General features: G+C 62.6%; 49 protein-coding genes and 4 pseudogenes. 20 read left to right on the forward strand and 33 right to left on the reverse strand.

Translation table 11 applies throughout. The annotated features are described in order from the left end of the window. Positions 1–128 precede the first annotated feature (128 nt). The 5 genes and pseudogenes from NE850_RS36695 to NE850_RS36715 form a co-directional block, all read right to left on the reverse strand. Positions 129–395, reverse strand: a pseudogene (locus NE850_RS36695) (DDE-type integrase/transposase/recombinase); the annotation flags it as partial. Positions 396–474: 79 nt separating this feature from the next. Then, positions 475–1,716 carry a group II intron reverse transcriptase/maturase gene (gene ltrA, locus NE850_RS36700; protein ID WP_310700218.1) on the reverse strand — a complete coding sequence of 414 codons (1,242 nt, stop codon included), beginning with the start codon at positions 1,714–1,716 and terminating at the stop codon, positions 475–477. 513 nt (positions 1,717–2,229) lie between these two features. Beyond that, positions 2,230–2,939, reverse strand: a pseudogene (locus NE850_RS36705) (IS3 family transposase); the annotation flags it as partial. 259 nt (positions 2,940–3,198) lie between these two features. After that, positions 3,199–4,077, reverse strand: coding sequence for a lipid A biosynthesis lauroyl acyltransferase (locus NE850_RS36710; RefSeq protein WP_007181697.1), 879 nt, complete (start codon positions 4,075–4,077; stop codon positions 3,199–3,201). Between the two features lie 426 nt (positions 4,078–4,503). Continuing rightward, complete coding sequence (locus NE850_RS36715) at positions 4,504–7,005, reverse strand: penicillin-binding protein 1A (RefSeq protein ID WP_310700219.1); 2,502 nt, start codon at positions 7,003–7,005, stop codon at positions 4,504–4,506. Between the two features lie 492 nt (positions 7,006–7,497). Between NE850_RS36715 and NE850_RS36720 the strand changes: the two genes are divergently transcribed. The 3 genes from NE850_RS36720 (at position 7,498) to NE850_RS36730 (ending at position 10,490) form a co-directional block, all read left to right on the forward strand. Next, the gene (locus tag NE850_RS36720; RefSeq protein WP_310700220.1) at positions 7,498–8,124 is read left to right on the forward strand and encodes a hypothetical protein; all 627 of its coding nucleotides are present in this window, start codon (positions 7,498–7,500) and stop codon (positions 8,122–8,124) included. A gap of 404 nt (positions 8,125–8,528) precedes the next feature. Continuing rightward, a complete protein-coding gene (locus tag NE850_RS36725) occupies positions 8,529–9,209 on the forward strand; it encodes a PspA/IM30 family protein (protein ID WP_007181618.1) in 681 nt (226 codons plus the stop codon). An 87-nt stretch (positions 9,210–9,296) separates the two neighbouring features. Beyond that, positions 9,297–10,490: a tetratricopeptide repeat protein gene (locus tag NE850_RS36730; protein ID WP_310700221.1), complete on the forward strand. Its 1,194-nt coding sequence runs from the start codon at positions 9,297–9,299 to the stop codon at positions 10,488–10,490. A 107-nt stretch (positions 10,491–10,597) separates the two neighbouring features. Here NE850_RS36730 and NE850_RS36735 read toward each other — a convergent pair whose 3' ends face one another. Further along, complete coding sequence (locus tag NE850_RS36735; protein ID WP_197740226.1) at positions 10,598–11,290, reverse strand: TetR family transcriptional regulator; 693 nt, start codon at positions 11,288–11,290, stop codon at positions 10,598–10,600. Positions 11,291–11,433: 143 nt separating this feature from the next. On the opposite strand from NE850_RS36735, the gene NE850_RS36740 reads away from it, so the two are divergent. The 3 genes from NE850_RS36740 to NE850_RS36750 all read left to right on the forward strand — a co-directional run bounded on the left by NE850_RS36740 (position 11,434) and on the right by NE850_RS36750 (position 15,827). Further along, a complete protein-coding gene (locus NE850_RS36740) occupies positions 11,434–12,924 on the forward strand; it encodes an NAD(P)/FAD-dependent oxidoreductase (protein WP_165186138.1) in 1,491 nt (496 codons plus the stop codon). Between the two features lie 90 nt (positions 12,925–13,014). Then, positions 13,015–14,004: an alpha/beta fold hydrolase gene (locus NE850_RS36745; RefSeq protein ID WP_310700222.1), complete on the forward strand. Its 990-nt coding sequence runs from the start codon at positions 13,015–13,017 to the stop codon at positions 14,002–14,004. A gap of 419 nt (positions 14,005–14,423) precedes the next feature. Beyond that, entirely contained in the window at positions 14,424–15,827 is a 1,404-nt protein-coding gene (locus NE850_RS36750) for a methyl-accepting chemotaxis protein (RefSeq protein WP_007181612.1), read from the forward strand. Positions 15,828–15,885: 58 nt separating this feature from the next. Here the strand turns inward: NE850_RS36750 and NE850_RS36755 are convergent, their stop codons facing one another. From NE850_RS36755 to NE850_RS36770, 4 genes are all read right to left on the reverse strand, one after another. Beyond that, entirely contained in the window at positions 15,886–16,704 is an 819-nt protein-coding gene (locus NE850_RS36755; protein ID WP_007181611.1) for an ABC transporter permease subunit, read from the reverse strand. Beyond that, positions 16,704–17,633, reverse strand: coding sequence for an ABC transporter permease subunit (locus NE850_RS36760; protein WP_007181610.1), 930 nt, complete (start codon positions 17,631–17,633; stop codon positions 16,704–16,706). Before NE850_RS36760 ends, NE850_RS36755 begins: the two co-directional genes overlap by 1 nt. Then, a complete protein-coding gene (locus tag NE850_RS36765) occupies positions 17,630–18,796 on the reverse strand; it encodes an ABC transporter ATP-binding protein (RefSeq protein ID WP_007181609.1) in 1,167 nt (388 codons plus the stop codon). Before NE850_RS36765 ends, NE850_RS36760 begins: the two co-directional genes overlap by 4 nt. Before the next feature lie 92 nt (positions 18,797–18,888). After that, a complete protein-coding gene (locus NE850_RS36770; RefSeq protein ID WP_007181608.1) occupies positions 18,889–19,989 on the reverse strand; it encodes a polyamine ABC transporter substrate-binding protein in 1,101 nt (366 codons plus the stop codon). Positions 19,990–20,483: 494 nt separating this feature from the next. Here NE850_RS36770 and NE850_RS36775 point away from each other — a divergent pair, with 494 nt between their 5' ends. The 3 genes from NE850_RS36775 to NE850_RS36785 all read left to right on the forward strand — a co-directional run bounded on the left by NE850_RS36775 (position 20,484) and on the right by NE850_RS36785 (position 23,758). After that, positions 20,484–21,788 carry an Nramp family divalent metal transporter gene (locus NE850_RS36775; protein ID WP_007181607.1) on the forward strand — a complete coding sequence of 435 codons (1,305 nt, stop codon included), beginning with the start codon at positions 20,484–20,486 and terminating at the stop codon, positions 21,786–21,788. Between the two features lie 272 nt (positions 21,789–22,060). After that, positions 22,061–23,410 (forward strand): phospholipase A, encoded by a 1,350-nt coding sequence (locus tag NE850_RS36780; RefSeq protein ID WP_007181606.1) that lies wholly within the window; start codon positions 22,061–22,063, stop codon positions 23,408–23,410. Between the two features lie 144 nt (positions 23,411–23,554). Next, positions 23,555–23,758: a DUF1289 domain-containing protein gene (locus tag NE850_RS36785; protein WP_007181605.1), complete on the forward strand. Its 204-nt coding sequence runs from the start codon at positions 23,555–23,557 to the stop codon at positions 23,756–23,758. A gap of 154 nt (positions 23,759–23,912) precedes the next feature. Here NE850_RS36785 and NE850_RS36790 read toward each other — a convergent pair whose 3' ends face one another. From NE850_RS36790 to NE850_RS36805, 4 genes are all read right to left on the reverse strand, one after another. Further along, on the reverse strand, positions 23,913–24,569 hold the full coding sequence (locus tag NE850_RS36790; protein WP_007181604.1) for an OmpW family protein: 657 nt from the start codon (positions 24,567–24,569) through the stop codon (positions 23,913–23,915). Between the two features lie 70 nt (positions 24,570–24,639). Then, positions 24,640–25,830, reverse strand: a complete 1,191-nt coding sequence (locus NE850_RS36795) for a nitronate monooxygenase family protein (RefSeq protein ID WP_007181603.1) — start codon at positions 25,828–25,830, stop codon at positions 24,640–24,642. A gap of 133 nt (positions 25,831–25,963) precedes the next feature. Then, the gene (locus NE850_RS36800; protein ID WP_165186148.1) at positions 25,964–27,388 is read right to left on the reverse strand and encodes an aldehyde dehydrogenase family protein; all 1,425 of its coding nucleotides are present in this window, start codon (positions 27,386–27,388) and stop codon (positions 25,964–25,966) included. 158 nt (positions 27,389–27,546) lie between these two features. Then, a complete protein-coding gene (locus NE850_RS36805; protein WP_165186150.1) occupies positions 27,547–29,139 on the reverse strand; it encodes an ABC-F family ATPase in 1,593 nt (530 codons plus the stop codon). A 264-nt stretch (positions 29,140–29,403) separates the two neighbouring features. On the opposite strand from NE850_RS36805, the gene NE850_RS36810 reads away from it, so the two are divergent. Further along, positions 29,404–29,610: a dodecin gene (locus NE850_RS36810; protein ID WP_007181599.1), complete on the forward strand. Its 207-nt coding sequence runs from the start codon at positions 29,404–29,406 to the stop codon at positions 29,608–29,610. A 126-nt stretch (positions 29,611–29,736) separates the two neighbouring features. On the opposite strand, the gene NE850_RS36815 is transcribed toward NE850_RS36810, so the two are convergent. From NE850_RS36815 to NE850_RS36830, 4 genes are all read right to left on the reverse strand, one after another. Next, the gene (locus NE850_RS36815) at positions 29,737–30,831 is read right to left on the reverse strand and encodes a BMP family ABC transporter substrate-binding protein (protein WP_007181598.1); all 1,095 of its coding nucleotides are present in this window, start codon (positions 30,829–30,831) and stop codon (positions 29,737–29,739) included. 57 nt (positions 30,832–30,888) lie between these two features. Beyond that, positions 30,889–31,818 (reverse strand): ABC transporter permease, encoded by a 930-nt coding sequence (locus NE850_RS36820; RefSeq protein WP_007181597.1) that lies wholly within the window; start codon positions 31,816–31,818, stop codon positions 30,889–30,891. A 45-nt stretch (positions 31,819–31,863) separates the two neighbouring features. Next, the gene (locus NE850_RS36825) at positions 31,864–32,970 is read right to left on the reverse strand and encodes an ABC transporter permease (RefSeq protein ID WP_007181596.1); all 1,107 of its coding nucleotides are present in this window, start codon (positions 32,968–32,970) and stop codon (positions 31,864–31,866) included. A 75-nt stretch (positions 32,971–33,045) separates the two neighbouring features. Further along, a complete protein-coding gene (locus tag NE850_RS36830; protein WP_165186153.1) occupies positions 33,046–34,647 on the reverse strand; it encodes an ABC transporter ATP-binding protein in 1,602 nt (533 codons plus the stop codon). 251 nt (positions 34,648–34,898) lie between these two features. Between NE850_RS36830 and NE850_RS36835 the strand changes: the two genes are divergently transcribed. After that, positions 34,899–35,831 (forward strand): LysR substrate-binding domain-containing protein, encoded by a 933-nt coding sequence (locus NE850_RS36835; protein ID WP_007181594.1) that lies wholly within the window; start codon positions 34,899–34,901, stop codon positions 35,829–35,831. 67 nt (positions 35,832–35,898) lie between these two features. Here the strand turns inward: NE850_RS36835 and NE850_RS36840 are convergent, their stop codons facing one another. Then, positions 35,899–37,296: an 8-oxoguanine deaminase gene (locus tag NE850_RS36840; RefSeq protein ID WP_310700223.1), complete on the reverse strand. Its 1,398-nt coding sequence runs from the start codon at positions 37,294–37,296 to the stop codon at positions 35,899–35,901. A 537-nt stretch (positions 37,297–37,833) separates the two neighbouring features. On the opposite strand from NE850_RS36840, the gene uraH reads away from it, so the two are divergent. The 4 genes and pseudogenes from uraH to NE850_RS36860 form a co-directional block, all read left to right on the forward strand. Continuing rightward, a complete protein-coding gene (gene uraH / locus NE850_RS36845; protein ID WP_007181592.1) occupies positions 37,834–38,187 on the forward strand; it encodes a hydroxyisourate hydrolase in 354 nt (117 codons plus the stop codon). A gap of 317 nt (positions 38,188–38,504) precedes the next feature. Then, on the forward strand, positions 38,505–39,698 hold the full coding sequence (locus tag NE850_RS36850; protein WP_007181591.1) for a urate hydroxylase PuuD: 1,194 nt from the start codon (positions 38,505–38,507) through the stop codon (positions 39,696–39,698). 138 nt (positions 39,699–39,836) lie between these two features. Beyond that, positions 39,837–39,968 (forward strand): annotated as a pseudogene (locus NE850_RS36855) (transcriptional regulator); the annotation flags it as partial. Next, positions 39,965–40,222, forward strand: a pseudogene (locus NE850_RS36860) (HipA N-terminal domain-containing protein); the annotation flags it as partial. The pseudogenes NE850_RS36855 and NE850_RS36860, both read left to right, overlap by 4 nt. Positions 40,223–40,272: 50 nt before the next feature. On the opposite strand, the gene NE850_RS36865 reads toward NE850_RS36860, so the two are convergent. The 14 genes from NE850_RS36865 to NE850_RS36930 all read right to left on the reverse strand — a co-directional run bounded on the left by NE850_RS36865 (position 40,273) and on the right by NE850_RS36930 (position 51,839). Next, positions 40,273–40,785 (reverse strand): ureidoglycolate lyase, encoded by a 513-nt coding sequence (locus tag NE850_RS36865; protein WP_007181590.1) that lies wholly within the window; start codon positions 40,783–40,785, stop codon positions 40,273–40,275. Further along, positions 40,782–41,795 carry an allantoicase gene (gene alc, locus NE850_RS36870; protein ID WP_007181589.1) on the reverse strand — a complete coding sequence of 338 codons (1,014 nt, stop codon included), beginning with the start codon at positions 41,793–41,795 and terminating at the stop codon, positions 40,782–40,784. The genes NE850_RS36865 and alc overlap by 4 nt, the downstream gene beginning before the upstream one ends. Positions 41,796–41,867: 72 nt before the next feature. Then, complete coding sequence (uraD, locus tag NE850_RS36875; protein WP_310700224.1) at positions 41,868–42,389, reverse strand: 2-oxo-4-hydroxy-4-carboxy-5-ureidoimidazoline decarboxylase; 522 nt, start codon at positions 42,387–42,389, stop codon at positions 41,868–41,870. After that, positions 42,386–43,336, reverse strand: coding sequence for an allantoinase PuuE (puuE, locus tag NE850_RS36880; protein ID WP_007181587.1), 951 nt, complete (start codon positions 43,334–43,336; stop codon positions 42,386–42,388). The genes uraD and puuE overlap by 4 nt, the downstream gene beginning before the upstream one ends. 233 nt (positions 43,337–43,569) lie before the next feature. After that, positions 43,570–44,436, reverse strand: a complete 867-nt coding sequence (locus tag NE850_RS36885; RefSeq protein WP_007181586.1) for an aspartate/glutamate racemase family protein — start codon at positions 44,434–44,436, stop codon at positions 43,570–43,572. A gap of 38 nt (positions 44,437–44,474) precedes the next feature. Beyond that, positions 44,475–45,956 (reverse strand): NCS1 family nucleobase:cation symporter-1, encoded by a 1,482-nt coding sequence (locus NE850_RS36890; protein WP_165186159.1) that lies wholly within the window; start codon positions 45,954–45,956, stop codon positions 44,475–44,477. 335 nt (positions 45,957–46,291) lie between these two features. Beyond that, the gene (locus NE850_RS36895; RefSeq protein ID WP_007181585.1) at positions 46,292–47,032 is read right to left on the reverse strand and encodes a GntR family transcriptional regulator; all 741 of its coding nucleotides are present in this window, start codon (positions 47,030–47,032) and stop codon (positions 46,292–46,294) included. A 311-nt stretch (positions 47,033–47,343) separates the two neighbouring features. After that, positions 47,344–48,270 (reverse strand): muramoyltetrapeptide carboxypeptidase, encoded by a 927-nt coding sequence (gene ldcA / locus NE850_RS36900; protein ID WP_007181584.1) that lies wholly within the window; start codon positions 48,268–48,270, stop codon positions 47,344–47,346. A 28-nt stretch (positions 48,271–48,298) separates the two neighbouring features. After that, positions 48,299–48,874 carry a tRNA adenosine(34) deaminase TadA gene (tadA, locus tag NE850_RS36905; protein ID WP_405044923.1) on the reverse strand — a complete coding sequence of 192 codons (576 nt, stop codon included), beginning with the start codon at positions 48,872–48,874 and terminating at the stop codon, positions 48,299–48,301. Between the two features lie 137 nt (positions 48,875–49,011). Next, positions 49,012–49,413, reverse strand: coding sequence for a DnaJ family domain-containing protein (locus tag NE850_RS36910; protein ID WP_310700225.1), 402 nt, complete (start codon positions 49,411–49,413; stop codon positions 49,012–49,014). 155 nt (positions 49,414–49,568) lie between these two features. Then, positions 49,569–50,174, reverse strand: coding sequence for a 2'-5' RNA ligase family protein (locus tag NE850_RS36915; RefSeq protein ID WP_007181581.1), 606 nt, complete (start codon positions 50,172–50,174; stop codon positions 49,569–49,571). Positions 50,175–50,535: 361 nt separating this feature from the next. Further along, positions 50,536–51,132 carry an NAD(P)H-dependent oxidoreductase gene (locus NE850_RS36920; RefSeq protein ID WP_007181580.1) on the reverse strand — a complete coding sequence of 199 codons (597 nt, stop codon included), beginning with the start codon at positions 51,130–51,132 and terminating at the stop codon, positions 50,536–50,538. Between the two features lie 48 nt (positions 51,133–51,180). Further along, entirely contained in the window at positions 51,181–51,714 is a 534-nt protein-coding gene (locus NE850_RS36925) for a flavin reductase family protein (protein WP_007181579.1), read from the reverse strand. Beyond that, complete coding sequence (locus tag NE850_RS36930) at positions 51,711–51,839, reverse strand: hypothetical protein (protein ID WP_007181578.1); 129 nt, start codon at positions 51,837–51,839, stop codon at positions 51,711–51,713. The genes NE850_RS36925 and NE850_RS36930 overlap by 4 nt, the downstream gene beginning before the upstream one ends. A 465-nt stretch (positions 51,840–52,304) precedes the next feature. On the opposite strand from NE850_RS36930, the gene NE850_RS36935 reads away from it, so the two are divergent. Genes NE850_RS36935 through NE850_RS36955 form a run of 5 tightly spaced genes read left to right on the forward strand, consistent with a single transcriptional unit; the run spans position 52,305 to position 57,452 of the window. Continuing rightward, positions 52,305–53,294, forward strand: a complete 990-nt coding sequence (locus NE850_RS36935) for an HlyD family secretion protein (protein ID WP_007181577.1) — start codon at positions 52,305–52,307, stop codon at positions 53,292–53,294. Continuing rightward, positions 53,291–54,235, forward strand: coding sequence for an ABC transporter ATP-binding protein (locus tag NE850_RS36940; RefSeq protein WP_007181576.1), 945 nt, complete (start codon positions 53,291–53,293; stop codon positions 54,233–54,235). Before NE850_RS36935 ends, NE850_RS36940 begins: the two co-directional genes overlap by 4 nt. Further along, positions 54,232–55,182 (forward strand): ABC transporter ATP-binding protein, encoded by a 951-nt coding sequence (locus NE850_RS36945; protein WP_007181575.1) that lies wholly within the window; start codon positions 54,232–54,234, stop codon positions 55,180–55,182. The genes NE850_RS36940 and NE850_RS36945 overlap by 4 nt, the downstream gene beginning before the upstream one ends. Continuing rightward, entirely contained in the window at positions 55,179–56,315 is a 1,137-nt protein-coding gene (locus NE850_RS36950) for an ABC transporter permease (RefSeq protein WP_007181574.1), read from the forward strand. The genes NE850_RS36945 and NE850_RS36950 overlap by 4 nt, the downstream gene beginning before the upstream one ends. Before the next feature lie 6 nt (positions 56,316–56,321). Then, positions 56,322–57,452 (forward strand): ABC transporter permease, encoded by a 1,131-nt coding sequence (locus tag NE850_RS36955; RefSeq protein ID WP_007181573.1) that lies wholly within the window; start codon positions 56,322–56,324, stop codon positions 57,450–57,452. Positions 57,453–57,671: the final 219 nt, after the last annotated feature.

Raw genomic sequence — 57,671 nt, forward strand, 5'->3', positions numbered from 1 at the left:
TTTGACCACTACAACGAGTCGCATCCGCACAGCGCCCTGAAATACTGCTCACCACGCGAGTTTCGCCAGCGAGCAGATTCACCAACCTAAGCGTGACCGCATGTCCGGTCATGCAGGGGCAAGTCCATGTCCCAACAATCGCCACGTCGGCTCATCGATGAACGCATGCCGTAGGCCTTCAGCGTGTCCTGAAACAGGCCGCTGCAATACTGGCTGCCCCTGTCGCTATGCACGATTACGCCGGCTTGTGGACGGCGTCGGAACCATGCCATGCGCAGCGCGTCCGTGACCAGTTCCGCTTTCATGTGCGGCTGCATCGACCAGCCCACCACCTGCCGGCTGAACAGGTCGATGATGACCGCGAGGTAGACCCAGCCTTCGGCTGTCGCCAAATAAGGGTGAGTAGACCGCGGGAATTGCACCCGCGGCCCCTCGCAGAACCGGACGTGAACCTCTCGATTCATCCGGCTCCCATCATCCAGCCTTTGGCAAACATCCCAGCTTCCAATGCACGAAGGCATTTTGAAACTTCCGCGCAAGCCGCCCCAAGGCGTGACCTGCCCGGGTTTTATGCCGGGCAAGGTGTTTGTACTTGCGCATCATCCAGCGTGTCAGGTAGGCGTTCAAATGATTCCACACGGCGGACATCGTCGATTTATAAAACCGGCCGTAGTACTGATGCCAACCAAGGAGTATCGGATTGAACATGGCCGATAGATCGGCCACGCTCTTGTCACATTTCAGCTGAAGGTGCCACCCCCGTATAGTCTGCCGCATCGCCTTGAGAGCGTCGCGACTGACCGCAGGGGCGAAGTTCACGTACACACGGCCATACTTGTCGACCGCTTTTCTCGGCCGGAAGGTATAGCCAAGAAACGTGAATTGCACACACGGGAAGTCTCCCTGCCGATTGATGTCTTTACAGTACACAATCCGCGTTTTCCCCGGATGCAGTTCAAGTCCACACTGTTTGAAACGCTCACCAATCTTTGCCAGAGCGAACTGGGCTTGTGCCAGACTTCGGCAGTGAATAACACCGTCGTCCGCATAGCGACAGAAGCGCACGCTACGAAGATGACGGCCCACCCAGTGATCAAAGGCGTAGTGCAGAAACAGATTGGCCAGCAAGGGACTCACAACCCCGCCTTGCGGCGTGCCGCGCGTCCGCGCCATGAGCGAGCCGTCCGGCATTTGCATTGGCGCTTTCAGCCAACGCTCGACGTACAGTAGCACCCATGGCGTCTGACAGTGCTTCCTGAGCGCCCGCATAAGCAACTCGTGATCGATGTTATCAAAGAGTCCCTTGATATCAAATTCGATCACCCAGTCATATTCCCAACTTCGCCGCCGCACCATGGCAATCGCATCGTGCGCCGAGCGCCCCGGACGATAACCATAGGAATTGACATGAAACACCGGGTCAATGACTGGCTCAAGCAGACGCTTAACCACCGTTTGCGCCACCCTGTCCGCAACCGTTGGTATTCCTAGCATACGCACCCCACCAGACTTTTTCGGGATGGGCACACCTTTGACCGGCGGCGGGAAGTAACTGCCAGAACACAACCGGTTCCAGAGCCTGTACAGGTTGTTGCTCAGGCGACTCTCGAAATGCTCCAAGGTCTCGCGATCTATGCCTGCCGATCCTCCGTTTGCTTTAACACTTTGATAGGCTTCCCAGACAAGCGCTTTCGGAATGTCGTACGACTTGGTCATCGGGCTGTGCTCCTCCCGCCTTCGCGGTTGGCACAACTCAATGCCTGGATGACGCAGCCCCTTCGCTCCACCACCATTACAGTGGCTTCATCACTACTACGAGCTGCTCCGCCCCTTGGTGGCGCATCGCTACTGTCGGCCTTGCCTTTCGAGCTTGTGCCTTTCGCTTCACATCGCCACCGAAGGTTCCCGCAGTTCAACGTAAGAGCCCGGATCAGGCTGACGCTGCCTCTATGCCGGACACCGCCTGGCCCGTAAGCAGGTAACGGCCAGACTAATCGCAGGGCAACATCACTCCCCGGTTTTGATGTCATCTGAACAGTTTCGACACTTGAACGGCAGTTCACGGTTGTTCGCCTTCCTTGATCCACACCTGATGCCTCCTGGCACCTTTTCCATAACGCTCACGACCCTGGCTTTTGACCAGCGCCGCTTATGGTGGTTTGCAACCCGCTCCTGCAAGCCGATTGCGAGGGGCCATACCCTCATCTCCTACGCCGCTTGCTGCGGCACACTAATATCACTCGTCCAGACCTGGTTCGGTGCGGTGGCGGTGAAATTGCGCTCCAGCAGATTCGGCGCAACCGGCAAATCGTGGTTCGAGTTCGTTGTCGCGATGTACTTGCGCTTGTGGCGAGCCCGAATGCCATGCTGAGCCATCAGCTTGCGAACCCGCTCCTTGCCCACGCGCACGCCAAGTGCGAGCAGTTCCTTCCACATGCGCGGCCAGCCGTATTCGCCTTTGACCTGCGCGTGAATCGCCTTGATGTTTGCCAGCAGTGCGTCGTCACTCACGCGGGTTCTGTGCGGCTTGTCCTGCGCAGTACGTTGCCGGTGCTGATGATATCCGCTCGGGCTGACATCCAGCACTTCGCATAGCAGTGAGACCGGCCAGTAGCGTCGATTACGCTCGATGAACGCGTACTTCACATCGATTCCTTCGCGAAGTACGCCGCGCACTTTTTTAGAATATCTCGCTCCATCTTCAGGCGAGCCACTTCTGCACGCAGCCGTGCCAGCTCCATCTGTTCCGGACTCACCGGCTTTGCGCCAGCTCCTGCCAGCTTGCCTTCCCGGTCGGCCTTTACCCAGTTGTACAGCGTCTGATCAACCACACCCAGTGTCGCCGCCACCGCCGCCATGCTTTGCCCGGCTTTGACCAGCCGCACAGCTTCCAGCTTGAACTTGAGCGTGTACTGCGCTCGCTTTGCCTTGCTTGTCATCAATGTTTTCTCCTTGCGTGAGTTTACCGCTCAGCAAGGGATTCGTTTTTCGGGGGCAAGCTCAATCGGAGACCTTGTGCATCGCAGGACACTTTATCCACAGTTTGTGTTGACAGACCTGTTGATAACATCCGGAGATACTCGCTAAGTCCTTGGCCGCGCACCAGATTCTTCCACCGACGCGTTTAACGACGCCCTCTGCTCAAACCAGGACCGGCGCAGCGCCCCACTCATTGCCGCAGGCCGACACCGGCTCGCATCAATAAACACTCGCCTCGCCCGCCGGCCGATTCTTGAAGCGCTTGTGCACCCAATAATATTGATCAGGAATCCGACTAACCTGCGTCTCGAGAAACGCGGTGAGGCGCCGCGCGTCGACCGCGACGTCGTCGGACGGAAAATCGCTCAGCGCTTCGAAGATATTCAGCTTGTAGCCGCGATAGTTCGGCAGCACTTCCGTCACGAACGGCACCACCCGCGCATTCGCCGCACGCGCCATCCGCGAGACGGAGGTCAGCGTGCAGGCCGGCACGCCGAAGAACGGCACAAACACCGAATCGCGCAAGCCGAAATCCATATCGGCCGCCAGCATCACGGGCTTGCCTTCGCGCAGCGTGCGCAACGCCCGCCGCACGCTGTCGCTGCGCGGAATCATCTCCGTGCCGAAGCGGCCGCGCTGGCGCTTCGCCATCGCGTCGAACAGGAGGTTCGACATCGGCGTATAGAGCGAGGCGACCGGATGCCGCGTCGAATACATCATGCAGCCCGCCTCGATGCCGACGAAATGGAAGCCGACGAAAATCGTCGGCTTCCCCGTCATATCTGAGAGATCGATCGCGCTCTCCACCTCGACCAGGCGCGCGAGCGCGCGCGCATTGCCGAACCACTGCGGCCCGCGCTCGACATAACTGCGGATGACGTGACAAAAGTGCGCCCGCGCCAGACGCTCGCGCGCCTCGTCGCTCATTTCCGGGAAGCACAGCTTCAGATTGGTATGCACGACACGTCGGCGCGTGCTCGGAATGCGGTACAGCAAGGCGCCGATGCCCGTCCCGATTCGTGCGACCACGCTGTACGGCAAAAAGGCAAACGCGCGCAGCAGACCTGTCGTCAGACAGATCAGGATTCGATTTTTCAAAGGCGGAGCCCGGTGGATGCTGGATGGCAAACACGCCGGCCGCTGCAATCTCAGCCTTGCCAGCGGACGAAGTGACAGGCGCGCGCGTCATACCGGGTCTCGCGCGGCGCGGAATTCGAGAATGGACGTCCCGCTTGCGGCGAAACGCAGTGGTGCCGGAGGCCGAACCCGTTCAGGGATCAGGCGTCCATCAGGCGTCCTTTAGGACCCTTGATAAATGCACCGCCGACGTGATTAAAACACACCGCGCATGCCGCGCACACAATCCGCCGGGTGGGCCACCCGACAAGCGCCGTGAAAGCCGCGCCAGGCGGCGATTCCTGCTGTTTCAGAAATTGTTTCAGAAACTGGCATGCGCGGCGCCCGCCAGTTTCATGCGGCCCGCACACGCCTGCTGCACCCTGAAGCACGTCCCCTTGCGGGACGTCAGGGCTTGTTCGACTCGAACAGATCCATGATCTGCTTCTTCTCGTTCGACGAGACGCTCGGCGGCGGCACCGCCGGCGGCGTCATGCCAGCGGGTCCTACGCCGCCGACCGCATCGCTCGCGCCCGCGGTGGGATTCGCCGAATCCAGACCGATGCTGGCCACGAAGCCGTTGCCCGGCGTCATGTCCGTATAGAACAGCTCACCGTCGACGGCTGTCACGCCGTCCGGCTGCGCCGGTTCGCTTTGCGGCACCCCGCGCAACGCACGCTGCATGTATTCCACCCAGATCGGCAATGCCAGCTGCGCGCCGAATTCGCGGCTGCCGAGGCTCTTCGGCTGGTCATAACCCATCCACGCCACCGCCACGAGCGACTGCTGATAACCGGCAAACCAGCCGTCCTTCGCGTCGTTGGTGGTACCCGTCTTGCCCTGCAGGTCCGAACGATGCAGCGCATTGGTGCCCGCGCCCGTGCCGGCGGTCGCCACCGAATGCAGCAGGCTGTTCATGATGTACGCGTTGCGCGGTTCGAGCGTGCGCGGTGCATCGCGTCCGGCCGTGAGCGGCTGCGCTTTGGAGAGCGGCTCGCCGCGCGCGTCCGTCACCTCGTTGATCAGATACGGATTGATCCGGAAGCCGCCGTTCGCGAACACCGAATACGCGCCCGCCGACTGCAGCGGCGTGACGAGGCCCGCGCCCAGTGCCATCGGCAGATAGGGCGGAGTCTTGTCGGCATCGAAGCCGAAACGCTGCGTGACGAAGTCCTGCGCGTATTTGGTGCCGATGAACGACAGAATACGGATCGACACCAGGTTCTTCGACTTCTGCAACGCGAGACGCATCGGCATCGGACCGTCCGGCTGGTCGTCGTCCTTCGGCTCCCACGCGTCGCCACCCGGCGTGCTCGACGGGAAATACAGCGGCGCGTCGTTGATGATCGTGGCCGGTCCGAGACCCTTGTCGAGCGCTGCCGAGTAGATAAACGGTTTGAAGCTCGAACCCGGCTGGCGCCACGCCTGCGTGACGTGGTTGAACTTGTTCTTGTTGAAGTCGAAACCGCCCACCAGTGCGCGAATCGCGCCGTCCTGCGGCGTGAGCGATACCAGCGCGCCTTCCACCTGCGGCAGTTGCGTGATCTGCCAGTTGCCCTTGTCGTCGGCAACCAGACGCACGATCGAGCCTGGCCTGATCTTCGTGGCCGTCGCTGCGCGCGCGCTCAGCGCTCCCGCCACGAAGCGCAGACCGTCGCCGCTGATCGCCACCTGCGTGCCGTCCACCAGTTGCGCCTTGACCTGCTTCGGACTTGCGTCCGTCACCACGGCGGCGATGATCTCGCCGTTGTCGGGGTGATCGGTGAGCGCGTCGTCGATCGTCTGATCGCGGTCGTCGCCCGGCGCGGGCAGTTGCACGAAACCCTCCGGCCCGCGATACCCATGCCGCCGCTCGTAGTCCATCACGCCCTTGCGCACGGCGCGATAGGCGGCGTCCTGGTCGGCGGAGTCGATCGTGGTGGTGACGTTCAGGCCGCGCGTATAGGTTTCGTCCTTGTACTGCGCATACATCATCTGCCGGACCATTTCGGCAATGTACTCGGCATGCACGCTGTATTCGTTGCCCGGATTCTTGGTGTGGATCTCTTCCTTCACCGCCTGGTCGTATTGCTCCTGGCTGATGTATCTGAGTTCGAGCATGCGCCGCAGAATGTACTCCTGACGGATCTTCGCTCGCTTCGGATTGACCACCGGGTTATACGCGGAGGGCGCCTTCGGCAAGCCCGCCAGCATCGCCGATTCCGCCAGCGTGATGTCCTTCAGATCCTTGCCGAAGTACACGCGCGCGGCCGCGGCGAAACCGTAGGCGCGCTCACCCAGATAAATCTGGTTCATGTACAGCTCAAGAATCTGATCCTTGGTGAGCGCGCGCTCGATCTTGTACGCGAGCAGCATTTCGTAGATCTTGCGCGTGTAGGTCTTCTCACTCGACAGGAAGAAGTTGCGCGCCACCTGCATGGTGATCGTGCTCGCGCCCTGCGAGGCGCCGCCGTGCGAGAGGTCGGAAACACCCGCCCGCAGAATACCGATGAAGTCGACGCCGCCGTGCTCGTAGAAGCGATAGTCTTCGATCGCGAGCACCGCTTTCTTCATCTGATCGGGAATGTCCTGGAAGCGCACGAGACTGCGCCGCTCTTCGCCGAATTCGCCGATCAGCACATGGTCCGCGGTATAGACACGCAGCGGCACCTTCGGGCGATAGTCGGTCAGCGCGTCAAGCGACGGCAGTTGCGGCCCCATCACCACCAGCGCATAGCCGATGATCAGCGCGCCCACCACCGCGACGGTCGCGATCAGGCCGGCGAACCAGATGGCAATGGTCGCGCCGATGGAACGGCGGCCGGCCCCGGCGTCGCGCGAAGCTGCATTGCGTCCTGGCGTGCGTTGGTAGGAATCCCGGTCTTCACCAGACGGAGAATTGGATGAATGCGGTCGTTTGATGATTGGCATGACTGGAATAGTGGGCGCATAACCGAACGCCTTTCTGCACGCGCTCCTGGCGCGCACATGGATCGTGATCGAGCATCGTAGCCTGAGGCGCGAACCACCGCACGGCCCTCTGCCCCCGGCCGGCCGCACGGCACGCCCGGGACCATGTCCGGCGCAACGTAACAGCGCATTTTAAAAGAAATCGAGCGCGGTCCAAGTCAGTTTTTTTGTAAGAATTCCCTTCGCGCGAAAGGAGTCTGTAGTTCCGGGCGGCCAAATGAGCGCTTTCGCGCCCGACGGGAGTTATTCACAGAAAATGTTGAAAGGCCTGTGGACAAGCCACCGGCAACCGCTACAAGCCGTTGATGTCACGGGATTTTCATGTCGCGCCCGTTCCGCATCGGCGCAACTCGTCTTATGATGGACTCGGCGCGCGCCAACACCTGCGCGCGCCGCGGCGTCCGCCAAATGCCCGCTTTGAACCGCCCATGCCAACAAGTATGCGAGCCGACCATGAATAAGCCCAGCGAACGCATCGTTGTATTCGTCACGACCGCGCAGAAACGCGCGATCACCGCCACCGCCGAGAATCTGGGCATTAGCGTCAGCGAACTGATGCGGCGCGCGGTGCTGAGCTTCGGCGCGACCAGCGAACAGGTGAAAGCGGCGAGCATCGTCGACCGCTTGCGCGCGCCGCGCGCGCCGGACGCGCTCGACGCCGCGCTGCAACGGGTCGCACGCGGCACACGGCACGCGCGCGCCGCGCTGCCGCCGGCGTCGCAAACGCACGGCGACGGCGCAACGGGCGGGGTCATGGATAGCGCTGCGGATGCGGCTGCGTCCACGCCGGCTGCGGCCGGGTTGCCGCGCGCGCCCGCGAAAGGCCAGCCCGCGCCGTTGCTGCCGGCGGGTGTCGCTGCCGCCCTCGCAGCCGAAATCGACGAGGAAGCCGCGGCAACAGCGGAAGCGGTCGCGCGCGTGGCGGCGGCCAAAGCGGCTTCCGCGGAAGGATCCACGCCTCAGCAGAGCGATACGGAAGCGCAATTGCGCAGCGTGCTCAAACGCCCACGCCTCGACAGCGCGAGCGAGGACGACGATCCACTCGGCGACCCGAGCACGAAGGGCGGCCGCTTCGCTTGACGAACAGCTGCGCGGCCTGTCGCGCGGCGTGAATCGGCACGTTACCGTTGCATATCGTTACACGAGCGCTCACGCAAACCTCACGCAAACGTGCGAGCTTTCGGCATTGCACGCGCGCAAAGTCGGCGAATCTGTCATCGCTCCCTTTAAGGCGGTTTTAAGAGAGCACGTGGTGTAATATCCGCGAGCGTCAGAATGACGCGCCGCGCGATTTAACCTTTGAGCTGCCTGCCGCTCGATATCCGAATCGAACAATTTACGCCGCCGCTATTGCAATCAGTGCGTGCGCCCCGACCTCCGGTCCGAACGTTGCGCAGCTTCGCGCGCAGCGGCGTAAAGTAGCAGTTGAATGCAGTTAGGCGCGCGGGATCATTCAGCGCCGTTTACATTCTTTGGAGGTTTTCATGTCGCTTTTTGACAGCATTTCGCGCACGCTCAAAGGTCTCCTGAACGACGCAGCCGATTCCGTGCAGGATCCGTCGCGCGACTCGCGCCAGATCGTGCGCGAACTCGACGAGAGCATCGCCAAAGCCGAGAACTCGCTGATCGAGATTCAGGCACAAGTGGCCACGCAGCAAAGCAAGCGCGATGTTGCCGCGGACAAGGCGAAGAAGTACGAAGACGGCGCCAAACGCGCGCTGCAATCCGGCGACGAAGCGCTCGCGCGCGAAGCCCTCGGCGCTCAAGCCACGGCCGAAGCCGAACGCGACGCGCTGGCGAAGGAACTGACCACGCTGGAGCCGTCGGTGGCGCAGTTGAAGAGCCAGATCGAAGACATGCGCACGCGCCGCAACGACCTGAACGCACGCTCGAACATTCTGCAGGCCAAGCAGCAGATCGCGCAGGCGAAAGATGTGGCGGCCACCGCGTTGGGCGGCATCGGCGGCAAGAACCTGTCCGAAGATTTCCAGAAGCTGGAAGACAAGGTTGCGCTCTCGAATGCCCGTTCGGACGCCCGCCTGAATTCGGCCGACGTGAAGAGCGGCAAGGCGCTCGACGACAAGCTCGCGGATCTGAACCGCGGCCCCTCGGTCGAAGATCGTCTCGAAGCGTTGAAGAAGCAGATCAACACGCCGACCCAGTAATTGCGTCAGCAGCAGTACATACCGGCGCCTTCGTGTGAGTCGCCGGAATCGACTGAAGGAGACGGGCGCATCGCGCCCGGTCCGTAAATGAAAAAATTTCTTGCAATCGCGTTTGCCTCACTGCTGTTCGTGTCGGCTGCGGCGTTCGCCGTGCCTACCGTGCAGCAGATCGAATCGGCCATGTCGCAGGGCAACTGGCAACAGGCCGACGCCGGCCTGAGCGAAGTGCTGCAGGCGCATCCGAACAATGCGCACGCGCATTATCTGTACGCCCAGGTGCTCGACCGCGAAGGCCGTTCTGCCGACGCGCTCGCCCAGGTGCAGCAGGCCAAGACACTCGACCCGCAAATCCGGTTCACCGACCCGACCCGTTTCGCGCAGACTGAAGCGCGCATCCGTAAGGACGCGGAACGTGCCGGCGCAGCGGGTGGCAACACCACCAGCCACGCGGCCAACCCGTTCGTGCAGCAAACCTCGCCGGCAGTGCAGCAGCAGTCGGCCATGATGTCGCAAGCGCCGCAACGGCATGGTCCGGGCATGGGCATGTGGATCGGCATCCTTGTCCTGATCGGGGTGATCGCGCTCGTGCTGCGCTGGACCTTGCGCCGCGCCCGCACGCAAGGCGATACGCGCGCCGACGACGATCGTCGCGTGCAGCTCAAGCGCGCCACCGACATGCTCAACACCGTGCGTTCGCTCAAGCTCGACGTGAAGCTCTCCACCGTGCCAGGCCATGAGGCGCTGGAGAAGGAAGTCGAAGCGACCGAAGACCAGTTGCGCGGCCTCGTCGAAAGCCTGTCGAACAGCAAGAGCCCGGTGCCGCCCTATCAGCTCGACGAACTCGAGCAGCGGCTCGGCAGCCTGCGCGCGCGGGTGGACGGCAAGCCCGATCCGTATGCCGCACCGGCCGCCGGCACGCAACAATCGCCGTATGCACAGGAAGCCGAACGTTTCGGCAATCCGCCGCAAGCGCCCTATCCGCAGCAAGGACCGTATCAGCAACAGCCGCAGGTTATCGTGCAGCAAGGCGGCGGTGGCTTCGGCGGCGGCATGGGGGGTCTGCTGACCGGCGTGCTGCTCGGCGAAGCGCTGAATTCCGGGCGTGAACGTGTGGTGGAACGCGACGTGGTCGTCGACGACGAAGCGCGCCGCCGCGGCAACGACGGCAGCAATGGCGGCGGCCTCGATTTCGGCCAGGGGTCGAACGACTGGAGCGACAACAGCGGCGGCGGCGTCGATATGGGCAGCAACGACGACTCCGGCGGCTGGAACGATACCTGATCTTGATCAGCGGCTGAAATCCGTCCCATTCAGCCAAGCATCTGCAAGCGAAAGAAACAGGCTCCGTCACACGGAGCCTGTTTCTTTATGGCGCTTCGTTTCAGGCTTCAGGCACGCATCGATAGAAGCACCCTGCCCGTCTCATGCTGCACCTGCAACACCGCACCCGCGAACAGCCTGACAATGAAACGCTCCGCATACGCGATCAGCGCATCGCGACGCACTTCGTCTGCATCGATATATTCAGCCGATAGATGGAACAGTTGCAGCACGATCTGCGTGCAGACTTCGTCGACGGTTTCGCGCGAGAGCGCCGGCATCAATTCCAGTTCAACCACGTCGTCGGCCATTTCCGCCGACACCTCGTGCAGGTTGGCGCGCACGGCTCCCCGCAACGCCCGCGATGTGCCGTGATATTCGGCCAGCGCGCTCAGAAACGCCTCGCGGTTCTCCAGCGTGAATGCAAAGAACGCGACACAGGCACGACGCGGCACGCTATGCGGCCCGTCGTCGTGCGCGGCGAGCCAGCGCTCCCGCCGCAGCATCGGCCGCAAACGGCGGCTCACCGACTCGACGGCTTCGCACGCCAGATCGTCGAGCGTGTCGAAGTGGCGATAGAAGGTATTGGGATTGAGCCCGGCCTCGCGAGCCAGTTCGCGCAAACCCAGGCTCGTAAAACTGCGGCCGCCCGCGGTCAGGCGCAACGCGGCCTCGATCAGCTTACGCTTGCCGGCCGGCAATTCCTGGTCGCCGGCAATGCCATGCTCGGCGGCGGTTGCCGCTTCGGGGACGGGTGTCATGTGGTTTCAATCGATGTGCGCCACGCGCGTTTAATAGCAGTACTCTAAACGATCTTGACGTCAGGTGCACAGTTGTCTACCCTGCGCGTTATGCTGCAGTAGACACATGTAGACACCTGAATTCGCCTATGCCGGAGACCGCCGTGACGCCTGCCTCATCTGCTCCACCTGCTGCGCCACGCATCGCGATTGTCGGAAGCGGCTTTGCCGGCATCGGCATGGCGATCCGTTTGCAGCGAATGGGCATCACGTCGTTCACGATCTACGAGGCGGCCGGCGATATCGGCGGCACGTGGCGCGACAACACCTATCCCGGTGCGGCCTGCGACGTGCCCTCGCATCTCTATTCGTTTTCGTTCGAGCCGAATCCGGCCTGGTCGCGCGCGTTCGGCGGCCAGGCGGAGATCTTCGCGTATCTGAAGCATTGCGCCCGCAAATATGGCGTGGAGCGCTACGTGCGTTGCAACGCGCGTGTGGCCGCGGCGCGTTTCGACGAAGCGCGCCAGCTCTGGCGCGTCGAGCTCGATGTGAACGGTGTGCGCGAAAGCATCGAGGCCGACGTGGTGATTGCCGCGAGCGGTCCCCTGTCGCGCCCGGCCATGCCGCGGATCGCGGGGCTCGACCGCTTCGAAGGCAGGCTGTTTCATTCGGCGCGCTGGGATCACGCGTATCCACTCGACGGCAAACGCGTCGCGGTGATCGGCACCGGCGCGAGCGCGATCCAGTTCGTGCCGCAAATCCAGCCGCGCGTCGCGCAACTCGATCTGTTCCAGCGCACCGCGCCGTGGGTAATGCCCAAGCCCGACAAGCCTGTCGGTGCGCGCGCCCAGTGGCTGTTCCGGCATCTGCCGTTCACGCAGCGCTTTGTGCGCAGCGCGATCTACTGGCAACTCGAATCGCGCGCCATCGCCTTCGTGGTCAATCCGAAACTGATGAAGATGCCGATGAAGTTCGGCCTGAGCTACCTCGAACGGCGCGTCAAGGATCCTGCACTGCGCGCCAAGCTCACGCCGACCTACCGGCTCGGCTGCAAACGCGTACTGCTTTCGAGCGACTACTATCCCGCGCTCAGCCAGCCGAACGTAGACGTGGTGACGAGCGGCATTCGCGAGATCGTTGCCGACGGCATCGTGACTGAAGATGGCGCGCATCATCGCGCCGACGCGATCATTTGCGGCACAGGCTTTCAGGTCAACGACGTCGGCGCGCCGTTCGACGTGACCGGCCTCGACGGCGCGGATCTCGGCACCATGTGGCTGCGCGACGGGCCGGAAGCCTACCTCGGTGTCAGCATTGCGAACTTCCCGAACTTCTTCATGATCGTCGGCCCGAATACCGGGCTCGGCCACAACTCGATGATCTACATGATCGAGTCGCAGGTGCAGTACATCGCCGATTGCCTGCGGGTACTGCGCCGCCGCAAAGCACGCACCATGAATTTGCGAGCCGACGTGCAGCGTGATTTCAATGCGCGTTTGCAGAAGGAAATGCAGCGCTCCGTGTGGGTAAGCGGATGTCATAGCTGGTACCAGACCCGTAGCGGCAAGGTCACTGCGCTGTGGCCCGGGTTCACCTTCAGCTTTCGCAAACGCACACGGCGTGTGCGTCCGCACGACTATCGCTTCGCGCCCTGACGACATGAGCGGCGGCGAATGAACTGGGAGAAAGACGCCGCCGATGCAATCCGATTCGAAGCCAATCGAACTAAAAGGGAGACAACACTCATGGCAAGCATCGACTCCACCAAGCCCGCCTCGACCATCCCGCTGCCGCCGCGTTCGCTCGCCGCGCGCCTCGGCATCACCAGCGTGCCGCGCGACGAATTGCGGCAGCGTTATACGCAAAGCGGCTCCAGGTTCGTGAAGATCATGGGCGCCGACGTGCACTATGTCGACGAAGGCAGCGGCGACATCATCGTGATGATCCACGGCTTCGCCTCTTCGCTGCATACGTGGAATCGTGTCGCCGATGAACTCAAGCGCGAGCACCGCGTGATCCGCCTCGATCTGCCGCCGTTCGGCGTGACAGGACCGCTACGCTCCAGCAGCGGCGCAATCGAAACAATGGATCTGCCGACCTATCGGCGTTTCATCGACACGTTCATGCAGGCGCTCGGCATCTCGCGCGCAACCTTGATCGGCAACTCGCTCGGCGGGCTGATTTCGTGGGACTACGCGGCGCGCCATCGCGACGCCGTTGAGCGGCTCGTGCTAATCGACTCGGCCGGCTTTCCGATAAAGCTGCCGATTTACATCGGTCTGTTCAATAGTGCGCTGGTGCGGGTGAGTTCGCCCTGGTGGCTGCCTGAGGCCATCATCAAAAGCGCGGTGCGCAACGTCTATGGCGATCCGCGCAAGATCGACCCGGTGACGCTGCGTCGCTACGTCGAGTTCTTTCACGGCGAAGGCACACGCGCCGCGATCGGCAAGATGGTGCCCACGCTCGATTTCAGGCAAGTCGAGACGAGCGTGCTGAAAACACTCGATGTGCCGGCGCTGGTGCTATGGGGTGCGAAGGATCGTTGGATTCCGACGGCGCACGCCGCCGAATTCGCCAGCCGCATTCCGGGCGCGAAATCGGTCATGTATGCCGGGCTAGGCCACATTCCAATGGAAGAAGCGCCCGAGCGCGTAATGACGGATCTGCGCGCGTTTCTCGGTACGCATGGCGCGCATATTGCGGCTGGCGAAGACGCGTCGCGCGCGCCGGCCTGAGCTGACCGTTTTTTCCTGCTGTTTTTCCCGCTGTTCCATTCAATCGATGATTTGCGCGCGAATCTCGCGCGCAAATCTCCACGCGTTTCCCTTTCGTCGCACGACGCTGCTCAGCCGCCGCCGAGCAGGCGCAACAGCCCCCAGAGAAATTTGCAGAGTATGACGATCAGCTCCCACAGGTGGTAGAGCTGTTGCCAGCCCGCAACGCGCGCGAAGGAGTCGATCATGTTTTCCGGCAAGAGAAGGTAAGGTCCGCGGTCAGGCTACGCATAAAGGTTTAACCGCACATAATAACCACTGCGGGATACCCCGTATCAAGTCATTTGAAAGTCTGCCGTAAATGCATTGAGGAGACGCTGCATCCGCGCTGGATGACTGTGTCAATTGACTGCGCCAGGCGCGCCATTCAGGAGACGACCATGACGCGTTTCAGCTTTCGCCGGACGACCCATTCACAAACGGTAGTCGGCGATATTGCCGCGCAAGCCGGCAAACTGGGTATCGAGATCTGCGACGTATCGGGCCACGTCGAGGAAGTGGCTGCGCGCGTGCAGCGCCAGGCGCACGTATGCCGGGCGCTGCGCGAATCGGCGGCGCAGACGCTCGCGGGCAATCATCGCATTGCCGCTGCCGCTCGCGAAATGAGCCACGTATCTGCCGAAGCCGCAACCGGCGTGCAGCAATCGCAGCAGACGCTCGAAGCGTCGCTGACCGATATCCACGGACTCGTGGAAGGCGTGACCGTTATCGAAAGCCAGATCGGCGCGCTGCGCAGCGCGCTCGCGCATGTGAGCCGCGTCTCCGAGGAGATCTCGCTGATCGCCCGGCAGACGCATCTGCTCGCGCTGAACGCCGCGATCGAAGCCGCGCGCGCCGGCGACTCCGGCAAGAGCTTCGCGGTAGTCGCGGCCGAGGTGAAGAATCTCTCGGCGAAGACCGCGCAGGCCACCGGACAGATCGAGACAACGCTCTCGCAACTCACTCAGCAAACCGAACAGTTGATCAGCGAGGGTTCCGCCAACACCGCGCGAGCACACCGGGTGCGGGAAGGCACGCGCAAAATCGGCGACGTCGTACAGGCAACCGGCGACGCGATCGCGCATCTGAACAATGAAGCGGGACAGATCGCCATGTTGACCGGCGAGATCGAAATACAGTGTGACGGACTCGAGGCACAGGTGCTGGAAATGGCGAGCGGTGTCGAGAATTCGAGCGAAAACTTCGCGCACGCGAAGGACCGTCTGGGGAATCTGCTCGGTGTATCGGAAACGTTGATCGAACTGACCGCCGCGACGGGTGTGGAAACGGCGGATACGCGTTTCATCGAGGCTGTGCAGAAGGCCGCGGCCGCGGTGAGCAAGGCATTCGAAACGGCCGTGGCGCGCGGTGAGGTGTCGATCGAGGATCTGTTCGATCAGCATTACGTGCCGGTGACCGGGAGCAATCCGCCGCAGTTCCTGACGCGGTTTACCGCGTTGACCGACCGGGTATTGCCGGCTATTCAGGAGCCTTTGCTCGATCTCGATCCACGTGTGGCGTTTTGCGCGGCGGTCGATTTGCGGGGCTATCTGCCGACGCACAATCGCAAGTTTTCTTTGCCGCAACGTGATGACGTGGTCTGGAATATGGCGAATAGCCGTAACCGCCGGATGTTCGATGATCGGACCGGGATTGCGGCCGCCTCACATACGAAACCGTTCCTGTTGCAGACGTACCGGCGCGATATGGGGGGCGGGGAATTTGTGCTGATGAAAGATGCGTCCGCACCCATTTTTGTCGGCGGCCGGCATTGGGGCGGCGTTCGGATTGGGTATAAGGTTTGAGGTTTTTTGGGAGGCCGGTTGGGTACGTGGAACGCGCCCAACCGCTTCCACCCGTCCCCTAAACCGCCATCACAGCCCGCTTTCTCTCCGCCCGCTGCATGAAGTAGTTGGCGACCACGACCCCAACCGTCACCACGGCAATAAACAGCGTGGCCAAAGCGTTCATCTCCGGATTCAGCCCCAAACGAACGCGCGAGAAAACGACCAGAGGCAGCGTCGTCGAACCGGGCCCGGACAAAAACGCCGACAGCACCAGATCGTCGATCGACAAGGTAAACGACAACAACCAGCCCGAAACAAGCGCCTGCGAAATCAGCGGCAACGTGATGAAGAAAAACACCCGCAACGGCGTAGCCCCAAGATCCAGCGCGGCCTCTTCGAGCGAAGGATGCAGTTCCTTCACCCTCGACTGCACAATGATCGCCACATAAGAGATGCACAGCATCACATGCCCGATCCAGATCGTGAAAATGCCACGTCCGGCCGGCCATCCCAACCACTTGGCCATTTCGATGAATAGAAGCAGCAGCGAAATACCCTGAATCACCTCGGGAATCACCAACGGTGCGTTGATCATCCCCGTATACAGCGTGAAGCCGCGAAACCGTCCCATGCGCGCGAGCACGAACCCGGCCCACGTACCGATGATCACCGACGCAAACGCCGTCAACAACGCCACCCGCAACGACAACCACGCCGCCGCGATCAACTCGTCATCCTGCAACAGAGCCGCATACCAACGTGTCGAAAAACGCGTCCACACCGTGACCAGTTGCGATTCGTTGAACGAATACACAATCAGACTCACGATCGGCACGTACAGAAACACAAACCCGATTCCCAGGGCAATGAACTGCAAAATCCGGTTCGGCTTCATCAGCGCTTTTCCTCCATCGCCTTTGCCTGCGAGTACTGGAAAAGCGCCATCGGCACCAATAACAACAACACCATCGCGCACGTCACGGCGGACGCCATCGGCCAATCGGCATTGTCGAAAAACTCATTCCACATCACCCGGCCGATCATCAGCGTGTTCGCTCCGCCCAGCAATTCGGGAATCACGTACTCGCCCACCGCCGGAATGAACACCAGCAAACACCCGGCGATGATGCCGTTCTTCGAGAGCGGCAACGTGATCTGCCAGAACGCTTTCCAGGGTCGCGCACCGAGGTCGTAGGCAGCCTCCAGCAGCGTCATGTCCATTTTCACCAGATGCGCGTACAGCGGCATGACGAGAAACGGCAGATATGAATAGACCATGCCGATGTAAACGGCGGTATTCGTGTGATACAGCTCGATCGGTGTGTGAATCAGCCCGATCGACATCAGGAAATTGTTCAGCAAGCCGTTGTTCTTCAGGATTCCGATCCACGCGTACACGCGAATCAGAAACGACGTCCAGAACGGCAGCATCACGGCCATCATCAGCAGGTTGCGGCTGGCCGGATTCGAACGCGCAATGTAATACGCCATCGGGTAGCCGATCAGCAGGCACAACAGCGTCGAGATCGCGGCCACCACCACGGAATTCACGTAGGTCGCGAAATAGAGGCTGTCGGTCAGCAGAAACGCGTAATGCGACAGGTCGAGCGTGATGTGAATCGCGCCGTCCGCGAAGTTGGTCAACTCGGTGTACGGCGGAATGCCGAGCTGCAAATCGGCGAAGCTGATCTTGACGACCAGCAGGAACGGCACGAGGAAAAACAGCAGCAGCCAGATGAACGGGCCGGCCACCACCGCGGTGCGGCCGGTCAGGTTGAAGCGCCGCACCGGCCAGGTGGCGAAAGAATTGAGCGAGCGCTTCATGACGTCAGTACCACGCCGGCCGACGCGCTCCAGCGCACATACACCTCGTCGCCCCACGTGGGCGGATCGATCTCCGTCAACGCGAGGCTCGTCACATTCGCAATCACCGTTTTGCCCGCGTCGAGCTTCACGTGATACAGCGAATAGCCGCCCATGTAGGCAATATTCGTGACGACGCCCTTGCCCCAGTTGTACGCGCCCTCAGGCGGTTTGCGCGTAAGCGCGATGCGCTCGGGGCGCACCGAAATCGTCACCGGCATGCCGAGCGGACCGGTGATACCGTGGCTGACGTACAGGCGGCACGGCAGATCGGGCGTTTCGATGAATACGTGATCGGGTTCGTCTTCGACCGTATGGCCGTCGAACAGATTCGTCGAGCCGATAAACTCGGCCGAGAAGCGGCTGTTCGGATACTCGTAGACTTCGTGCGGCGTGCCGAGCTGAATGATCTCGCCTTCGCTCATTACGGCAAGACGGCTCGCCATGGTCATCGCCTCTTCCTGATCGTGCGTCACCATCACGCAGGTCACGCCGACCTTGTCGAGAATGTTGACCAGTTCGATCTGGGTGCGTTGACGGATCTGCTTGTCGAGCGCTGACATCGGCTCGTCGAGCAGCAGCAGCTTGGGCCGCTTGACCAGTGATCGCGCCAGCGCCACGCGCTGCTGCTGACCGCCCGAGAGCTGGTTCGGCTTGCGCTTCGCGAAGCGGCCCATCTGCACGAGGTCGAGCGCGGTCTGCACGCGGTCCTTCAGCTCGGCCTTCGGCACGCCTTCCTGCTTCAGACCGAAGGCGACGTTCCCCTCCACCGTCATGTGCGGAAACAGCGCGTACGACTGAAACATCATGTTGACCGGCCGGCGGTACGGCGGCAATTGCGCGAGGTCTTCACCGTCGATCAGGATCTTGCCCGAAGTCACGCTCTCGAGCCCGGCCATCATGCGCAACAAGGTGGACTTGCCGCAGCCGGAACTGCCGAGCAGCGCGAACAGCTCGCCCTTTTTCACCGACAGGTTGACCCCTTTGACCGCCACGGTCTCACCGAATTTCTTGACGACGTCGACGATCTGGACGAAGTTGTCCGCTGCGTCGCCCGCAACGGCGTTCAGGCTCGGGGACGACGCGGCGGCCCCCGCCAGCGCGCCCGACTGGTCACTACTCATCACAATGCTTTACTCCGGCGTTTGACGAACAAAGCCCCCGGTGAACACCGAGGGCTTCATGACGATGCTTACCCGTTCACACTGGCCGCGAGTCAGCGGCCGGACTTGAACTCGGTCCACAGCCGCGTTTGCAGCCGCTGGATTTCCGGCGGCAGCGGCTTGAGCAGAAACAGGGTCTTGATGACTTCAGGCGACGGATAAACCGCCGGGTCGTCCGCCACGTCCTTGTCCACGTATTTGCGCGCTTCGAGGTTGGCGCTCGGATAGTACACGGCGTTGGTGATCGCCGCGTGAACCTGCGGCGTCTCGATGTAGTTGATCCACTCGAGCGCGGCGTCCTTGTTCTTCGCGTCCTTTGGAATCGCCATCACGTCGAACCATACCGGTGCGCCGCCCTTCGGAATGTAATACTCGATCTTGTAGGCCTTCTTCGCCTCGACCGCGCGATGCTTGGCGATCACCACGTCGCCCGACCAGCCGTACGCAAAGCACACGTCGCCGCCCACCAGGTCGTTGATGTAGCCCGACGAGTTGAACTGCGTGATATACGGGCGGATCTTCTTCATCATCTCGAGCGCGGCGCGGTAGTCGGCCGGGTTCGTGCTCATCGGATCCTTGCCGATGTAGTGCAGCGCGGCGGCGAACATCTGGTCCGGGGCGTCGAGCACGGACACGCCGCAGGCCTTCAGCTTCGAGATGTTTTCCGGTTTGAAGAGCACGTCCCAGCTGTCGAGCGGCACGTTCTTGCCGAGGATCTGCTGCGCTTTGGTGACGTTGTAGCCGAGGCCGGTCGTGCCGTATGCCCAGGGCACGGTAAATTTGTTGCCGGGATCGGCGCCCGCGACGAGCGCCATCAGCGAAGGATCGAGGTACTTCAGGTTCGGCAGCTTCGATTTGTCGAGCGGCGCGAAGATGCCGGCGGCGATCTGCTTGCCGGCGTAATTGCTGGTGGGCACGACGATATCGTAGCCGGAATTGCCGGTGAGAAGCTTGGCTTGCAGCGTGTCGTCGCTGTCGTAGTTGTCGTATTTGACCTGGACGCCGGTCTGCTTCGTGAAGTTGGGAATGGTGTCCTTGGCGATGTAATCGGACCAGTTATACACGTTCAGTTGCGTGTCTTTCGCAGCGGCCGTCAACCAGGGCGTCGCACACAAGACCAGCGCCGCCACTTGCCCCACTACCCGTCTTTTCATCCCGTTCTCCGATCCTGACCGTCTTCGCCTACGCCGCGGCACCAGCGCGCGGCTCCCCTGAAAAACCCGAAAAGTACCATCAATTATTGCGCGCTTCAAAAAAAACGCCGGGCTGTCGCGCAAACGGTACAGCGCAAGCCGCACCGATGGAAAATTGGCCGCAATTTTAGCGGGTTATGAGCGCCTGTCTACCCGAAAAAAACACCCGCATTGGCCGGGCCGTTGTCCCGTTGTCAAGTTGCCGCCTGAAGGCGAGCCGCGCTCGTGCAAAGGGTCGCGGCCAATGAGCGTTTTCCCGACTCGCTCATGGCTTCTTTCGCGACTTCCATCGCGAGCGCCAAAGTTGCGGCGAGTTCAAGCCGCCTCACGCACGACGGAGCACAATAGCTCTTAACAGCCCAAACGACACGGCTCGCCGCCAATCCCGTGGTGACACGCCCCGCCCGGCGGGCACGCAGCTTGCGGGAGGATGCGGTCTTGAACCTCAGGCGCTGATGAACACCAATCCGTCCGCATTACGACCCAACCGCCGCCGACGCCTGCCGACCAATGGACCGGCACGTCCGCCGCACTGGTTCTCGTTCGTCGGCGCGGGCGCGCTGATTGCGGTCGGCTATATCGATCCGGGCAACTGGGCGACCGCGCTCGGTGCCGGGGCCGGCTACGGCTATCGCCTGCTCAGCATGGTATTGCTGGCGAGCCTGATGGCGATGCTGCTGCAATGGCTGTCGTCGCGCCTCGGCGTGGTGACCGGGCGCGATCTCGCGCAGATCTGCCGGGAGCGCACGAGCCGCCGCGGCACCCTGTTCCTGTGGCTGACAAGCGAGGTCGCGATCATCGCGTGCGACGTCGCCGAGGTGGTCGGCAGCGCCGTCGCGTTGCAATTGCTGCTTGGCGTGTCGCTCACGGTAGGCGTGTTGATGTCGGCGGTATGCACGTTCGCGCTGCTCGCGCTCCAGCAGAAAGGCGGCCGCAAGCTCGAAGCGGTGATCGCGGCGCTGATCGGCTTCGTCGGCCTGTGCTTCGTGGTCCAGCTCGCGCTCGCGCGGCCGGACTGGCACGCGGCGCTCGCCGGCACCGTGCCGAGCGTCGAGTTGCTGCGCAATGCGGGCATGGTGTGGCTCGCGGCGGGCATCGTAGGCGCGACCGTGATGCCGCACAACCTCTATCTGCACTCGGCGTTAGTCAAACACCACGCACCGGAGGGCAGCGACGCGCAGATCAAGGCCGCGCTGCACGTCGTCAATCTCGACACCTTCGGCTCGCTCTCGTTTGCGTTCGTGATCAACGCGGCGCTGCTGATCGTGGCCGCTGCCGTGTTCTACGTGAGCGGCCACCGTGACGTGACCGATCTCGCGGATGCCCACCGGCTGATCGCGCCGCTCGTCGGCACGCACTGGGCCGGCATCCTGTTCGCGGCCGCGCTGCTCGCCTGCGGATTGAGCGCGACCGTCACCGGCACGCTGGCCGGCCAGGCGGTCATGGAAGGCTTTCTGCGCATCCGCCTGCCGCGCTGGCAGCGCGCCCTGCTGACCCGCGCGCTGGCAATCGGGCCGGCGCTTTTCGCAGTTGCGCTGTTCGGCCAGCACGGCTCCAATCAGTTGCTGGTGGCAAGCCAGGTGGTGCTGAGCCTGCAATTGCCGCTCGCGGTCGTGCCGTTGATCCGTTACACGTCGGACGCCGGACTGATGCGCGGCTGGCGCGTGCGCGGCGTGCCGCTCGCGCTCGCGTGGCTGTCCGCCGCGTTCATCGTAACGCTCAATGGCGCGTTGCTGTGGCAACTGGCGTTTGGCAATTGAAAGACCTTTTTCAAGCCGACTGTAAATAATGTGACTTTGTAAGTATTCTCTGAGTATCTCGATATGACCGGCGGTATTGCCCGTAGCTAAAGCGCGCCGGCCGCGCGATCCGTTTCATCCCGGCTGCCGGGTTCTTGCGGCAGCCGTTTTTTTGCCCATTTTTTGCGCCCTTTGGCGCGTCCGCGCGATCGATCCGGTGCGCCTGGCATGTGTCGTGGTTCTACGCCTGCCGCGTCCGTTTCGCTCGTTGCCCTGCTCCTGGACGACAACCCATGCGCTTTGACGCTTCAATCGACCGCGTTGCCCGCAATGCCACTTCTCACGCTCGCCGCCCTGTTACACGCTTCGCGCGCTTTGGCCCACGCTTTGGCCGCACCATGCTGCTAGCTGCGCTGGTTGCCGGCGCGGCGATGTCCGGCCAAGCCCGCGCGACGGTGGCGATGCTGCAACCGCCTCGCGTGGCCGCCGCCAACGAGCCGTTGCAGATCACGATGCTCTACTCCGCCGACGACGCCAAAGCGCTGACCATCACCGTCCCGCCGACCATTCGCGTAAGCCTGAGCGCAGGTGAGCAATCACCGCAGCCGCTCGACCTGCAACGCGAGCCGGGTGTGCCCAACACGCTGCATCTGCGGCCCGGCCAGTTCCGCAAGGTGCGTTTCTCGGCGCTCTGGCCGGAATCGGCGCGCGGCGAGGTGCGCATCGACCCGGTGGGATTCGACGCATCGCCCGCGCTTGTCGCGATCAATCGCGGGCCGCAGCAGGACGCGATTGCGCAGGCGGAACGCACGGAAAGCCAGGCGACCACGCCCGCGCAGGCTGCGGCGACGGCGGCCGTGGTCGACGGTCCGACCGGCGACGCCATCTCGCCGCCCGGCGACTCGCTCGCAACGACCGGACGCGGCGTGCTCGCGCACCTCTCCTATTACGAGCCGATGTACATCGCCGCGGGCCACAACGGCGATACGAACGCGCGGCTGCAGTTGAGCTTCAAATATCGGATCCGCATACCGGACGATCTGCGCTCGAAGGCTTTCCTCGACAACCTGTATTTCGCCTACACGCAGACTTCGATCTGGGATCTGTCCGCCGACTCGCGCCCGTTCCACGACACCACCTACTCGCCGCAGTTGTTCTACTACGTGCCGGACACCGGCTGGAAGAGTCCGTTCTTCACCCGCATGGGCTTTGCGGCGGGCGTCGCGCACGAATCGAACGGCAGGGCCGGCGCGGATTCGCGCAGCATCAACATGCCGTTTATCCGGCCAACGTGGGAATTCGGCGATCTGAGCGCCAACCATCTGACCGTGTCGCCGAAGATCTATTACTACGTGGGGACGAGCAGCAACCCGGATATCGCCGACTATCGCGGCTACGTCGATCTGCTGGTCAAATACGGCAGCCCGGACGGCTGGCAGTTGGCGACCACGCTGCGTAAAGGCACCAGGCACTGGTACGGCAGCGTGGATACGCAATTCACCTATCCCCTCGCCAGACTGCTGGGCAGCGCATGGGGCGGCTATATCTGGGTGGGCTACTTCAATGGCTACGGCGAGGATCTACTCGACTACAACAATCGCCAGCACTGGATGGCGCGGATCGGCTACAGCATCGCGCGCTGACACGCGCGGGCCGCGCCGCCACGAAACATGCCGCGAATGCCGCCAAACGTGCGCCAACGGCGGCCTCGCCGTTCGCCACGCCGAGGCCGCCGCCGCGCATCGGCTAACATGGCGGAACTTCGCTTCTTCGCCCCAAGGTTTCCGATGGCATCAAATCTCCACGATCTTCCCGACAGCCCGTGCATCGGCGTCTGTTCCACGCTGTTCGACGACATATGCAAAGGCTGCGGCCGCACCGCGGCAGAAGTGTCCAACTGGGTTTTCCTGAGCGACGAGGAAAAACGCGCCGTGTGGGTTCGCATCGAGCAGGAAGGCACGGCTATGAGGTTTGCGAACGACAGACTGTAGGCCTTTTGGCCAGAGCCGGACGCGACCTGTCCGACGCTTGCGGCAACGCCGCGCCCAACCTGAAGCGCCAAAGGAAACGCCGGGATTGAACTGACCCCGGCGTTTTTACATGGCGAATGCTGTTGGTTGTGCACGCAAGCACCGCGCAAAAAAATCAGAAGCGCATCCCGACACCCACGCCGACCACCACCGGATCGATGCTCAGGCGACCGAGCGGCTGACCGCCGAGCGTAGCATCCGTGTGCATCCAGATCTTCTTGATGTCCGCATTGACGAACAGCGACTTGGTCACCTGAACGTCCACGCCAGCCTGCAATGCCGGGCCCCAACTATGATTGCTGATCCCGATCGACTGGCCGCCCGCGTTCAGGCCATTGTTATAGAACAGCGTGTAGTTCAGACCCGCGCCGAGATAGGGACGAATGCGCCCCGCGTGGTTGAAGTGATATTGCAGCAGCAGCGTAGGCGGCAATACGTTCACGCCACCGAGATTGCCCAGGCTCGAGGTCAGCTGATGCCGCGAGGTGGCGAGAATCAACTCGACGCCGAGGTAATCGCGGATCATATACGTCAGATCCAGTTCCGGCACGATGGCGTTGTTCACATCCACGTTAAGCGCCGACAGCGATTGGGTGGTGCTCACGTTCGGCATGATGCTGATGGCGCGCAGGCGCACCAGTACGTCGCCGGCGTGAATGCCGCTCATCGTGTCGTCGCCCGCGGCATGCGCCTGCAGGGCAAAGGCGCTGGCGCACAGCACGCTCGAAGCGATGGCGGCGGCTTTGATTCGGTTCCTCAACGAGTGCTTCATGTGCTTCCCCAATTATTTGTTTGCGTGTGGGAATTGTCGAAGTTCCCGTCGCGCGACATGTTGACGCGTATCAAATCAGCGAGAATGCCCATCGCCCTGCGACAGCCGGTCGCGTCGCCCCCGTAAGCAGCAGTTCGAGCAGATCATGCACGCTGCGAATGGCCGTGCCGAACGGCAACGCTTCCCGGCCGCGGAAGAACAGGCCGTTTGCCACGTCCCCGCGCAATGCCGCCGCGAGCCGCGTATCGATGCAGAAATGGCCGAACTTCTCGATGCCGTCGCGCCAGCCACACGTGCTGAGACATTCGAGCGCGGTGGGGCAAACGTGTTTGAGCGCGCCGACTTTCTCTCGAATTCTCGTTTCATGGCGCAGGTAACGCGCGAGCCACGGCGTTTTCACGGCGCGCGCGGGCAATCCCGTCACGCTGACGAATTCGACGATGTCCTCGGGCGTGGCCTCGGCCAGCACGCGCTTGAAATTCGGATGCGCGTCGCCTTCCTCGGTCACGGCGAACGGCGTGCCGAGCTGCACGCCGCTTGCACCCGCGCTCAGCAGCGCGCGCACGGCTTCGTGACTATTGATGCCGCCGGCGACGATCAGGGGCACGTCCCGGCGGTTCAGGCCGAGCGAGGTGAAGACCGTGTCGAGCTCTTCGAGGACGCGGAAAAAATCGAAGCGCTGATCATGCTGATCGGCCAGGTTGTTGACGCCGAGATGGCCGCCCGCGTGCGCCGGATGTTCGATCACGACGGCGTCGGGCAAACGGCCTTTTTTCATCCACTTCTTGAGCACGAGCGCGACGCCGCGGCTGTCGGACAGAATCGGAATCAGCGCGATGTCGTGCCCTTGGGTCATGTCCGGCAAATCGAGCGGCAGGCCCGCGCCCATGACGATCGCATCGGCACCGTTCTCGCACGCGACGCGCACGTAGTCCGCTTGCGCGCTGACCGCTTTCATGACGTTGACGGCGATCATGCCGCGGCCCTCGCTCAATGCTTTGGCAGCGTGGATCTCGCGGGCCAGCGCGGTGAGGTTGGCCTGTTCGAGCGTGGCACGGTCGGGCGACTCGCGGCAGAGCTCGATCAGATCCTGATGATGGTGCCGCAGGTCGATACTGGCGATCGTGCCCAATGCGCCTTCGCGGGCGACGCTACCGGCCAGCCGGTGCGCCGAGATGCCGACGCCCATGCCGCCTTGCACGATCGGCAGTAACGAGCGGCCGCGAATGACGAGCGGCGGGAAAGAGTGAGAGTTGAGCATGACTGCCCCAATGGCGATTATCAAAACGGTGATAATCGCCGGTCGGGGGCAGCCGGCGTTGTTTCAGGTCAATGAGCCGGCAGATGGCTCAGTCGCATATGCCGGTCAGTTGATGCCGGTCATCAGAATCGGTTCACACCCGGAATTGCATGGATTTGAGTTCGAGATACTCTTCGAGTCCGTAGACCCCGTTTTCGCGCCCGAATCCCGACTGCTTGAAACCGCCGAAAGGCGCGGCCATATTCCACGTGCCGCCGTTGATATCGACCTGGCCGGTTCGAACCCGCCGCGCGATGCCGACGGCACGCTCGTCGCTGCCGGCCCATACCGCGCCGCCCAGGCCATACGGCGAATCGTTGGCGATCCGAACGGCTTCCTCTTCGTCCTTGTAGGTCAGAATCGACAGGACCGGGCCGAAGATTTCCTCCTGAGCGATCGTCGCCTTGGGATGCACGCGGCCGAACACAGTGGGTTTGACGAAGAAGCCCTTCGACAGCCCATCGGGCAGGCCCGCCCCGCCTGTCACCAGCTCGGCGCCCTCCTCGATCCCCTTCGCGATGTATTGCTGCACGCGCGCCTGCTGCGCGGCCGAAGCCAGCGGGCCGAGACGGGACGTCTCATTGCGCGGATCGCCGGCTACGTACGTCTCGGCGGCCCGCTTCGCCAGCGCGCGCGCTTCCTCGTAGCGCGCCTCGGGCACCAGCATGCGCGTATGCGCGGAGCATGTCTGTCCGGAATTCAGAAAGCACGCGCTAACCGTGCCTTTGACGGCCACGGCGAAATCCGCATCGTCGAGAATGACCGAAGCCGACTTGCCGCCGAGTTCGAGCGCGACGCGCTTGACCGTCGCCGAGGCCAGCTCGGACACCCGTTTGCCGGCGCGAGTCGAGCCGGTGAACGACACCATATCCACCGACGGATGGCTCGCCAGCACTTCGCCCACCACCGGCCCATAACCGCTCACGAGGTTGAATACGCCGGCCGGCAACCCGGCCTCGTGGATCGCCTCGGCAAGCACGAACGCGGTCAGCGGCGCGATCTCCGAGGGCTTCAGCACCACTGTGCAACCTGCTGCGAGCGCCGCCGCGACCTTCAGCGTGACCTGATTGAGCGGATAGTTCCACGGCGTGATCGCCGCCACCACGCCGACCGGCTCGCGCACCACCAGCGAATTGCCGACGCGTTCCTCATACTGGAACTCGCTAGCAAGCTTCGCATATGCGCCCCAGTTATAGACCGGGCTGCCCACCTGGATGGCACGCGCGAGTTTTAGCGGCATGCCGACTTCGCCGGCAATCAAACCGGCCAGTTCGTCGGTGCGCGCTTTCAGATTCGCCGCGACGTTGCGCAGATACTCGCCGCGTTCGGCGGCGGGCGTCGCGGCCCACGCGTCGAAGGCCACGCGGGCGGCGGCGATCGCGCTCTCGGCATCGGCCTCGACCCCTTCGGGGATGCGGCCCATGATCTCTTCCGTGCCCGAGTCGATCACGTCGATCGTGCCGGTGCCGCACGGCGCGATCCACTTGCCGTCGATATAGAGTTGCTCGTACGTCTTCATGATGATCGGTCCCTGTCTGTGTCTCCGGAATGGTCTTCTATTCTAACCAGCAGGCCGGACCGGGCCGGTGCGCGAGGCGCCCGCCATGAAAAAAGCCCGCTTCTTCGAATAAGCGGGCTTTGCGGTGCAACGTGCTACAGCGAGCGGTTCAGGTGCGCTTACTGCACGCCCTGGCTCAACAGGAAATCTTCGTAGTTGCCGCCGAAGTCGTTCAACGTGCCGTCGGTCTTCACTTCGATGATCCGGTTCGCGAGGCCGCTCACGAACTCACGGTCGTGCGAAACGAAAATCAGCGTGCCTTCGAACTTGTCGAGCGCGATCTGCAGCGACTCGATCGATTCCATGTCCATGTGGTTGGTCGGCTCGTCCATCAGCAGCACGTTGTGGCGGCCCAGCATCAGCTTGCCCCAGATCATGCGGCCCTTCTCGCCGCCAGAAAGCACCTTGACCGACTTGCGGATGTCGTCCGCATTGAACAGCAGGCGGCCGAGCGTGCCGCGCACCATCTGCTCGTCGTCGCCTTCCTTGCGATAGACGTCGATCCACTCCATCAGCGTGACGTCGTCCGGAAACTCTTCGTACGTATCCTGCGGCATGTAGCCGATGTTCGCGTTCTCGGCCCACTTCACCGTGCCGTGATCGAGCTCCAGCTTGCCGAGCAGCGAGCGCAGCAGCGTGGTCTTGCCCGCGCCGTTCTCGCCGATGATCGCGATACGCTCGCCCGGCTGCACGCTGATGCTGAAGTCGTTGAAGATGGTGCGCTCGTACTTCTTCGAGATCTTCTCGGCCACCACCGCGATGTTGTGCAGCTTCTTTTCGTACTCGAAGCGGATGAACGGGTTCTGCCGCGACGACGGCTTGAATTCCTCGATCTTGATCTTGTCGATCATCTTCAGACGGCTGGTGGCCTGACGCGCCTTCGACTTGTTCGCCGAGAAGCGGCGCACGAAGTCCTGCAGGTCGGCGACGCGTTCCTTCGCCTTCGCGTTGGCGTTCTGCTGACGCTCGCGCGCCTGCGTGCTCGCCAGCATGTAGTCGTCGTAGTTGCCCGGATAGACCTTCAGCGTGCCGAAGTCCATGTCGGCCATGTGCGTGCAGACCTGGTTCAGGAAGTGGCGATCGTGCGAGATGATGATCATCGTCGAGTTGTACTGGTTGAGCACGTCTTCCAGCCAACGGATCGAGTTGATGTCCAGGTTGTTGGTCGGCTCGTCCAGCAGCAGCACGTCCGGCTTCGAGAACAGCGCCTGCGCGAGCAGCACGCGCAGTTTCCAGCCCGGCGCCACGTTGCTCATCGGGCCGTTGTGGTTCTCGATCGCGATGCCGATGCCGAGCAGCAGTTCGCCCGCGCGCGCCTCGGCCGTGTAGCCGTCGTACTCGGCGAACTTCGCTTCGAGTTCGGCGGCGTGCATGTAGTCGTCGTCCGTCGCGTCGGGGTTCGCGTAGATCGCGTCGCGCTCGGTCATGGCGGCCCACATTTCGGCGTGGCCCATCATCACGACGTCGAGCACGCGCACGTCTTCGTACGCGAACTGATCCTGGCGCAATTTACCGAGGCGGATGTTCGGTTCGAGCATGACGTTGCCCGAACTCGGCTCCAGGTCGCTGCCCAGGATCTTCATGAAAGTGGACTTGCCACAGCCGTTCGCACCAATCAGGCCATAGCGGTTCCCTCCCCCGAATTTGACCGAGATGTTCTCGAAGAGCGGCTTCGGCCCGAATTGCATGGTGATATTGGCGGTAGACAGCACGGCGCGTCCCTTTGAATGTGATATCGGCGAAAAACCCAATATTTTAGCAGGTTATCGCGAATTCAACCCGCACGTGCGTCGCATTACTGGCTTTGGACGCCGCGCGGCGTGTGCAGAACGTCGGCACGCAAATCCGCGGCGGCGGACCGCGCACGGCATACCGGGCACGGCCCGTGCGGTACGACTCGCTCATGCGAGAGCCCTCCGCGGCGCTGGCGTTACCTATACTTTTTGAACACCAACGAAGATCAAAGGAGGAAGTTCATGTCAGAACACGTCTACAAACAGATCGAACTGACCGGTTCGTCGACCAAATCGATCGACGACGCCATTAGCACGGCCATTGCAAAAGCGTCGAAAACGCTGCGCAATTTACACTGGTTCGAGGTGACGGAGACTCGGGGCCAGATCGAAAACGACAAGGTTGCTTTCTGGCAGGTGACCATCAAGGTCGGGTTGCGCATCGACTGATGGCGCGCGGGCGCAATCGTCCGCGGAAAAATCCGGAGTTAAAAAAAGCTGCGTCCGCACTGGACGCAGCTTTTTGAAACAGCGGTCGCCGGAAATGCCGCCTCGTCGATCCTGACCTTGACGCCCTTACTTCGGCAGCGACCCGTCCACGCCTTCCACATACCAGTTCAGGCGTTGCAGTTCCGGATCGGTCAGCGTCTTGCCGGCCGGCACCTTCACCGCGCCCGACTGATCCTTGATCGGGCCGGTGAACACGTCCCACTTGCCGCCCGCCAGTTCGTCGCGCCTGGCCGAAACCTGCTTCTGCGCTTCAGCCGGAATCGCGGACGTATTCAGATCTTCGAGGTTGACGGCCTTCTGCGGAATGCCCCACCACACCGGGTCGTTCTTCCACTTGCCGTCCAGCACCTGCTGGATCGCCGCGTTGTAATACACGCCCCAGTGCGCGACCACCGAACCGAGGTGCGCGTCAGGACCGAACTTCTTCATGTCCGAATCCCAGCCGAACGCATGCACGTGCTTTTCCGATGCCGTGGCGAGCGTGGCGCTCGAATCGGTGTTCTGCAGCAGCACGTCCGCGCCCTGCCCGATCAGCGTTTCGGCCGCCTGCTTTTCCTTGCCCGGATCGAACCAGCTGTTGATCCAGATGACCTTGGTGTGCACCTTCGGATTCACCGAACGCGCGCCGAGCGTGTACGCGTTGATGTTGCGGATCACTTCTGGAATCGGCACCGAAGCCACGAAGCCGAGCGTGTTGGTCTTCGTCACGTAGCCCGCGGCAACGCCGGCGAGGTACGCGCCCTGGTACATGCGCACGTCATAGGTGCCGAAGTTCGGCGCCTTCTTGTAGCCGGTTGCGTGCAGGAAAACGGTGTCCGGAAAATCTTTCGCGACCTTCAGTTCGAAGTCCTGATAGCCGAAGCTCGAACCGATGATGATCTTGTTGCCCTTGTTCGCCAGATCGCGGAACACGCGCTCGGAGTCGGCCGATTCCGGCACGTTTTCAATGCGGGTGATCTTGATCTTGCTGCCGAACTTCGCTTCCGCTTCCTTCGAGCCCTGGTCGTGCGCGAAGGTCCAGCCGGCATCGCCCGGATTGCCGAGATAGACGAACGCGACGCCCGGCGCATCGGCGGCCTGCGCGCTTTGCGCGAGCGGCGCGGCGAGCGCCAGCGAGGCCGCGCCCCAAGCAAAAGCGGTCAGCAGATTTCTTCTCTTCATGTTTTCTCCTGTTGTGTTTATCGAATGATGTGAAACATGTGGTCGATGGATGCTCAATCAGCCCGCCGAGAAAAACGGCTTGCCCAACGATGCAGGTGCATTCAGCCGAATCGTGTTCGGATTGCGCGAAATCAGCACCAGCACGACGACCGTCGCGACGTACGGCAGCATCGCGAGGAATTGCGTCGGCACCGGCACGCCGATTGCCTGCGCATAGAACTGCAGCCCGGTCACGGCACCGAACAGCAGCGCGCCGATCAGAAGACGCCCCGGGCGCCACGTCGCGAACACGACCAGCGCAAGCGCGATCCAGCCGCGGCCCGAAGTGAGCTGCTCCTGCCACAAATGCAGGTTGACGATCGAGTAGTAGCCGCCCGCGAGCCCCGCCATGCCGCCGCCGAAGGCCACCGCGCCGTAGCGCACGCCGACTACCGGAAAACCGACTGAGTGCGCCACCTGCGGCGATTCGCCGACCGAGCGCAGCACCAGACCCGCGCGCGTGCGGTAAAGGAACCAGCCGATCACCGCGAACATCAGGAACGCGAGGTAGTCGAGCGGCGTGAGGCTGAAAAGCGCGGGCCCGAGCACCGGAATCTTCGAGAGGCCGGGAATGGTCCACGTGTCGATGGTCGCGCGCACCGCGGCCGACGTGTAGGGCTTGCCGACATACGCCGAGAGGCCGATGCCGAAGATTGTCAGCGAGAGGCCGGTGGCGACCTGGTTGGCGAGCATGGTGAGCGTGAGAAAGGCGAACAGCAGCGACATCGCGAGACCGGCGCCGATCGCGGCGAGCACGCCGAGCCACGGGTTGCCGGTGATCGCGGTGACCGCGTAGCCGCTCACCGCGCCCATCAGCATCATGCCTTCGACGCCGAGGTTGAGGACGCCCGATTTTTCGGTGACGAGTTCGCCCGCGCCCGCGAACATCAGCGGGATCGCGGCGGTGACGGCGCTCGAGGTGAGCGCGCTGGCTTGTTGAATGTCCATTTGGATCCGGCGCAAAAAATCAGTGAACGATATGCAGTGTGCGAGTCAGTGAACCTGGGCAGCCAGGGTTCGGCGGCGCACACGGTAGTTCACGAACAGATCGGCACCCAGCAGGCAGAACAGCAACAGCCCCTGGAACACGCCGGACAGCGCCTGCGGCAGTTGCATCGAAGTCTGCACCGCTTCGCCGCCGAGATACAGCAGCGCCATCAGCAGGCTCGCGAGCACGATCCCAACCGGATGCAGCCGCCCCACGAACACGACGATGATCGCGGTGAAGCCATAACCCGGCGACCACGTGGCCTGCAATTGCCCGATCGGACCAGCGATCTCCCCCATGCCGGCGAGGCCCGCGAGGCCGCCGCTGATCAGCAGCGAGGTCCAGATGGTTTTCTTGTCGGAGAAACCGGCGTAGCGCGCGGCGAGCGGCGCGAGACCGCCGACGTTCATGCGGTAGCCCGCGAAGCTCTTGCGCATGAAGACCCACACGAGCGGAATCGCGATCAGCGTGACGAATACCGAGGCGTTCAGGCGCGTGCCGCGCAGCCATTTGATGTGCCAGTCGCCGGCGAAGGTCGGATAGAGCGCGTCGCCGCCGAACATCTCCGAAAGCGGGAAGTTCATGCCTTGCGGGTCGCGCCATGGGCCGCTCACCAGATAGATCAGCAGTTGCGTGGCCACATACGTGAGCATCAGGCTGACGAGAATCTCGTTGGTGTTGAAGCGGCTCTTGAGCAGCGCCGGAATCGCCGCCCACGCCATGCCGCCGAGCACGCCGGCGATCATCATGGTCGGCAGAATCCACCAGCCGCTGGCCTGGTCGAAATAGATCGCGACGCCGCTCGCGGCAATGCCGCCGAGCAGCATCTGCCCTTCGGCGCCGATGTTCCAGACGTTGGCGCGATAGCCGATGGCAAGACCGAGGCCGATCAGGCACAACGGCGACGCCTTCAGCAGCAGCTCGGACCAGCCGTTCACGCTGGACAGCGGCTCGATGAAAAATGCGTGCATGGCCTGCAGCGGATCGCGGCCGACGAGGCTGAAGATCAGAAAGCCGATCGCGAGCGTGAGCAACGCGGCGATCAGCGGCACGGCGAGCTGCATGGTGCGCGAGGGCGTCGTGCGTGCTTCGAGTCGATACGGAAGGATCATGGGTAGCGTGTGATTTATAGGGTTCTCGTTCTGATGCTGAGCGACGTCACGCGTATTCGCGAGACAGACGCCGGCTCAGGCATGCGCCGGCTGTTCCGCGGAAGGCGCCGCGCCCTCGCGCTCGCCGAACAGGCCCGCCATCCAGCGGCCGATTTCCTCGGCGTTGGTCGCCCCCGTGGCGCGCACCGGCGAGAGTCTGCCGCCGGCGAGCACCGCGATGCGATCGCAGATGTCGAACAACTCTTCCAGTTCCTCCGAGATCACCAGAATCGCCACGCCGCGCGCCGACAGGTCGAGTAGCTGCTGACGGATGAACGCCGCCGCGCCCACGTCGACGCCCCATGTGGGCTGCGCGACCACCAGCACCTTGGGCGCCTGCAGAATCTCGCGGCCCATGATGTACTTCTGCAGATTGCCGCCCGACAGACTTTGCGCGAGCGCTTCGGAGCCGCCGCAGCGCACGTCGAAAGCGTCGATGCAGCGCTTCGCGAACGCGCGCATCGCGCCCGACCTGATCCAGCCCGTCCTCACCATCTGCTGACGATGCGCGGTCAGCAGCGCGTTTTCCGACAGCGTCATGGCCGGCACCGCGCCGCGGCCGAGGCGCTCCTCCGGCACGAAGCCGAAACCGAGCGCGCGCCGGCCGCCCGCGCCGAGCCGCCCGGCCGCCTTGCCGCAAATCGTGACCGCGTCGGCGCGCACGCCCCGCTTTTCGCCCGACAGGGCCGACAGCAGTTCGGCCTGCCCGTTGCCCGACACGCCCGCAATGCCGAAGATCTCGCCGGCATGCACGCCGAACGACACGTCACGCAGCGACGTGCCGAACGGGTCGTCGCTTTCCACCGAGAGTTGCTTCACGTCGAGCAGCACCGCGCCCGGGTTGTGCTCGCGCCGCGTGTAGTCCGGCAGCGAATGGCCGACCATCAATTGCGCGAGCGACGCGTGGGTTTCGCCTTTGGGCCTCACGTGACCGGTCACGCGGCCGCCGCGCATCACCGTCGCGGTGTCGCACAGTTCCTGGATTTCGTCGAGCTTGTGGCTGATGTAGAGAATGCTGCAGCCTTCGGCGGCCAGCCGCCGCAGCGTCTCGAACAGCTTGCGGACCGCTTGCGGCGTCAGCACCGAAGTCGGTTCGTCCATGATCAGCAGACGCGGGTTCTGCAGCAGGCAGCGCACGATCTCGACGCGCTGCCGCTCGCCCACCGTCAGGCTATGCACGTGGCGCTGCGGATCGATGTCGAGGCCGTAGTCGGCCGAGACTTCGCGAATGCGCCTGGCGAGCGATTTCAGATCGAAGGGTTCGTCGAGCGCGAGCGCGATGTTTTCGCCGACCGTGAGCGTCTCGAACAGCGAAAAGTGCTGGAACACCATACCGATACCCAGCTTGCGCGCGGCCGCCGGGCTCGCGATCTCGACCGTCTGACCTTCCCACTGCATCTCGCCGGCGTCGGGCCGCACCGCGCCGTAGATGATTTTCATCAGCGTGCTTTTGCCGGCGCCATTTTCGCCGAGCACGGCATGGATTTCGCCCGGCGCGACGATCAACGTGACGTCGTCGTTGGCTCGCACGGCCGGATATTGTTTGGTGATGCCCTGAAGCATCAACCGGGGCGCCGTCTGTGCCGGCCTGTCCGCCGGCTGCGCGGCGGCGCCGTTGCTATAAGAAGAGTCGCTCATGTGATTCCGTAGTGCGTCAGTGACTTCCGGATACAGCGCGTTCGCCGCCCTTGCCGGCAAGCGATCCGTCACCACAACCGGATGACAATACCTAATTCGACCCAGTCAGTCGAGCCATCAAAATTCCCCGCAAACCCGCGTCGCAGCGCGCTCTGCGGGTATGCCACCCTTGACGCGGTTTTTCGTTCATATTAAAAGTCATATACACCCACGCCCACTCGATCAGCCAGAACATATATTTCGGAGAAGTCATGAGTCAGCAACGCGAGGCGATCGATACCTACCTATTACGCGTCTTGCACACCCTGTTGATGGAACGCAGCGTCACGCGCGCGGCCGTCAAACTGAATCAGTCACAACCCGCCATCAGCGCGGCGCTGCGCCGTTTGCGCGACATCACCGGCGACCCGCTGCTGGTGCGCGGCAAATCCGGCATGGTGCCGACGGAATACGGCCTGCGCCTGCTCGAACCGGTGCAGAACGCGCTGCGCGAGATCGAACGCATCAAGTTCCAGCAGCACAACTTCGATCCGGCCACGTCCATTCGTTGCTACCGGATCGGCTGCCCGGACTATCTGAACGTGCTGTTCGTGCCGACGGTGGTTGAGCGCTTCCGGCAGGCCGCGCCGAACGCGACGCTCGAGTTTCATTCGCTGGGCCCGGCGTTCGACTACGAACTCGCGCTCGAAGACGGCAAGCTCGACATCGTGGTCGGCAACTGGCCGGAGCCGCCCGAGCAGTTGCACCTGTCGAACCTGTTCGTCGATCAGATCGTCTGCCTGATGAGCAACGCACATCCGTTCGCCAAACGCGGCGGGCTCACACTCGACCAGTACCTGAATGCGCCGCATCTTGCGCCTACTCCTTATTCGGTGGGCCAGCGCGGCGCGATCGACGTGCATCTCGCGCGCGAGCGGTTAAAGCGTCATGTCGTAGTTACGTTGCCGTACTTCAATCTGGCGCCGTACGTGCTGATCAAGTCCGATCTGATCTTTACGACCACGCGCCTCTTTGCCGATTACTACGCCAAATTCCTGCCGCTCACGGTCGTGCCCGCACCGCTCGATTTCCCGCCAATGCAGTACTACCAGTTGTGGCACGAACGCGTGCATTACTCCGACGAAGTGCGCTGGCTGCGCAGCCTGGTCGCTGAAGCGACCAGGACGTTGATCGACAAGCCTTGAAGCTTTTACGTTTATGTGGGTTATCGGCGGCGCTCTGCGTCTCATCACCGATAGCCCTGCTCTTGCGTTACGCCGCTCCCTCGTAGAGCGTCTTCGCCAACCGGTTGTGTTGCTCGATCACCGGCCCGAGCTCCAGCGTCGTCAACTGTCCGTCCTTCACGACCACCTTGCCGCCGATCACGCTGCAACTCACTTGCGACGGCGCGCAGAACACGAGCGCCGCAACCGGATCATGCAACGCGCCCGCGAACAGCGGCTGACGCAAATCGAACGACACGAAGTCCGCCGCCATGCCGGGCGCCAGCGCGCCGATATCGTCGCGATTGAGCACCTTCGCGCCGCCGAGCGTGGCGATTTCCAATGCTTCGCGCGCGGTCATCGCATCGGGACCAAAGCCGACTCGCTGCAGCAATAAAGCCTGGCGCACTTCGGCGACCATCTGCGCGCCGTCGTTCGACGCCGAGCCGTCGACGCCCAGGCCCACCGGCACGCCCGCCAGACGCATGCGCCTGACCGGCGCGATACCCGAGGCGAGCCGCATGTTCGAACACGGACAATGCGCGACGCCGGTGCCGGTGCGCGCGAACAGTTCAATGCCCGCGTCGTCGAGTTGTACACAGTGCGCGTGCCACACGTCGTGACCGACCCAGCCGAGGTCTTCCGCATACTCCGCCGGTGTCATGCCGAACTTCTCTCGGCTATACGCGACGTCGTTGATGTTCTCCGCCAGATGCGTATGCATCGACACACCGTACTGCCGCGCCATGACTGCCGATTCGCGCATCAGATCGCGGCTCACCGAGAACGGCGAGCATGGCGCGACCACCACGCGCAGCATCGCGTAACGCCCTTCGTCGTGGTACGTCTCGATCAGGCGCTGCGTGTCCTTCAGAATGTCCGCTTCACGTTCGACCACCGAATCCGGCGGCAGGCCGCCGTCTTTCTGCCCCACGCTCATGCTGCCGCGCGCCGCGTGAAAACGCATGCCGATCCGGCGCGCCGCGGCGATGCTGTCGTCGAGTCGGCTGCCGTTCGGATAGATATACAAATGGTCGCTCGAAGTCGTGCAACCGGACAGCAACAGCTCGGCCATTGCCGTCAGCGTCGAGACTTCGATCATCTCCGGCGTGAGGTTCGCCCACACCTTGTAGAGGCTGGTCAACCAGCCGAACAACTCGGCGTTCTGCGCGGCGGGAATCGCGCGCGTCAGGCTTTGATACATGTGATGGTGCGTGTTCACGAGACCCGGAATCACCAGGTGGCCACGCATGTCCAGCACTTCGTCGGCCGTTTGCGGCAATTGCGCCGTCGGTCCGACCGCGACGATGCGGTTGTCCTCGATATACAGGCCGCCGTCGCGCAGTTCGCGCCGGGCGCCATCCATCGTGACCAGCACGTCCGCGTGCTTCACCAGCATCGTTTTCTTCGGCTTATTCGTTTGATTAGCCGCTTGTTCCATCGTCATTCGTTTCTCCGCTTCATTGCTTCCGTGCAAAGCCGTTCGAACGCGATGTGACGGCACGCCACCGTGCCGCCGCGTCGCATGGAACGCCGTTGGCCCGGTTACCCAGCGCGTTTGCGCCGTCTTCGGGGTGGGTTGCGGCCGGATCGTCGTCGATTCCCGTTTGCTGCAACGCACAGACGTAACCTTCGACGGCCAAAATAATGCTGGCAACTCACGCCAATGCGATACCCAACTTCACGCCGCCGATATAGTGGGCCTTTTTTGGCGCCGGTACGATCCGCCGGTAAGACAAATACGCTGTCATGGTCGAAGGAATCGGCTCTTTTCGGCTTTCAGCAGGCTGTCTGTCATGCGCCAGGTATTATCTTTCCTATCTCGCGCGCGCTGAGCGGAACAACCTTTTTACAATGGCTGCCACGGCGCTCGCTTCAATTCGCCGACGGGTATGTAGCCACTGACGTGGAGCCTCGATCCGCCGCAAACGTATCTGGATCGGGCTGCCGCCGAAACCTCGCATTCACATAAGGAAAATTGCGAATGGGAAAGCTCACTACCCATGTGCTCGACACCGCGAACGGCCGTCCCGGCGCGGGCATCAAGGTCGAACTCTTCGCGCTCTCGGGCGACACGCGCCGCGCGCTCAAAACCACCCTGACCAATGACGACGGCCGTTGCGACCAGCCGCTGCTCGAAGGCGACGCGCTGGTTCCGGGCGAATACGAACTCGTGTTCGGCGCCGGCGACTACTTCGCGTCGATCGGCACGAAGGTGCCGGAGCCGCGTTTCGTCGATCGCGTCGTGTTGCGCTTCGGCGTGGCCGATGCCAGCGCGCATTATCACGTGCCGTTGCTGGTGTCGCCGTGGTCGTACAGCACGTATCGCGGCAGCTAGCGAGACATCTGCCGCGAGCTGTCGGGAAAACGAGGTCGAGATCGCGCCGCCTGACGATCGCGCCCGATTGCATTGCGCAGATGCTCGCTGAGCCACATGCGAGCACCCGCGAAACGCAATCGAACGCACGCGGTTGCAGCGAACCCGATCCGCCCCGACAAACCAATAAAAAACGGCGTCGTGCGAACTGAGCGCACCGCGTCTTTCGCCCCGCGATCCGCGCTCTGACGTGCCGCCCTGCCAACGACCCGCCAACCGGGTTCCAGAAGGCGCAAAACGTCGTTGCGTGTACAACGAATCAGAAGTGGAGGAGTTTCATGGAAGGCTTTATCACAGACTGGTTGAATCTGGCGATTCGCTGGTTTCACGTCATCGCCGCGATTGCATGGATCGGCGAATCGTTCTATTTCGTCGCGCTCGACAACAGCCTGAAGCCGCCCGCGGACCCGAACCAGCGCAAGCGCGGCGTATTCGGCGAACTGTGGCACGTGCACGGCGGCGGCTTCTACAACATGCAGAAGTACACCGTCGCGCCGCCGGAAATGCCGGAGGATCTGCACTGGTCGAAGTGGCCTTCGTACACCACGTGGCTCTCGGGCTTCGGTCTCTTTACCGTGCTGTATCTGTTCTCGCCGAGCACCTACCTGATCGACAGGAACGTGCTGGATATGGGCCCGGTGGTCGCGGTCGCCTCGGCGCTCGGCTTCCTCGCCGCCGGCTGGATCGTGTACGACTCGCTGTGCCGCATTCTCGGCAACAAGGACAAGGTACTCGGCGTCTGCGTCGGCGTGTACGTGCTGATCGCGGCATGGCTCGCGTGCCATATCTTCGCGGGCCGCGCGGCCTATCTGATCATGGGCGCGATGCTGGCCACGATCATGTCGGCCAACGTGTTCTTCGTGATCATTCCGGGCCAGCGCAAGATGGTCGACGCCATGCTCAAGGGTGACACGCCGAATCCGATCTACGGCAAGCGTGGCAAGCAGCGTTCGGTGCACAACACGTATTTCACGTTGCCGGTCGTGTTCGCGATGCTGTCGAACCACTACGCGATGACCTACACGCATCCGTACAACTGGGCCGTGCTGCTGGTCATCATGCTGGCCGGCGCGCTGATCCGTCAGTTCTTCGTGATGCGTCATCGTGGCCAGGTGCTGTGGTATCTGCCGCTGGTCGGCATCGCGCTGATGTTCGTCGCCCTCTTCTGGACCATGCCGAAGCCGGTGGTGTCGCAAGCCCAGGCCGCGAACTCGCCGGTGCTCAAGGTGGCCGATATCGCACCGGTGCTGCAGCAGCGCTGTGTGGCTTGCCACTCCGCGCATCCGACGATGATGGGCAGCGCGCCGGCCGGCGTGCTGCTGGATACGCCGGATGAGATCTCGCAGAACGCGCAGCGGATCTATCAGCAAGCCGTGACGCTGAAGGCCATGCCGCTCGGCAACGTGACGCATATGACCGACGACGAGCGGATGAAGATCGCCGCGTGGTTCGAAGGTGGTGCGGTGAAGTGATGACCGGCCGGGCGCGCGGCCCGGCATGGCAAAAGATGAGCAATGTGAAGCGGGCTTTTCGCGCGAGCGGAAAGCCCGCTTTTCTTTGGCCGCCTCGGCGTCGGTTCCTTAAACGCTAATAGTCAGTTGTAGCCTTTAGATATGAGCGTGTCCGTGCTCGTGCGGCTGCTCGAAGCGGCAGGCTACGACCTCAAGTTCGTCGCGCATGGACACGGGCGCACGCTCGAAGACATCCTCGCTGAACAAGGCAATCCAGGCGCGAACTCATGAGGCTCGATGTTCAGGTACTGGGCAAGAATGTCGCCACGCTATTTCGCGAGCGCGACGACTACGTCCTCAAATACAACCTCAACGCGAGCGCGGCGGACTTCGTCAGCCTGACCATGCCGGTGCGCGACGAGGCCTGGCGCTGGCCGCGCGATCTGCATCCGTTTTTCCGGCAGAACCTGCCGGAGGGTTATCTGCTGAATCTGATCCGCGAGCAATTCGGACCGTTGCTCGACGGCACCACAGCATCAGTGATGCTGTGGGTTCTTTTTAAGTCAACCTGCCAGCTACGTCAAAGCGATAGAACTCAAACCGCCACCGCGCTCAAAGCATCTTCCGTGAGCCACAACGACTCGGCCAGATCCTGCTCATTGAGATTGAGCCCGTCCCCGCCGCGATCGACAACGAGAAAGTCGCTCACTTCACCCAACGCAATCAGCGGATGGTGCCACACGCCCTTCGCATAGTTCACGCCCTGCCAGCCGCTCGTCACGAACGCGCGAATCCTCGACGCATCCAGCTCGCCTGCCGGCACCACGACCACCAGATACGGCTTGTCGTTCAGCGGCACGAACGCCTGGCTGCCAAGCGGATGCCGCTCGAGCATCTTGACCTCGAACGGCAGCGTGCGCGGCTGCCCGCGAAACAGGTTCACGAGCGGACGGCCGTTCTCGTCGGCGACGTCCACTTTCGCGAGATCGTGATAGCGGATCGTCGTGCCGAGGTTGATCGGAATCTGCTTCGCGCCTTCGAGTTCGATCACGTCGCCGAATGCGGCGAACGCTTCCTTCGTCAACGGTTCGATCGCGAGCGTTTTCATGATGCGAGCGTGCCCCACAGACGCAGACGCGACACGCCGCCGTCCGGAATGATATTGAAGCGCACGTGCGTCACCGGACCCAGCGCCGCGATTTCGCTTTCGAAATAGTGCTGGTTGTCCATCTTCAGCTTCTGTTCGCCGAGTAGCACCGGCCAGAACATGGCTTGCGTGATCAGCGAACTGTCCGTGCCGCCCGTCACGTACGCGGCCTGAATCGAGCAGCGGTCCGGATAGTTGCCCTTGAAGTGCGCCGTATCGACTTCGATCTTTCTGATCACGCCCGGTTGCGCCAGCGCGACGATGGCCCAGTCGTTGCCCGGCTCGCGACGGCGGCGCGTTTCCCAGCCATCGCCCATATTAACGCCGCGGCCCGGCATCAGGATCGTCGACGCGGCGCCGAAGTGCTGGTTGTTCGCGGCGACCAGATAAGCGCCGTTTTCCATCGCGGCCAGATCGAACTGTTCCGTGCGGCTCGCGCCGGCCCAGTCGACTTGCGGCTGACCATACACGCGAAGACGCGCAATGCCGCCGTCCGGGTAAATATTCACACGCAGGTGCGTATACGCGTTCGCGTCGCTGACTTCATGATAGTGGTGGCTATTGCCCTGCAATGTGGTCGACGCAACGATTTCGGTCCACTGCGTCGACTGGTTCGGCACGCCGTCCACCACGCGCGCGGCTTCGACCGATGCCGCCGGCGGGAAGTTACCCGTGAAGTGGCTGGTGTCGAGATCCAGGCCCTTGATCACGCCCGGACGCGCCAGCTTCACCACGCACCAGTCATAACCGGTGACGCGCTTGCGGCGCGTTTCCCAGCCGTCCATCCATTTGCCGTTGTCGTCGTACTTGCCCGGAACGAAAACGGCCGGTTCTGGATTCAGCATGCGTTCCTTCGGTGCGAAGAAATCGTCGCTGGCCTCGAGCGCCTGCGCGCCCAGACGCGGGTCCGCCAGGTTCACATAGCGGCGCGTGAATTCCGGTGCGTTGGGGTCGAGAATCGGGAGTGCCATTTTTGTCTTCCTTGATATTTGCCAGTGCTGAAAAACGTTTCGGGTTCGAGGTTCGCGACGCGTGGTTCAACCTCACGCGTCGATCAGGTCGTCGAGCCGGAAACGTGCGATGCGGTAGATCTGATCGAGGCTCGCGCGCAGTTCTTCAGCGCGGCTGTTGTTCACGCGCGCCTTGAAGTTCGCGATGATGCCGTGACGGTCATACCCGCGCACGGCGAGGATGAACGGAAAGCCGAACTTCTCGCGATAAGCGGCGTTCAGCGCGAGCAGTTTGTCGAATTCTTCCTGCGTGCATTGTGCGAGCCCGGCGCCGCTCTGCTCACGCGTGGATTCGGCCGTCAGTTCGCCGCGCACGGCGGCCTTGCCCGCGAGTTCCGGGTGAGCGTTGATCAACGCCAGTTGCCTGTCTTCGCCGGCCGTCTCGACCACGTTCGACATCTTGCGATGCAACTCGTCGATGCTGGCGAACGGCCGTTGCTGCGCGGCAATTTCCGCGACCCACGGCGAGTGCTCGAAAATGCCCGACAGCGCTGCCACGAACGCGTCGGTCGAGATGCTGTTGAGTTGGTCCAGAGTGTATTGCATCGCCTTCATGCCGCTGTCCCGCGGTTGCCTCGTTGGTAAGGGTGATGTTCGCGCCAGTGGCGCGCAATGTCGACGCGCCGCGTCACCCACACGCGATCGTGCTGTTCGATATGATCGAGAAAACGTTGCAGCGCGCGAAAACGACCAGGCCGGCCGAGCAGACGGCAATGCATGCCGATGGAAAGCATCTTTGGCGCTTCGTCGCCCTCTTCGTAGAGCACGTCGAATGCATCGCGCAGATACGTGAAGAAGTGGTCCGCCGTGTTGAAGCCTTGCGGGCTTGCAAAGCGCATGTCGTTGGTGTCGAGCGTGTACGGCACGATCAGTTGCGGCACCGTCGCGCCGCCGGTAACGCCGACGTCCATCCAGAACGGCAGATCGTCGCCGTAGTAGTCCGAATCGTAGAGGAAGCCGCCGTATTCGGCGACCAGACGACGCGTATTGGGACTGTCGCGGCCGGTGTACCAGCCAAGCGGACGCTCGCCCGTCACACGTTCGATCGCTGCCATGCCGAGACGCATGTGCTCCGCTTCTTTCTCTGGCGACACGTCCTGATAGTGAATCCAGCGATAGCCGTGGCAGGCGATCTCATGACCGAGTTCCACGAAGGCGCGCGCCAGTTCCGGATGCCGTTCGATCGCCATGCCTACGCCGAACACCGTAAGCGGCAGGCCGCGCTTTTCGAATTCGCGCAGAATGCGCCACACACCCGCGCGCGAGCCGTATTCGTAGATCGACTCCATGCTCATGTGGCGAGCCGGATAAGCCGCCGCGCCGACGATTTCCGACAGGAACTGCTCCGAGCCGGGATCGCCGTGCAACACGCAGTTTTCACCGCCTTCTTCGTAGTTCAGGACGAATTGCACCGCGACACGCGCTTGCCCCGGCCAATTGGCCTGCACCGGGTGGCGGCCGTAGCCGGTCAGATCGCGTGGGTAGTTCGGGTCGAGTGGCATGGTTTGACGAATGCGTGGTGATGGTACGTAAAATTCGCGTGGAATTCACGCGGCAGGCACGTGGGGCTGACGTGAGATGCACGCTGCGTACATCTCGCGCCGGCGCAGGTCGTAAAACACCGGAAACAGCACGTGAAGCGGCAGAAAAAAACCCTTCAGGCACCCCGCGCCGAGTTGGACCAGTGTAGCGAAAACACCCGGACCCGCCCATACACCCGGGCAGATAGTGCGTGTCACACTGAATGTATGTGCCGCCCTGCTTCCGTAGTGTTTACCCGCAACGAATCGGACGTTGCCGCATTCTCCGGTGCACTCGCGGAGGAAACGCCGGCAGAGTCGCGTGGTGGCAGCGGATTCGGATCGGCTTCAGCCGGACTGAAGGACTCCAGCGCGCCGTCGTAACGCTTGGGCAGCGGCCGCGCGTAGTCACCGCGCTTGGCCGTCGAAAGACGCAGCGTGACCAGCGCCTCGGTCCATTTCACCGCCGCGGTCACACCCTCGATCACCGGCGCGCCGAGCGCGTCTTCGATTTCCGCGCACAGTTCGGCCATACCCGCGCAGCCGAGCACGATCGCGTCCGAACCGTCCTCGTCGAGCGCGCGCCGGCATTCGTCGAGAATGATGCGACGCGCCGCCGAGCCTGGCTTGTCGAGGTCGAGTACGGCGACGTCGGTGGCGCGCACGTTACGGCAAAACCGCTTCATGCCGTAGCGCTCGGCGAGGTGCCACGCCATGCCGCATGTGCGCGCCAGCGTGGTCACCACCGAGAAGCCCGGCGCGAGCACGCTGGCCGCGTGCATCGCCGCCTCGGCGATGCCGATCACGGGGCCCCGCGCCAACTCACGCGCCGCATAGAGACCGGGATCGCCGAAGCAGGCGATCACGTAGCCATCGCAGCCTTCGCGCTCGCCGGCGGCGACCTCGGCGAGCAAACCCGGCGTCGCGAGTGCTTCGTCGTAATAGCCCTCGATCGACGGCGGTCCCATTGTCGGATTCACGGCGATGACTTCGGTGCCCGGCGCGGCCACTTCACGCGCGCAGCGGCCCATCGCCTCCGTCATGCGTTGGGTGGTATTCGGGTTGATCAGTTTGATGCGCATATCGACTCCTGTTGCATCTGCAAAATTCAGCATGCGATTCAGCGTGCAATCACACGATAGAACAGCGCGGCGAGCCCGGCGCCGATGAACCACGAGAAGTTCGCCATACCGTCGAGCGAGGGCACCATCACGCAGATCACCGCGATCACGGCTGCCGGCAGCAGCGCGGCCACGGCCCGATAGTTCACGCCGTTGCGATACCAGTACGAGCCGGTGGGCGCGACCGTGTACAGATCGTCGAGAACGATTTTCCGACGCTTCACGAGGTAGTAATCGACGATCAGTACACCGTACAAAGGTCCGATGAAGCTGCCGAGAACGTCCAGCGTGTAGTGAATCACGGCCGGGTTGTTGAACAGATTCCACGGCGTGATGAAGATCGACGCCACCGCCGCGAGCATACCGCCCGCGCGCCAGCTGATCAGGCGCGGCGCGACATTGGAAAAGTCGAACGCCGGCGAGACGAAATTGGCGACGATGTTGATGCCGATCGTCGCGATCGTGAAGGTCAGCGCGCCGAGAATCACCGCGGTCGGGTAGTCGATACGGCCCACGGTTTCGACCGGGTCCGTGATCAGCTCGCCGAACACCGGCAGCGTGGCCGCGGTCGTGATCACCGTCACCAGCGAGAAGGCCAGAAAGTTGACCGGCAGCCCCCAGAAGTTGCCACGCTGCACGCTGCGAAAGCTCTTGCCGTAGCGCGAAAAGTCGCCGAAGTTCAGCATGGGTCCGGAGAAGTACGACACCACCAGCGAAGTCGCCGTGATCATCACCGGCACGACCTGCATGCCGTGATATTTGACACCGCCCAGATTGATGCCGATGTTGCGCCACCCTGCGCGATACACCATGTAGCCCGCGAGAATGAACATCACCACATAGACGGCCGGCCCGGCAAAGTCGATGAACTTCTTGATGGTCTCCATGCCGTGCCAGAACACCAGTGCCTGCAAGACCCACAGCAGCATGAAACCGGCCCAGCCGAGCGTGGAGAGCCCCATGAAGCCGTGATGATGAACATCGGCATAAGGCAGCAACTGCGGAACGAACTTCAACACCACGATCACCAGCGCGCTCGACGCCAGATAGGTCTGAATGCCATACCACGCAACCGCGATCAGGCCGCGAATCACCGCGGGAATATTCGCGCCGAGCACGCCGAAAGTCGCGCGGCATGCGACCGGATACGGTACGCCGTTCGCCTGGCTGGGCTTCGCGATCAGGTTGCACAAGAGGTTCACGATCGTGATGCCGACCAGCAGCGCGATCAGCACCTGCCAGCTCGTCAAGCCGAGCGCGAACAGACTGCCCGCGAACACATAGCCGCCGACGCTGTGCACGTCCGACATCCAGAACGCGAAGATGTTGTAGGCGCCCCAGGTTTGATGGCGCAACGGCGCGAGGTCTTCGTTATAGAGCCGCTCGCTGTAGCCTGCCGGCATCGACGGATCGCCGGGCGCGCCGCCGTCGGTGTAAGCGGGAATTGCGGGACTGCCGGGCGCTGCACTGAACTGAGCCATGATTCCTCCTTGGGATAGGGACCATCGATAGCGAATCGAAGGACGTTGCATCGGCCATGCCAGTCGCGCGCTCTGTCCGCTCGGAACAAAGGGCATGCGAGCCGCTAGTTGGCCGTGCCGCGGATATCTCCGTACTGAAGTACTTGTGGTTATCGCACCGCCGGCAGCCGCGGACCGCCGGCGATGCGTTGCTGCTACTCCAGGTCCGTCGCCCGGCGGCGGACACGCGTGCGCAAGCCGGCAGCGCTCACGCCGAGCCGCCTTGCAACGCCTGATTCGTTCAGTTCAATTCAGTGCGGCGCGCACCACTAAAGCGCGCACGCCGGCCGCCTGCCTCAGCCTGGCGCGGACTTTGTCGTGGATACATCTCTGGGCGCACCGTTGAGTGCGCCGAACACTTCACGCAGATCGGCCGCGCCGCGCGCGGGACGGTCCAGCATCTTCAACTCGACGCTTTGCAGATGGCGCGACATCAGTGCCGCCGCCTCTTTCGCATCGCCGGCGTCGAGCGCGGCGAGAATGGCTTCGTGGTCCTCGAACGAGCATGGGCTGCGTCCGAGCGACTCGTACAGCGCGGAAATCAGCGTGGAGCGCGCCACCAGCCCGTTCAGGCAGTCGCACAACACGGTGTTGCCGGTGAGCCCCGCCAACTCGGTGTGAAACTCGCCCGACAGGCGAATCCACGCCGGAAAATCACGCGTTTCGAACGCTTTACGTTCCCGGCCGATCATGCTGCCAATGCTCTTCAAACGCCGCACGCCGTGACCGCTGCAAATCTTTTCCACCACCGCCAGTTCGATGATGCGGCGCATCTCGAATACTTCATGCACTTCCTGCAACGACGGGCTCGCCACGAACGCTCCGCGATTCGGTTCGAGATCGACGAGGTGGTCGGTGGCCAGTTGCGCTAACGCCTGCCGGATCGGGCCGCGCTTCACGCCGAATACTTCGCATAACTGCGCTTCTGTCAGCTTGGCGCCCGGCGCGAGCCGATGCTCGAGGATCGCCGCGCGGATGCGCTCGGCGATCGCTTCGGGTTTCGAACTATTGGCGGCGGCGGACTCTGTGTCGGACATGATGTTCGTCTCGGTATGTTGGTCATCATAGGATGGACATAAATATTGTCAACAATTTTTGATTTAAATTTCGACAATTTCTACGGTGAAGGTGGACGGACTGGCTGTTGGACTTGGCTTGGCAGCCCGTCCTGTCTATATATAGATTTATTAGGCGGGAACGGCACCGTCTGTTGAGAGCAGATTTTGTCAACAAAATCGCTGAACCTTCACGGAGCATCCTGTTGGTGGCAGCTTTTAAAACATGACCGTTAGTTGCGATATTGAATTGAAAGAAAACGGGCGACTGCCCGCTTCCCTTCTCCGCCGGTTCAGGCGAGGTATGGATAGTCCGACAAGCTCAGTCTGAATCCATGCGCGTCGGCAACCAGATGCGCGTTCGCGCCAACCGGCAGCGTCAGCATGTTGCGAACATGCCCGAATTGCAGGCCGGTGACGATCGGAATGCCGATCACCGACCTCGCCTGCTCGATCACTGCATGCAGATCGTAGCCATTGTCGTAGTCGTACGCTTTGGCGCCGGAGAAGTCGCCCAGCACGAGCGCCTGCTGCTGCGCGAGGATGCCGGACAGGTGCAGTTGATAAATCATCCGCTCGACCCGGAACGGTTGTTCGTTGACGTCCTCGATGAACAGGATGCCGCCCTTCACCGGCGGCATATACGGCGTGCCGATCAGCGACACCAGCACCGCCAGATTGCCCCCCCACAACATGCCTGAGACGTCCACCGGCTGCGCCTGCGGCGTGTTGCTCGAGACCGTCATGGTCGGCTTCGTCAACGCGGACCAGAAGTGCTGCATGGTGAATTCGCTGAGTTCCTCCGCGCCGAAGTCGCTCATCACCATCGGACCGCCGAAGGTCTTCACGCCGGCGCGCGCCAGCAACGCAAGCTGGATCGCGGTGAAATCGCTGTGCCCCACCAGAGCGACAGGCTGATCGGTCAGCCGCCGTTGCAGCCCGTCATAGTCGAGCCCGTGCAGAATGCGCACCGCGCCGTAGCCGCCGCGCACGGCCAGTACGATGTCCGGCAACTCGCGCGACGGGTCGGCGAGCCGGTTCAGATCGGCTGCGCGCTGACCGTCCGTGCCTGCGAAACGCTGGTAGCGGCGCTTCGCCGCTTCCGCGCCCTCGACACGATGTCCCTGCGCATGCAAACGTTGCAGCGCGCGATGCAGCACCTCCGGATCATGCGGATACCCGGACGGAGCGATCAGTTCGATGGTGCGATGGACGGCCATGAGCAAGACCTTATTGGACGTTGTTGTTTCAGGGCGCTTTCGCCGGGCCCGCTTCGCCACTCGCGTCGGCGCGTGCCGACGCGCGCGCTTCGCGGCTTGCGCGCCGCCGTTCGGCAAAGAACGATTTGAGCGCCGCGCCGCATTCGCTTTCGAGCACGCCGCCGGTCACCGAGGTGTGATGATTCAACTGCGGATTCGCGAACGCATCGACGACACTGCCGCACGCGCCGGTTTTCGGATCGCGCGCCCCGAATACGACACGGGCGATGCGCGCGTGCATGATCGCGCCGGCGCACATCAGGCACGGCTCAAGCGTCACGTAAAGTTCGCAGCCCGGCAGACGGTAGTTTTCGACAGCCTGCGCCGCGGCGCGCAACGCGACCATTTCCGCATGCGCAGACGGGTCGTGCGCACCGATTGGGTGATTGAAACCTTTGGCGATGACTTCGTCGCCTCGCACGAGCACCGCGCCGACGGGCACCTCGCCGACGGCGCGCGCCTCTTCGGCGGCAGCTTGTGCGAGCGCCATGAAACGGCGATCGCGCTCTGAGACCGCGGATAATGCGGGCGAATCGCCAGGCATGGACTCTGCCGCCTTCTCCATGATGGCGGCGGTGCCTGAATCCATCGCGATCGGTTCGGCGACACCATTCGCCGAGGCTGGAGAACTCATGGCATCCGGCGCTTCGTGAGATTTGAAAGCATCTGAATCCGGCACCGCGGAATGGGCGAGCGGCTCGCTCACTGCGAACCCGCCTCTGCCGCACCGAGACTGCCGACGCGCTCAGACAGCCGTTCAGCAATCCGCCGACGGTATTCGCGCGGCAGAACCAGCGGGCCACCGCGCAATGATTCAAGCGCCATATCGAGCGCCAGCATGCGCGCCTGAAGCCGGCAGCGGGTAGCCCGGTCGCTCACGGCATTCAGCTCCGCCTGCAGGTCGCGCAACGCGCGCAACTGCTCGACAGCGGGCGGCACGAAACCCGCGTTCTTCAAAATCCGGTTGGCGACACGCACTTCTTCTGGGACCAGCACATCGTCTCCCAGGGATAGCGGCGCGCCCGCGCCCGGTAACTGGTCGAACTCGCCGCGTGCGGCTGCGGCGGCAATACGCTGTTCGACTAACGCATCAAGCAATTTCATCTGCGATCCACTACGTTGCGGCCCAAGCATTCTATCAGGCAGCGCACGATCGTTCCGGCTCTCCAACCGACGAAACCTCCTGCGGTACGCGGCTCCGGGCCGTCGCATCTCAACAGGTCAACATTGGGTCAACATTGCCCGGGTGCCGCCGCGCGCTATGAGCCGTGATCCGCCAAAGGCCATCGCGCCAGCAGGACATGCCGCGTACGCCCGAGCAGACTGTGCACCAGCGCGAACTCGCGCACATTCCAGCATACCGGCTCAACAGGGCGTGCGGCGGCCCACGGCATGCCATATGCCAGCGTGACGTGCGGCGTATAGTCCACTGCGACCGGCGCGGCATGCTCTCCGAAATCCGCGTTTTGCAACTCGCGGCACAAAGCGTCGTGCAGCTTATGCAAACCAACCACACCCTCGCCGCCAGTCAGCACCAATGGTCCCGGTCGAGGCTTCGAGGCAAAGCTCACCACCGTGTCGAATTCGACGCTGAACGGCTCCATCCTGATCGACGCGGCAGCTTTCATCGCCGCGTCGACTCGCGCCTGCGGCAAACCTCCCGCGAAATTGCCGAGGTGCTGCAAGGTGACGTGCAAACGGGCCGCCGCGAGCGGCTTGCTGCGCGCGCGCGTCTCGGCGCAAAGCCGTTGCGCCAGCTTCGAGATGCCGGCCGCTGTGTTGGCGTCCGGAAAGACGGCAAAAAACAGGCCGTCTGTCGGCGTTGGCGGTGCCTCGAGTCCCGGCAACCAAAGTTGTTCAGGCATGCGGTTCCTGACCAGATAAAGCCGGCATGTAAATGAATCTCCGTTCATTGCGCGGGCTTGCCTGAGCGCCTGATCGATTCAAACCACCCCACTATGTGAAGTTGCGCGATCGCCTTGCTATGACAAGCCCGGGACTAGCAAGGTGGATGCGGGCCGCCGGCAAACACGCCGTTGCCGCAGGTAAACGCCGTTGCCTCAAGCAAACACGCCGTTATTCGGCGTGCACTCGTTCCCGTTATAGCGCTGGCGCCTCTCACTCAAAAACCGCTCGTAGCGACCAGCCCGTGCTCAATACTGTACATTCATACAGTATGAACAGCAACGGGAACTGGCGAAAAAGCTGGAAGAAAAGCCGGAAGTATCAGCCGCGGGCAAAGTGCTGCCGCACGCAGGAGCGAACGCGTTCCATATGTTGCGCTGCCACGTCCGTCGGCAGTTCAGGCGCGATCTCGTCGAAATGCAGGTGCTCGATCAACTCGAAACCTGTGGAACGGAGCACATGCGTATCCTGCAGAACCTGCACGGCGTTCCAGTTTCCGCTCTTCACGAGGACCGGCAGCGGCGCCCCCGAGCAGGTGATCAGCACAGCCTTCTTTCCGCCCAGCAGTCCGCGCACCGCGCCATGACTGGACTCATAGGCAAAGCCGCGGGCGAAAACCCGGTCGATATAGCCCTTCATCATGGCCGGCATCGACATCCACCAGAGCGGATAAATCACAGCGAGGACGTCGGCGGCGCGAATCTCATCCTGAGCCTTGGCCACATCGGCACAGACAGGGTGTTTGTCGTTGGCTGGCGATAACTCCTGCGCGTTGAGCGCCGGGTTGAATCCCATACGATAGAGGTCGTAGGTACGCTGGGTATGTCCGAGCTTTTCGAGTTCATCGGTATAGGCACGCGTCAGTCCCATCGTGAAGCTGTTTTCGACGGGGTGAGCTACTACGGCAAGATGTTTCATCTCTTCCTCCCAGACAGATGAACGGCGACGCGCCCGGCTGAAGGTTCGCTATGGCATACGCGATTTGAGCCGGATCGTTTCGCCGTCGACCGTGAATACACCGTATCCACGGTGGTGGATGGTCTTCGGATTACGCTGCCGCGGATCTCGCCATGCTTTCAGCACCTCCACCACGAACAGGTTGTACCGGTTCACCAGCCGCGTATCGACCACCTTGCATTCAAGGTTCGCGAAGCACTGCGCCACAAGTGGCGCAGCCACGCATTCGGCCGGCAGCGGCGTCAAACCGGAAGCGTCGAATTTATCGACGATCTCGCGCCCGCTGCCATTGCCGATTTCGACCACGGTCGAGGCCAGTTCCACGGCCGGGATGGCGATGACGCACTCCCGCGTTGCGCGCAACGCGGCGAAACTGTAGTCGGCCTGGCTCACCACGCACGCCACGAGTGGCGGCACGAATTCGACCATCATGTGCCACGACATCGTCATGACATTGGCACGGTCCTTATGGCGCGTCGTGAGCAGTACGACCGGCCCCGGTTCGAGCAGTTGGTAGACCTCCGCGAGCGGTACTTCTTTCATTGTCCGCCGCGCCGGACCGTCGCCCGTTTCAGCACGGCCCGCCTCTGCGGCGTGCGCCCGAACATGGCAATCGTGACAAGCGTAGAGACGGCCAGAAATCCCATCATCATGATCTGCGACTGCATGGATATTCTCCTCGTGAGTTAGAACGCCCCAAGGCCCGATGTTCGGGGTCCAGCAGGAAATGTAGGCGTCTTGACTATTGCCACGTTGACTCACGTCAAGAACGGAATGCGCCGACCACGAAGATGGCAGTGCCGCGCGCGGCGAGTGCGAGCGTACGGCCAGGTGAAACCGCATTGACGTTGGCATGGGCACTGGTGGCGCCGGGAGCACGAGCCGAAGATTACGAAATGCCTCACCGCAACTCACCGTTACGGGATCGAGCCGGCGAATGCGGCCTCGCGCGATCGTAATGATTCCGTCAGACGGCGGATCAGCCGCGACCTGGCCCCTATGGAGTTTCAACTTGACCTGAGTCAATTGGCCGGACGGGTAGCGGCTCTATCTTCAGCAAACGCAACATAGATAGTCTCGCGATCTCCGGCTTCGCCTTCTCCATCCGGATGCAGTTCAAACGAACGAAAAATATGGACCTATCGAAACACCGCACGCAGGCGCTGCTCGTGCTGGTCGCCGTCGCGGCAGCCGGCATTGTGGCGTGGCGCTGGCCGGTGCTGTTCGGCTCCCATGCCGATACGACTCATATCGTGGTGTCCGGCAACATCGAGGCCCACGAAAGTGTCCTGAGCGTCACTCAGGTGCAGGCACCGATTGTTTATCTGCCTTTCGACGAAGGCGCTTATGTCCAACGCGGCACTGTGCTCGCGCGCGTCGACGATCGCCTGTATCGCCAGCAAACGGAAATCGACCGTACCAACCTGCAGGTGGCCACGGCGCAGATCAGCGCCAATGAAAGCACCCTGGCTGCGGCACGCAACAACGTCGTCAGCGATCAGTTCGATCTCAGCGAAAAGCAGCTCGACCTGGGACGTGCGGAAAACCTGGTGAAAGGCAACGCCATTCCGCGCCAGACGCGCGACCTCGCCTTCACCGCCGAACGGCAATCCGCCGCGACGCTGGCGCACGACAAGGCGCTGGTGGAAGTCGCGAGCAACAACATCGTGCTCGCGCGCGCAAACCAGGCTGCGGCGGATGCGAAGCTCAAGCTCGACGAAGTCATGCTCTCCTACACGGTGCTGCGCGCACCATTCGACGGCGTGATCGCAGTACGCGAGGCGGAGCTCGGGCAACTCGCGGGATCGGGCGTCGCCATCTTCACGCTCGATGAACTCGATCACGTCTGGTTGCGCGCATATGTGAACGAGCCCGATATCGGCAAGGTTCGTCTCAACGAGCCCGTCACCGTGACGACCGATACCTACGCCGGCAAGACTTACCACGGACGCATCAGCTTCATTTCCCCGCAGGCTGAATTCACGCCCAAAACCGTCGAGACGCACGCCGAGCGCGTGACGCTTGTCTATCGCGTTCGCATCGATATCGACAACCCCACGCACGAACTGTTGCCGGGTATGCCGGCCGATGCGACGATCGCCTTGCTGGCGCCCGGCAAATGAGCACCGGCGCGGCAACGACCGCGATCCATGCACGCGACCTGGTCCGCAGTTTCGGAACCGTGCAGGCGGTGCGCGGTGTCAGCCTCGATATCGAGCGCGGAGAAATCTTCGGTCTGGTCGGGCCGGACGGCGCGGGCAAGACCACCATCATGCGCATGCTGGCGGGCGTGCTGCGACCGGACGCCGGTGAGATCTCGCTGGAAAACATCGACGTGATAGCGAAGCCGGAACTCGCAAAAGCGGCACTCAGTTATATGCCCCAGCGTTTCGGCCTGTACGAGGATCTGACGGTCGCCGAGAACATTTTTTTCTATGGCGAACTGTTCGGGGTGTCGCGCAAAGCCAACCGAACCCGCAGCGGCGAACTTCTCGAAGCCGCCGGGCTCGTGCCGTTCCGGGATCGTCTCGCCGGGCAACTGTCGGGCGGCATGAAGCAGAAACTCGGCCTGGTTTGCGCGTTGATTCACACACCGCGCGTGCTGCTGCTGGATGAACCGACTACCGGCGTGGACCCGGTGTCGCGGCGCGATTTCTGGGCGATTCTGTACAACCTTCGCGAGAGCGGCGTCACTATCGTGCTGTCCACGGCGTATATGGACGAAGCCGAACGCTGCTCGCGGCTCGCGTTGCTGCACACCGGCCAAATTCGCCAGTGCGATACGCCGGCACGACTGAAGCAGGCCATGCCGGGCGCCCTGTTCGCAGTCGTCGCCGCAGACCCGCGCGCGGTACACGACGCGCTCGTGGATGCACCCGGCGTGCTCAGCGCATTGCTGATGGGCGACCGTGTGCACGTGCGCGTCGACGACGCAGCGCGCCGTCTGCCGGAGTTGCAGGCACGGCTTGCCGCGCGCTCCATTGCGAACGCAACCATGACGTCGATCGAGCCGGGCATCGAAGATGTTTTCGTCGCGCTCGTCGGGTCGGGAAGCACAACATGAGCGCCGCGGCTCCTGTAGTGGAGGCAATCGGCCTGACCAAACGATTTGGCGCGTTTACCGCGGTCGACGGACTCAACCTGTCCATCGCCAGGGGCGAAGTCGTCGGCTTCATCGGGCCGAACGGCGCGGGTAAGTCGACCACCATCCGCATGCTATGCGGGCTGCTTTCGCCCAGCGCCGGGCGGGCGTCCGTAGCCGGCTTCGACGTCGGCACCCAGGCCGAAGCGCTACGTTCGCACATTGGCTACATGTCGCAGAAGTTCTCGCTGTACGGCGACCTGACCTGCCGCGAAAACCTGCGTTTTTTTTGCGGCATCTACCGGGTTCCCCGACGCGAAATCGCCGAGCGTATCCAGCTGGCCATTTCGACCGCGGGACTCGAAGGACGTGAAGATACGCTGGTGCGCACGCTCGCGGGCGGCTGGAAGCAACGGCTCGCACTCGGCTGTGCGAATCTGCACCGCCCGCCCGTGCTGTTTCTCGACGAACCGACCTCGGGTGTCGAGCCCGAGGCGCGCCGCCGGTTCTGGGATCTGATTCACGGCCTCGCCGCGGGCGGCGTGACGGTACTGGTGTCCACGCATTACATGGACGAGGCGGAATACTGCCACCGCATCGCGCTGATCGATGCGGGCCATCTGGTGGCAATCGGCAGCCCCAGTGAGCTGCGCGAACACAATCTCGGGGGCAACCTGTTCGAGGTGGTGTGCACGCCGCTGGGCGCGGCCCTCGCCGCGCTGCGCGAAGCGCCCGAGGTGATCGACGCCGCGATCTTCGGCGACAGGCTGCACGTGCTGCTGCATCTGGGTGCGGCTGAAACCGTACTTCAGTCATTTCTTGCAGCCCGGCATATCGAGGTGACGACCGTGCGCGCCATCCGCGCCAGTCTCGAGGATGTGTTCGTCCAGCTAGTTACCCGTGCGGACAAGGGAGTGCACTCGACATGAGCCTGCGGCGGCTGCTGGCAATGGCATTCAAGGAAACGCTGCAGATCTGGCGCGATCCGCGCAGTCTCGCCATCGCGCTGCTGATGCCGCTGCTGCAGATGGTGCTGCTCGGCTATGGCGTCAGCCTCGACATCCGGCGAGTGCCGCTGTGCATCAACGACGAGGAGCACAGCCAGCTCAGCCGTGAACTGGTGCAGGACTTCGTGTCGTCACACTGGTTTTCCGCGGTTCGGAACGTGGACAACGAGCGTGCGCTGCGCGATGCGATGGATCGCGGCACGTGTGCCGGCGTCGTCACCATTCCGGTCAATTTTTCGCGTGTCTTCACCACGACGGGTACGGCCTCGGTGCAAACCGTGTTCGATGCGACCGACGCCAATACGACCAACATTGCGATCGGGTACGCGCAGAACGTCGTCGCGCGCATCACGGCCGAGTTCCAGACGCGCTGGCAGCAGTCCCACGGCATACCGGCGCAGACCGTGGGAGCGGTCGATCTCGAACCGCGTGTCTGGTTCAACGAGACGCTCGACAGCCGCAATTTCATCATTCCGGGTGTCGTCGCGGTCATTCTCGCGCTGGTCGGCGCGCAACTCACGTCGCTGACCATCTCGCGCGAGTGGGAGCGCGGCACGATGGAGCAGCTCATTTCCACGCCGGTCACCGCGCTCGAAGTGATGCTCGGCAAGCTGCTTCCGTACTTCGTGATCGGACTCGTCAATGCGGCATTCTGTCTGCTCAGTACGGTGTACTGGTTTCACGTGCCATTGCGCGGCAGCGTCGGCACGCTGATCGCCACGACCGCGCTGTTTACGCTCGTCGTGCTCGGCATCGGCTATCTGGTGTCGGTGCATATCCGCAGCCAGCTCGGCGCGAGCCAGGTGGCACTGCTGCTGACCATGCTGCCGACCAGCATGCTTTCGGGCTACACGTTCGCCATCGACCAGATGCCCGAGCCGATTCAGGTCGCCACGCTGCTGGTCTACGCTCGCTACTACATCACGATCCTGCGGGCGGTGTTCCTGAAAGGCAGCACCATTCCCGATCTCGCCATGCCGATTCTCGCTCTAGCTGTGTATGCGCTGGCCATTATCTGGATCGCCTCCCGGGCGTTCCGCAAACATCTGGACTAGCACATCATGTTCGACCGTCTGCAGGTCATGTTGATGAAGGAGTTCCTCGAACTCAAGCGCGACCCGTGGGCGATATTCCGGCTGGTCGTGCCGCTCCTGCTGCAGGTGATCATCTACGGCTACGCCGCGACTTTCACCGTCAACCACGTGAGCCTCGCCGTACTCGATCTGGACCATAGCCAGGCGAGCCGCAACCTCGTCTCGCATTTCACCGCGACGGGCAAGTTCGACGTTGTCGATAACGCCACGACGGCGGGCGATATCACGCACGACATCGATAGCGACAAGGCGACGATGGCGCTCGTCATTCATGCGGGATTCGCGCAGTATCTCGGCAACGGCCAGACCGCGCCGCTGCAGGTCGTCGTGGACGGCACCAACTCCAACACGGCGCTGATCGCGCTCGGCTACGTCAGCCAGATCGTCGCGCAATTCCAGAAGGACCAGATGGCCGACCAGTGGTCCACTTTCACGGGTTCCTCGCCGCCCGCCGTTGACGTTACGCTGCGTGAGCGCCCCTGGTACAACGATGCTATCGACGACCGCTGGTTCTTCATTCCAGGCGTGGTCGGCACGCTTACGCTGATGCAGGTGGTCAGCCTCACCGCGTTTGCCGTGGTTCGCGAACGCGAGATCGGCACGCTGGAGCAGATCATGGTCAGCCCGATCAAGCCGGTCGAATTCATTCTCGGCAAGACCGTGCCGTTCTTCCTGATCGGCCTCGGCGACGTTGCTCTCGTGACCGCGGTCGGCATAGGGTGGTTTCGCGTTCCGTTCGTCGGCAATCCGTTCGTCATGCTGGTCGGTGCGTCGCTTTTTCTGCTCGCCGCACTCGGCCTGGGTTTGCTGCTGTCCACCTTCTCGCGCACGCAGCAACAGGCGTTCGCGCTCAATTTCTTTCTGATCAATCCGCTCTTCATTCTGTCGGGCTTTGCGTTCCCTATCGCCGCGATGCCCAAAGTGTTGCAGTGGATTACGCTTATCAACCCGTTGCGCTACTTTCTGGTCGTACTGCGCTCGGTATTCCTGAAGGGCACCGGCTTTGCGGTGCTATGGCCGCAACTCGCGGCAATGGCGGCGCTCGGCGGGATCATGCTGACGCTGAGCGTCCTGCGTTTTCGCAAATCGCTCGACTGATTCGCAGCTTCTCCCCGATGGTTCCAGTTGTGCACGGCGTGGTGGACGATTCAATGCTTCAGTACGCTTCAGTACGTCAACGCTCCTGCAAGCAAGTCCGGATCCACGCCCGGACAAACAGACGATTCCCCGAGATTGCAAGTGAGAACGTCTCTTTCAGCCTGCATGGCGAATCTGATGTCGGGACATCTTTCGTAAGCGATAAATACGGAGCAGACA

The sequence above is a fragment of the Paraburkholderia sp. USG1 genome (genome assembly GCF_031570135.1).
GTDB lineage: Bacteria > Pseudomonadota > Gammaproteobacteria > Burkholderiales > Burkholderiaceae > Paraburkholderia > Paraburkholderia dioscoreae.

Bases quoted from the DNA above. Each gene is read 5' to 3' on its own strand.
- ltrA (WP_310700218.1), bottom strand. From the start codon at position 1,716: ATGACCAAGTCGTACGACATTCCGAAAGCGCTTGTCTGGGAAGCCTAT.
- NE850_RS36715 (WP_310700219.1), bottom strand. From the start codon at position 7,005: ATGCCAATCATCAAACGACCGCATTCATCCAATTCTCCGTCTGGTGAA.
- NE850_RS36720 (WP_310700220.1), top strand. From the start codon at position 7,498: ATGAATAAGCCCAGCGAACGCATCGTTGTATTCGTCACGACCGCGCAG.
- NE850_RS36725 (WP_007181618.1), top strand. From the start codon at position 8,529: ATGTCGCTTTTTGACAGCATTTCGCGCACGCTCAAAGGTCTCCTGAAC.
- NE850_RS36730 (WP_310700221.1), top strand. From the start codon at position 9,297: ATGAAAAAATTTCTTGCAATCGCGTTTGCCTCACTGCTGTTCGTGTCG.
- NE850_RS36735 (WP_197740226.1), bottom strand. From the start codon at position 11,290: ATGACACCCGTCCCCGAAGCGGCAACCGCCGCCGAGCATGGCATTGCC.
- NE850_RS36745 (WP_310700222.1), top strand. From the start codon at position 13,015: ATGGCAAGCATCGACTCCACCAAGCCCGCCTCGACCATCCCGCTGCCG.
- NE850_RS36750 (WP_007181612.1), top strand. From the start codon at position 14,424: ATGACGCGTTTCAGCTTTCGCCGGACGACCCATTCACAAACGGTAGTC.
- NE850_RS36755 (WP_007181611.1), bottom strand. From the start codon at position 16,704: ATGAAGCCGAACCGGATTTTGCAGTTCATTGCCCTGGGAATCGGGTTT.
- NE850_RS36760 (WP_007181610.1), bottom strand. From the start codon at position 17,633: ATGAAGCGCTCGCTCAATTCTTTCGCCACCTGGCCGGTGCGGCGCTTC.
- NE850_RS36765 (WP_007181609.1), bottom strand. From the start codon at position 18,796: ATGAGTAGTGACCAGTCGGGCGCGCTGGCGGGGGCCGCCGCGTCGTCC.
- NE850_RS36770 (WP_007181608.1), bottom strand. From the start codon at position 19,989: ATGAAAAGACGGGTAGTGGGGCAAGTGGCGGCGCTGGTCTTGTGTGCG.
- NE850_RS36775 (WP_007181607.1), top strand. From the start codon at position 20,484: ATGAACACCAATCCGTCCGCATTACGACCCAACCGCCGCCGACGCCTG.
- NE850_RS36780 (WP_007181606.1), top strand. From the start codon at position 22,061: ATGCGCTTTGACGCTTCAATCGACCGCGTTGCCCGCAATGCCACTTCT.
- NE850_RS36785 (WP_007181605.1), top strand. From the start codon at position 23,555: ATGGCATCAAATCTCCACGATCTTCCCGACAGCCCGTGCATCGGCGTC.
- NE850_RS36790 (WP_007181604.1), bottom strand. From the start codon at position 24,569: ATGAAGCACTCGTTGAGGAACCGAATCAAAGCCGCCGCCATCGCTTCG.
- NE850_RS36795 (WP_007181603.1), bottom strand. From the start codon at position 25,830: ATGCTCAACTCTCACTCTTTCCCGCCGCTCGTCATTCGCGGCCGCTCG.
- NE850_RS36800 (WP_165186148.1), bottom strand. From the start codon at position 27,388: ATGAAGACGTACGAGCAACTCTATATCGACGGCAAGTGGATCGCGCCG.
- NE850_RS36810 (WP_007181599.1), top strand. From the start codon at position 29,404: ATGTCAGAACACGTCTACAAACAGATCGAACTGACCGGTTCGTCGACC.
- NE850_RS36815 (WP_007181598.1), bottom strand. From the start codon at position 30,831: ATGAAGAGAAGAAATCTGCTGACCGCTTTTGCTTGGGGCGCGGCCTCG.
- NE850_RS36820 (WP_007181597.1), bottom strand. From the start codon at position 31,818: ATGGACATTCAACAAGCCAGCGCGCTCACCTCGAGCGCCGTCACCGCC.
- NE850_RS36825 (WP_007181596.1), bottom strand. From the start codon at position 32,970: ATGATCCTTCCGTATCGACTCGAAGCACGCACGACGCCCTCGCGCACC.
- NE850_RS36830 (WP_165186153.1), bottom strand. From the start codon at position 34,647: ATGAGCGACTCTTCTTATAGCAACGGCGCCGCCGCGCAGCCGGCGGAC.
- NE850_RS36835 (WP_007181594.1), top strand. From the start codon at position 34,899: ATGAGTCAGCAACGCGAGGCGATCGATACCTACCTATTACGCGTCTTG.
- NE850_RS36840 (WP_310700223.1), bottom strand. From the start codon at position 37,296: ATGACGATGGAACAAGCGGCTAATCAAACGAATAAGCCGAAGAAAACG.
- uraH (WP_007181592.1), top strand. From the start codon at position 37,834: ATGGGAAAGCTCACTACCCATGTGCTCGACACCGCGAACGGCCGTCCC.
- NE850_RS36850 (WP_007181591.1), top strand. From the start codon at position 38,505: ATGGAAGGCTTTATCACAGACTGGTTGAATCTGGCGATTCGCTGGTTT.
- NE850_RS36865 (WP_007181590.1), bottom strand. From the start codon at position 40,785: ATGAAAACGCTCGCGATCGAACCGTTGACGAAGGAAGCGTTCGCCGCA.
- alc (WP_007181589.1), bottom strand. From the start codon at position 41,795: ATGGCACTCCCGATTCTCGACCCCAACGCACCGGAATTCACGCGCCGC.
- uraD (WP_310700224.1), bottom strand. From the start codon at position 42,389: ATGAAGGCGATGCAATACACTCTGGACCAACTCAACAGCATCTCGACC.
- puuE (WP_007181587.1), bottom strand. From the start codon at position 43,336: ATGCCACTCGACCCGAACTACCCACGCGATCTGACCGGCTACGGCCGC.
- NE850_RS36885 (WP_007181586.1), bottom strand. From the start codon at position 44,436: ATGCGCATCAAACTGATCAACCCGAATACCACCCAACGCATGACGGAG.
- NE850_RS36890 (WP_165186159.1), bottom strand. From the start codon at position 45,956: ATGGCTCAGTTCAGTGCAGCGCCCGGCAGTCCCGCAATTCCCGCTTAC.
- NE850_RS36895 (WP_007181585.1), bottom strand. From the start codon at position 47,032: ATGTCCGACACAGAGTCCGCCGCCGCCAATAGTTCGAAACCCGAAGCG.
- ldcA (WP_007181584.1), bottom strand. From the start codon at position 48,270: ATGGCCGTCCATCGCACCATCGAACTGATCGCTCCGTCCGGGTATCCG.
- tadA (WP_405044923.1), bottom strand. From the start codon at position 48,874: ATGGAGAAGGCGGCAGAGTCCATGCCTGGCGATTCGCCCGCATTATCC.
- NE850_RS36910 (WP_310700225.1), bottom strand. From the start codon at position 49,413: ATGAAATTGCTTGATGCGTTAGTCGAACAGCGTATTGCCGCCGCAGCC.
- NE850_RS36915 (WP_007181581.1), bottom strand. From the start codon at position 50,174: ATGCCTGAACAACTTTGGTTGCCGGGACTCGAGGCACCGCCAACGCCG.
- NE850_RS36920 (WP_007181580.1), bottom strand. From the start codon at position 51,132: ATGAAACATCTTGCCGTAGTAGCTCACCCCGTCGAAAACAGCTTCACG.
- NE850_RS36925 (WP_007181579.1), bottom strand. From the start codon at position 51,714: ATGAAAGAAGTACCGCTCGCGGAGGTCTACCAACTGCTCGAACCGGGG.
- NE850_RS36930 (WP_007181578.1), bottom strand. From the start codon at position 51,839: ATGCAGTCGCAGATCATGATGATGGGATTTCTGGCCGTCTCTACGCTT.
- NE850_RS36935 (WP_007181577.1), top strand. From the start codon at position 52,305: ATGGACCTATCGAAACACCGCACGCAGGCGCTGCTCGTGCTGGTCGCC.
- NE850_RS36940 (WP_007181576.1), top strand. From the start codon at position 53,291: ATGAGCACCGGCGCGGCAACGACCGCGATCCATGCACGCGACCTGGTC.
- NE850_RS36945 (WP_007181575.1), top strand. From the start codon at position 54,232: ATGAGCGCCGCGGCTCCTGTAGTGGAGGCAATCGGCCTGACCAAACGA.
- NE850_RS36950 (WP_007181574.1), top strand. From the start codon at position 55,179: ATGAGCCTGCGGCGGCTGCTGGCAATGGCATTCAAGGAAACGCTGCAG.
- NE850_RS36955 (WP_007181573.1), top strand. From the start codon at position 56,322: ATGTTCGACCGTCTGCAGGTCATGTTGATGAAGGAGTTCCTCGAACTC.